Source organism: Burkholderia sp. AU32262, from assembly GCF_020419985.1.
Taxonomy (GTDB): domain Bacteria; phylum Pseudomonadota; class Gammaproteobacteria; order Burkholderiales; family Burkholderiaceae; genus Burkholderia; species Burkholderia semiarida.
Genome location: NZ_JAIZRS010000041.1, coordinates 1 through 44,005 on the forward strand (window position 1 = coordinate 1; position 44,005 = coordinate 44,005).

Here is a 44,005-nt window from a genome sequence, read left to right on the forward strand (position 1 = left end):
CCCCGCCCGTTGTTCACCCCCCCCCCCCCCCCCCCCCCCCCCCCCGCGAAGGGGCGCGTGAATGTCAGTAATCCTGCCGCTCGCGCTCGATGCGCATGCCGCCGTCGTGGCGCGCATGCGCCCCGTCGTCGGTCGAGCGCTCTCGCATGATCCGCATCACGTCCGGATTGGTTCTCACGCGCCGCATCACGTTCGCGAGATGCACGCGGTCGCTGACCTGGATCACGAAGCGCAGCACCGTCGATTCGTGGGTCAGATCCTCGTCCATCGCGATATGGACGATGTTCGCGTCGGCCGACGTGATGTCCGCCGCGACGCGCGCGAAGATGCCCTTCGTGTTCTTCACGAGCGCCTTCACCGCGACATCGAACAGGCGGCCCGGCTGCGGCGCCCATTCGACGTCGATCCAGCGGCCCGGATCGCGGCGATGGATGCGCTGCGCGACACGGCAATCCGTCGTATGAATCGCCATGCCCAGACCGATGCCGATGTAACCCATGATCGCGTCGCCCGGGATCGGCCGGCAGCATGCGGACAACTGCACGGACATCCCTTCGGTGCCGGTAATCACGACCGGCGGCGCATGATGCGCGGGATGCCGCTCGGACTTCGGCAGATCGTCGTCCGCGTCGCGGCCGCTCATCAGCACCTCGATGCGCTTGGCCATCACCGCGGCGACGCGGCGGCCGAGGCCGATGTCCGCGAAGATTTCCTGCCGGCTCTTGTTGCCCGTCCACTGCACGAGCTTCTCCCACACTTCCGGCTCGACATCGGCCAGCGCGAGGCCATAGCCCTTCAGGCTCTGGTCGACGAGCCGCTCGCCCAGCTGCACGGACTCGTTCAGGCGCATCGTCTTCAGGTAGTGGCGGATCGCCGAGCGCGCCTTGCCGGTACGCACGAAGCCGAGCCACGCGGGATTCGGCTTCGAATACGGCGCGGTGATCACTTCGACGATGTCGCCGCTCTTCAGCTCGGTGCGCAGCGGCAGCAGCTCGTTGTTGATCTTCACGGCCACGCACTGGTTGCCGAGATCGCTGTGGATCGAATACGCGAAATCGAGCGCCGTCGCACCGCGCGGCAGCGCCATGATCTTCGACTTCGGCGTGAACACGTAGACCGCGTCGGGGAACAGGTCGATCTTCACGTGCTCGAGGAATTCGCTCGAATCGCCCGCTTCGCTCTGGATGTCGAGCAGCGACTTCAGCCACTGGTGCGCGCGCTTCTGCACGTCGCTGAGATCGGCGCTGCCGTTCTTGTACAGCCAGTGCGCGGCGACGCCCGCCTCGGCGATCTCGTGCATCTTGCGCGTGCGCACCTGGAACTCGATCGGCGCGCCGAACGGGCCGACGAGCGTCGTGTGCAGCGACTGATAGCCGTTGATCTTCGGGATCGCGATGTAATCCTTGAACTTGCCGGGCACGGGCTTGTACAGCGCGTGCAGCGCGCCGATGCACGTGTAGCAGTCGAGCGGGCTGTCGACGACGACGCGAAAGCCGTACACGTCGAGCACCTGCGAGAACGACAGCTGCTTGTCGCGCATCTTGCGATAAACGCTGTAAATGGTCTTCTCGCGGCCGGTGATCTCGGCGTCGATCTTCGCGTCGGCCATCGCGCGCTGCGCGGCCTCGAGGATCTTGCTGATCACTTCGCGGCGATTGCCGCGCGCGGCCTTCACCGCCTTCTCGAGCGTCGCGTAGCGATGCGGGTTGAAGTTCGCGAAGCTCATGTCCTGCAGCTCGCGATACGTGTTGTTCAACCCGAGGCGGTGCGCGATCGGCGCGTAGATGTCGAGCGTTTCGCGCGCGACGCGGCGGCGTTTTTCCATCGGCACCGCGCCGAGCGTGCGCATGTTGTGCAGGCGATCGGCGAGCTTCACGAGAATGACGCGCACGTCGCGCGCCATCGCGAGCAGCATCTTGCGGAAGTTTTCCGCCTGCGCTTCCTCGCGGCTGCGGAATTCCATCTTGTCGAGCTTCGACAGGCCGTCGACCAGTTCGGCGACCTTCGGGCCGAACCGCTCGGCCAGCTCGTTCTTGGTCACGCCCTGGTCTTCCATCACGTCGTGCAGCAACGCGGCCATCACGGCCTGCGCGTCGAGCTTCCAGCCGGCGCAGATTTCCGCGACGGCGACGGGATGGGTGATGTAGGGTTCGCCACTCTGGCGATATTGACCGAGGTGGGCTTCGTCGCTGAAGTGGAACGCCGCCTTGACCTCTTTGATTTCGTCCGGAGCGAGATACTCGGCAAGCGCGGCCGTCAGTTTCGCGATCGAAACGACGCCGTGCTTGCGCGGCTGCTCCGGGGTGGCGGTCGGCCCGAACAGATGCCGGAAGGATTGTTCGAGGACCGCGTCGATGTACTGGCGCGCAGGCGACTGGGCCGTGGCTTCGGTGGTCGGATCCGCGGAGGCGGACGATGGGGTGGTGCTCATATTCGCCTCCAGGTCGAGTCGTTGCGCGCGTGGACTACATGGCTGGAACGGGCCGGATGCGCGTTACACCGGCACCTTCTTCAGCATCTCGACGCCGACCTGGCCGGCAGCGATTTCGCGCAGCGCGACGACGGTCGGCTTGTCGCGGCTTTCGATTTTCGGCGTATGGCCTTGCGCGAGCTGCCGCGCGCGATAGGTGGCGGCGAGCGCCAGTTCGAAGCGATTCGGGATTTGCTTCAGGCAGTCTTCGACGGTAATGCGAGCCATGTTGGTGATTCCTTCTGAATATAGTCCTTATTCTACCTTATGTCCCTCGTGCCCCGCGTCATTCCGCGTGGGGCAGATGGATGCCGAGCTCGATGAACAGCTCCGTGTGTCGCGCGTACTGCGAAGCAAAACGCAGGCGCGTCGCCGCGACGATGCATTCGAGTTCCGCGAGCGCACGCTCGAAATTCTCGTTGATCACCACGTATTCCGCTTCCGACGCGTGCGCGATTTCGCTGCCGGCCGCCAGCAGGCGTCGCGTGATCACGTTCGGCTCGTCCTGGCCGCGCTTCTTCAGGCGCTCCTCGAGCGCGTCGAGCGACGGCGGCAGGATGAAGATGCCGACCGCGTTGCGGAACTGCTTCTTCACCTGCAACGCGCCTTGCCAGTCGATTTCGAGCAGCACGTCGTGGCCGTTCTGCATCTGCTCCTCGATCCAGACGCGCGACGTGCCGTAGTAGTTGCCGTGCACTTCCGCGCTCTCGAGGAATTCGTGCGCCGCGTGACGCGCGCGAAAATCCTCGACGGTCGTGAAGTGGTAGTGCTGGCCGTCCTGCTCGCCGGGGCGCGGCTTGCGCGTGGTGTACGAGATCGACAGGCAGATGTCGCTGTCCTTCGACAGCAGCGCATTCACGAGCGTCGACTTGCCGGCGCCCGACGGCGCGACGACCATGAACAGGTTACCGGGATAGACGCCGCCGTGCAGCGAATGCGACGCGTGGCCGTCGCGATGGGAATCGGTCATGACAGCCTCCGCCGGGCCGCCCCCTCGGAGGGCAGCAAACATAGTGAGCGTGGGGGTCGTTTCATCTCTTTTACTCCAGGTTTTGCACTTGCTCGCGCATCTGCTCGATCAGCAGCTTCAGCGCCATCGACGCGTCGGCGAGTTCCTTCGCCGCCGCCTTCGAGCCGAGCGTGTTCGCTTCGCGATTCAGTTCCTGCATCATGAAGTCGAGACGCTTGCCGACGCGGCCGCCCTTCTCGATCACGTGACGCGTTTCGTTCAGGTGCGCGGTGAGCCGCGACAGCTCTTCCGCGATGTCGATCCGGATCCCGTACATCGTCACTTCCTGACGGATGCGCTCCGCGGCTTCCTCGCGCGTGACGACCGTCGAGCCGCCTTCGGGCGCCGCGAGGCCGAGCGCTTCCTGCAGCCGCTCGACGATCTTCTGCTGATGCTTCGCGATCAGCTCCGGCACGAGCGGCGTGATGCGCGCGACGATCGCCTCCATCTCGGTGACGTTCGACAGCAGCATCGCCGCCAGTTGCGCGCCTTCGCGCGAACGCACGACGACGAGCTCGCCGATCGCTTCCTTGCCGCAGGCGAGCACCGCGTCGCGGATCGCCTCGGCCGACACGCCGCTCTCGGCGAGCACGCCGGGCCAGCGCAGGATCTCGCCCGCGCGCAGGCGGCCGACGCCCGGGAACGAATCGAGCACCGCGCGTTCGAGTTCGGCAAGCTGGCCGAGCGCCGACTGGTTCAGCGCGCCCGCGCCGATGCTCTGCTCGCCGCGCTGCAGGTTGATACGCACGTCGACCTTGCCGCGCGACAGCTTGTTCATCAGCATTTCGCGCAGCGCGGATTCGCACGCGCGCACGTCGTCCGGCATCCGGAAATTGAGATCGAGGAAGCGCGAGTTCACGGTGCGCAGTTCGACCGACACGCTGGTGCCGCCGTTGCCGGTGGCCGTCGCGAGTTCGCGCGTCGCGCTCGCGTAGCCCGTCATGCTGTAGATCATGGTTCGTCTCGCCGTCTGGTGCCCTCGCGGGCGGGGGATATGTCGAGGCGCCCGGCGCATCGGAAAGCGCGGGGCGGCGAGCGCGCATTATCCCATTTTTGCGGGACACCCCGCCGGGCGCGCGCGGCGTTCGGCGCTAAAATCGGGCTTTCCTCTCCTTCCGCGATTTCCCCATGACGTCTTCCGTTTCCCGCCCGAGCGGCCGCCGCGCCGACGAACTGCGCAAGGTCGCCCTCACGCGCCACTACACGAAACACGCCGAAGGCTCCGTGCTGGTCGAATTCGGCGACACCAAGGTGCTCTGCACCGCCAGCGTCGCCGAGCGCGTGCCCGAATTCCTGCGCGAGCGCGGGCAAGGCTGGCTGACCGCCGAATACGGGATGCTGCCGCGCGCGACGCACACGCGCAGCGACCGTGAAGCCGCGCGCGGCAAGCAGACGGGCCGCACGCAGGAAATTCAGCGCCTGATCGGCCGCGCGCTGCGCGCGGTGTTCGATCTCGAGGCGCTCGGCCCGCGCACGATCCACATCGACTGCGACGTGATCCAGGCCGACGGCGGCACGCGTACGGCCAGCATCACCGGCGCGTTCGTCGCCGCGCACGATGCCGTGTCGACGCTGATCGCGGCCGGCAAGCTCGCGCGCTCGCCGATCACCGACCACGTCGCCGCGATCTCGGTCGGCGTGTACGAAGGCGCGCCGGTGCTCGACCTCGACTACGCGGAAGATTCGCGCTGCGACACCGACATGAACGTCGTGATGACGGGCGCGGGCGGCTTCGTCGAAGTCCAGGGCACGGCCGAAGGCGTGCCGTTCTCGCGCGCCGAGATGAATGCGCTGCTCGACCTCGCGCAAGGCGGGATCGCCGAGCTCGTGCAGTTGCAGAAAGCTGTCCTGGGCACGAACCATGCGTGACGACCGCACCCTCGCGCCGCTGTCGCGCATCGTGCTCGCGTCGAACAACGCCGGCAAGCTGCGCGAATTCACCGCGCTGTTTTCCACGGTCGGCATCGAGATCATGCCGCAGGGCGACCTGGCCGTGCCCGAGGCGGAAGAGCCGTTCGGCACGTTCATCGAGAATGCGCTGACGAAGGCGCGCCACGCGTCGCGGCTCACCGGGCTGCCGGCGATCGCCGACGATTCCGGCCTGTGCGTGCGCGCGCTGCGCGGCGCACCAGGCGTCTATTCGGCGCGCTACGCGCAGCGCGCGGGCCGCGACAAGGGCGATGCGGCGAACAATGCGTACCTGGTCGAGCAACTGCGCGGCGTCGACGACCGGCGCGCATACTATTGCTGTGTGCTCGCGCTCGTGCGTCACGCGGACGATCCCGAGCCGCTGTTCGCCGAAGGCCGCTGGGCCGGCGAGATCGTCGATACGCCGCGCGGCGGGCATGGATTCGGCTACGACCCGTATTTCTACCTGCCGTCGCTCGGCGCGACGGCAGCCGAACTCGAGCCGGCCGTCAAGAACACGCACAGCCATCGCGCGCTCGCGCTGAAGGCGCTGCTCGCGCGGCTCGCAGAGGAACCCGCATGATCGTCTTCATCACGCATCCGCAGCGGGAGGCCGCATGAGCCAGGCCGCGGAAACCGGCGCACGCGTCGTCGCGACCTTCACGTCGCCCGGCCAGGTGCGCCTCACGTCGCTGCCGCCGCTCGCGCTGTACGTGCATTTCCCGTGGTGCGTGCGCAAGTGCCCGTACTGCGACTTCAACTCGCACGAATGGAAAGGCGAACGGTTTCCGGAAGCCGAGTATCTCGACGCGTTGCGCGCCGACCTCGAGCAGGCGCTGCCGCTCGTGTGGGGCCGGCAGGTGCATACCGTGTTCATCGGCGGCGGCACGCCGAGCCTGCTGTCGGCGGCCGGCCTCGACCGGATGCTGTCCGACGTGCGCGCGCTGCTGCCGCTCGACGCCGATGCCGAGATCACGCTGGAAGCGAATCCGGGCACGTTCGAAGCCGCGAAGTTCGCGCAGTTCCGCGCAAGCGGCGTGAACCGCCTGTCGGTCGGCATCCAGAGCTTCAACGAGGCGCACCTGAAGGCGCTCGGCCGGATTCACGACACCGCGCAGGCACGCGCGGCCGTCGAGATCGCCGCGAAGAACTTCGACAACTTCAACCTCGACCTGATGTTCGCGCTGCCGAACCAGACGCTCGACGAATGCCGCGCCGACATCGAGACGGCGCTGTCGTTCGCGCCGCCGCACCTGTCGCTGTATCACCTGACGCTCGAGCCGAATACGCTGTTCGCGAAATTCCCACCCGTCGTGCCCGACGACGACGCGTCGGCCGACATGCAGGAATGGATCCATGCGCGCACGGCCGAAGCCGGCTACGGGCGCTACGAAGTATCCGCGTACGCGAAGCCGAATCATCAGTGCAAGCACAACCTGAACTACTGGCGCTTCGGCGACTATCTCGGGATCGGCGCGGGTGCCCACACGAAACTGTCGTTCCCGAACCGGATCCTGCGGCAGGCGCGCTACAAGCATCCGGCGACCTTCATCGAACAGGCGAAGGCCGGCACGGCCGTGCAGGAAGAGCGTGAGGTCGGCGCGCGCGACCTGCCGTTCGAGTTCATGCTGAACACGCTGCGGCTCGTCGAGGGTTTCCCCGTGCACAGCTTCGCGGAACGCACGGGCCTGCCGATGAGTACGATCGAGCCGGCATTGAAGGAAGCGGAACGGCGCGGACTGATCACGCGCGATTTCACGCAAATCGCGCCGACGCCGCTCGGCCAGCGTTTCCTCAACGACCTGCAGGAATTGTTCCTGCGCGACGACTGAACGAATGAACGGGGCGGCATTTCGGTTACAATGCCGCCTCGTGTGGAAGCGTGGCCGAGCGGTTTAAGGCACTGGTCTTGAAAACCAGCGACGGGAAACTGTCCGTGAGTTCGAATCTCACCGCTTCCGCCAGGAAATTCGCCGAACCCCGTCCATTCGCAGAATGACGGGGTTTTTTGTTTGTCCGCCCGCGTGCGCCCCGCACGAGCCGACACGTCGCGCCGGATGCCGTTACAATCCCGCGCTCCGATTCGCGAAACGGGAACTCCACGTCATGAAGCCCTTCCTCGTCTCGTCGCTCGCCGCGCTGCTGGTTGCCGTCAGCACGCATGCGGCGGCCGACACCGCCTCCGGCGACGCGCAAGCATCGTGTGCGATCGCGTACGTGACCGGCGTCGGCGGTTCGCCGCGCGGCCTGAGCGAATACCTCGCGAGCCCGTCGCCATACAACTACCTGAAGGACAACGAGCTTCAATGCAAGGTGGGTGACGACGGACGCACGTCGAACTGCACCGGCGTGACCTATCTGCGCAACGAACAGGTCAGCGTATACGACGATTCCGATCCGGCGACGCTGACCGTCGTCGCGCGCGTGGAACTCGATCACGGCCAGAAGTATCCGGTGATCGTCGTCGTGCAGCGCAAGGACGCGCGCTGCAAGTAATGAAGTCGCGACGCGACACGTTCATCAGTCGAGACGGACGCGCATGCGCGCCGGGCAGCGGCAGGCGGAGCAGCAGGACGACCGACACCACGGCGCCCAACGCAAACGCAATCGCGCTCAGGAATCGGCACCGGATCGGCATGGTACGCGCGCCCGGGCGCATGCCGCCGCGCATCGCCGCACGCCTCCCCACCCCGCTCGCCATCACCTAGAATTCCTTCAACACGGCGACAAACGCCGCCGCGTATTCGATGCCGCACGCGCCACCCGTGCGCGCGGCACACGGAGATCGCCATGACCGACCTGTCGAGCGCGACGGACCACGTCGATTACGAAGGCTTCGAGATCCATGTCGTGCCGGCCGCGATGCCCGGCAGCGACACGCGCTATACCTACACCGGCTACGTGTGCCATCCGGGCGTGAATCCCGCGCTGCCCGGCCATGCGGTGCCGTTCCACGCGGACGGCGAGGAGAGCTTCGCGAGCCTCGACGAGGCGACCCGCGAAGGCGTGCACGTCGGCAAGAGCATCATCGACGGCACGCACCCCGACCTGTCGGTACTGTCGCTCGTGACGCACGGCTTCTGACGCGGCCGGAAAGCATCGCCAGCGATGGCGCGGAAGGCCGGTCGAGGTCACCGCATCGGCTGGCCGCGCCGCGCGGCCGGATGATCGCAGCGTGCCGCGGCTTTCAACCTTGCAACATGCGCGTCCATCGCTGACGCTGTCATATGTCGCGTCACCTCGCGACGCACCGCGCGCGATGCACGTCGCTCGACGCAGCGCCCGGCCGTCATCATCAGCGATCGCAGCAACCGATCCCGCGCGCTATGCGTTTCCCCCCATATCGTCTCGCGTCGGTACGCCTATCATTTTTCTATCGTCCCTCCCGGCCATCCCGTCATGCGCCCCCTTCTCCGTCCGCGCGTCGTCCGGCTGCGTGTCGCTGCGCTAGCCGTCGTCGCCCTGCTCGCCGCGTGCACGATCACGCCGCCTTCGTCGCTACGCTCGGTCCTGACGATTCCGTCGGTCATACGCAGCGGCACGCTCGACCAGTATCGCGTCGAGGTCGCGCATCGCGTCGCCGAGCGCAATCCGTCCGGCATGCTGCACGGCACGCCGCAGGCCATGCTGCGCTCGCTCGTCGTCGTGGCCTTCACCGTCGATGGCAGCGGCCGCGTGATCAACGCGTCCGTCTATCGCAGCAACGGCGACAGCGAGGCGGAAGCGCTCGCGCTCGCGTCGCTGCGCCGCTCGGCGCCGCTGCCGGCGCCGCCGTCACGGCTGCTCGACGGCAACGGCCGGCTCGAACTGATGGAAGGCTGGCTCTTCAACGACGACGGCCACTTCCAGTTGCAAAGCACCGCGTCCGCGCAGGCGCAGTCGATCGACTGACGCGCCGCCGCGGCCCGATTGCCGGTGCACGGCGCTGCTGGCTATAATTTTCCGCACTCGCGCGGCCATCACGCCGCGCGTGCGTTCGCGCGCCGCACCCGGCAAGCGAGCCGACCACGCCGGCACCGGGCGGCGGCGACGTACCCGTCTCCATCGTCGACCGGCGGGTGACGTCCGCGCCACGGCGCGCGTCCACGCCGCCATCGCGTCATCCGCATCGATCATTTGCCCGGCAGCGCCCGGCAGGCCGTCGCCCGCCGAACGCACGCTCAGCCGGCTGCCCCAACGACAAAACGGAGACATCCATGTCCGCATCCCCCCCGGCCGTTGCACACGCAACCGGTTCGGCCGGCGCCGTCAGCCACCGGCGCATCGTGTTCGCGAGCTTCATCGGCACCGCGATCGAGTTCTACGATTTCTACGTGTACGCAACGGCCGCCGCGCTCGTCATCGGCCCCGTGTTCTTTCCGCACGGCTCCGCAACGGCGCAGGCGCTGTCCGCATTCGTCACGTTCGGCATCGCGTTCATCGCGCGCCCGATCGGCTCGTTCCTGTTCGGACACTTCGGCGACCGTATCGGCCGCAAGTCGACGCTCGTCGCCTCGCTGCTCGTGATGGGCGTATCCACCACCGCAATCGGCTTCGTGCCCGGCTACGACACGATCGGCACGCTCGCGCCGGTGCTGCTGTGCGTGCTGCGTTTCGGCCAGGGGATCGGTCTCGGCGGCGAATGGGGCGGCGCGGCGCTGCTCGCGACCGAGCATGCGCCGCAGGGCAAGCGCGGCTGGTTCGGGATGTTCCCGCAACTGGGGCCGTCGGTCGGGTTCCTGATGTCGAACGGGCTGTTCTTCGCGCTCGCGCTGTCGCTGTCCGACGAGCAGTTCCGCAGTTGGGGCTGGCGCATCCCGTTCCTCGTCAGCGCGGTGCTCGTCGCGCTCGGCCTGTACGTGCGGCTCAAGATCACCGAAACGCCCGCGTTCCAGGCGGCGCTCGACCGCAACGAGCGCGTGCGCGTGCCGGTCGCGACGCTCGTCACGCAGCACTGGCAGCCCACGCTGCTCGGCGCGCTCGCGATGGTCGTCTGCTACACGCTGTTCTATATCTCGACGGTGTTCTCGCTGTCGTACGGCGTGTCGGCGCTGCATATTCCGCGCCAGAGCTTCCTCGGCCTGCTGTGTTTCGCGGTCGTCTTCATGGGGCTCGCGACGCCGCTGTCCGCATGGGCGTCGGACCGCTTCGGCCGCAAGCCGGTGCTGGTCGCCGGCGCGCTCGCCGCGCTGCTGTCGGGGTTCGCGATGGCGCCGCTGCTCGGCAGCGGCTCGATGCCGCTCGTCGCGCTGTTCCTGACGATCGAACTGTTCCTGATGGGCGTGACCTTCGCGCCGATGGGCGCGCTGCTGCCGGAGTTGTTCCCGACCAACGTCCGCTATACGGGCGCGGGCGTCGCGTACAACCTCGGCGGGATCCTCGGCGCGTCGATCGCACCGTATATCGCGCAACTGCTGGCTGCGCGCGGCGGGCTGTCGTGGGTCGGCGGCTACGTGTCGGTCGCGGCGGCGATCAGCCTGATCGGCGTATTGCTGATGCGCGAAACGCGCGACGCATCGCTCGTCTGACCCTCCGGGGCGACCCGGGTTGTACGGCGGCAGGCGCGCTCTATACTCGATCCTGGGCGCGTCGTCGCGCGCCCGGATATCCCGCCCCGACAGGAGCCGCCGCCATGAATATCCGCCTCGCCAATGCCGATCTCGTCGTGATCCTCGCGCTCGCGCTGGGTGGCGCGCTGCTGCTCGCGCTACGGTTCCGGCCGAAGACCTGGCGCGGCCTCGTGTTCGAGGCGCTGCTGGCGAATCTGGCGGCCATCGCCGCCGTCGTCACGGTCGAGATGTTGCTGGCCTGACCACGGCCGCCGCGCCGCGTCAGGCGGACAGCCGCGCGCGCAACGCGCCGTAGGCCGGGCAGACCGTATCGATCGCGTCCAGCGCCTCGTCGACGGTCGGCATCGCGCCCGGCTCGCCGATCGACAGCGCATGCGGCGCGCCGCCGATCCCGCAATGGTGGCGCGACGTCGCGACGAAAATCATCACGGTCGGCCGCTGCAACGCGTGCGCCATGTGCACGAACCCCGTATCGACCCCCACCACGAGCGCGGCCCGGCCCAGCGCCGCGCCCAGTTCACGCACCGTCATCGCCGGCAACACGATCGCGCCCGGCGCACGAGCGGCGATATCCCGCGCATCGTCGTGCTCGGCCGCCAATCCCCACGGCAGCAACACGCGCACGCCGCGCGCCATCATCTCCGTGGCAAGGGCGGCCCAGTGTTCGGCCGGCCACTTCTTGTCGGGGTTGGACGTCGCATGGAACAGCAGCATGAACGGCCCGCCGTCGGTCACGGCCGCGGGCAGGCTCGCGTCCTGCGGCGCGACGATGCCGTACGCGGCAGCCCCTTCGGGCACGTAGCCGAGCGCTTCGCCGGCACTCACGCGCATCCCGTGCCATGCGTCGCAGTCCGGCCGCGGGCCGAAACGGTGCGAATACGCGAAGCGCGCGCCCGTTTCGCCAAGATCCTGCGTCTGGTAGCCGACACGGCGCGCGGCACGCGCCAGCGACGAAATGATCGCGCTCTTGTAGACGCCGTGCAGATCGATGACCGCATCGTAACGATGCGCACGCAACGCACCGATCGATGCCGAGATCGCCTTCAGGTCGCCGACATTGCGCATTTTCTTGAAGCGGCGCAGCGGCGCGCACAGGACGGCGCTCACGCCCGGATGCCAGCGTACGACCTCCGCGCACGATTCGTCGACGGCCCAGTCGACCGTCACGCCGGGGAAGGCGCGATGCAGGTCGGCGACGACAGGCAGCGTCTGGACGACGTCGCCGAGCGACGTCACTTTCACGATGAGGATGCGTTTCACGATTGGCGGGGTTCTCGACGGGTTATCTCGGCATGCTAACGACGGTTGCTATGTACAGACATTACGCGAGCATTACATTTGCAACAAATTGCATCTATTTTGTGGATTTTTGTCATTCCCTACCGGCTTCCGAGGTCCCGCTGGCATCCGGTTCTTTTTATAATTCCCTCTTTGCCCTCCGGCCCGAGCCAATGCCGCGCCCCGCCCTTCCCGCGCTGTTTCCCGCCCTCACCCGCCGCTCGCTGCGAATCTGGCGTCAATATGGTGTCTTCTGGCTCGGGGCGATCGTCGTCGGGCTCGCGGCCGTCCTGTACGCCCGATTGATCGACTGGGGCTACGAGTCTTTCCGCGCGATGCGCGATCACGCCGTGTGGCTGCCGCTGCTGCTGACGCCGGCGATCGCCGCGCTGTCGGCATGGATCACGCGCCGCTTCTTCCGCGGCGCCGAGGGCAGCGGCATCCCGCAGGTGATCGCGACACTGCATGCGCGGCCGAGCGCGTTCGGCGCCCGCTTGCTGACGCTGCGCATCCTGTTCGGCAAGGTACTGATCTCGTTCCTCGGCATCCTCGGCGGCTTCACGATCGGCCGCGAAGGGCCGACCGTGCAGGTCGGCGCGGCGCTGATGTTCAACCTGCGGCGCTTCTACCCGCGCTCGAACGCGCAGATCGAACGCCAGCTCGTATTGGCCGGCGCGGCAGCCGGGCTGTCGGCCGCGTTCAATACGCCGCTCGCCGGCATTGTGTTCGCGATCGAGGAACTGACCCGCAGCTTCTCCGCGCGCGCCAGCGGCGTACTGATCACCGCGATCATCCTCGCCGGCGTCGTGGCGCTCGGGCTGAACGGCAACTACACGTATTTCGGCACGATCAACGCCGGCCTCCATTTCCCGAAACTGCTGGCGGTGGCGGTGCTGGTCACCGCGATCGTGACGGGCATCGCGGGCGGCCTGTTCTGCTGGCTGCTGCTCAACACGGGGCGCTGGCTGCCCGCGCAACTGCTGGGCCTGTATCGCGAGCGGCCGATCAGGTTCGCCGCGCTGTGCGGCTTCCTGATCGCCGTCGTGGGGCTCGTATCCGGCGGCACGACGTTCGGTAGCGGCTACGCCGAGGCGCGCGGCCTCCTCGACGGCAGTCAGCATCTGTCGGTGTTCTATCCGTTCCTGAAGATGGTGTCGATGGTCGCGTCGTACCTGCCGGGCATCCCGGGCGGGATCTTCGCGCCGTCGCTGTCGATCGGTGCCGGCTTCGGCAACCTGCTGCACGCCGTGTTCAGCAACATGAGCCTGCCGATGCTGATCGCACTTGCGATGGTCGGCTATCTGGCGGCCGTCACGCAGTCGCCGATCACGTCGTTCGTGATCGTGATGGAAATGATCAACGGGCATGCGCTCGTGATTTCGCTGATGGCGACCGCGCTGGTATCGAGCCGGGTCTCGCGCTTTTTCGCGCCGCCGCTCTACGAAACGCTTGCGCAGCGCTATCTCGCGCCTCCCGTCGCGGCCGCTGCAGCGACGGCAGCCACCGCGAGCAACGTTGCCGAACCCCAGGATGAAAACGCGGCCCCCGCCGACCCGCTCGATACGCTGCGCGACGAAGGCGGCGACGAGCCGGCCGCCGCGGCGGCGGCCGACCGCGCCGCGCCGACACCGGCGTCGGACGATACCGGGCCGCCGGCTGCGACCGGCGCAGACGCCCCGGCCCAACCCGGCCCGCGCGACACTCAATAGATCACGACGGGCGCCGGCCGGTAGTAGACCGGCCGCGCCGGCACGACGATGCACCCGGCCAGCGTGATCGCGACGAGCGCGATGGCGATTGCGGTTCTTTTCATCGCACGCCTGCCTCAAGCCCAGTGGCCACGCGTCCAGAACCAGTTCGGGCCGCGCTGATCCCAGTGGCCCGGCACCCAGTGCATGCCGACGCGTTCGGTTTCCCAGTGACCGCCGATCCACACGTAGCGGCCATGATCCCAGCGCCAGTGCCCGCGCTCCCACACGTAGCCCACGCGCGTGGCCGGTACGACCTCGTAGCGCACGGGCGGCGGCGCATTCGGCGCGACGACGACGACTTCCTCGGTACGCACGGCGACCGGCTCGGCGATGACCATGCGCCCCTGCGGCGCGATCACGGGCGTGCCGACGAGAATTTCGTCCGCATGCGCGGCAAACGGCGCGACGACGGCTGACAGGCCCGCGGCGAACAGCGCGAGCGAAACGAGACGACGTGAAACGGTAGAGACAGCCATCACAACCTCCTGGTTGAACAAGTTACGCGAGCGTATTCGTTCAATGCGCGACGGGGGATGACGGCCGACAGGCGCCGTGTTACGGCGTACCCGAAAGTGCAACAGGGCGTAAGACGCGCACGGCGGCGGGCGCCGCCGTGCGGAGGGACACGCGCAAGCGTCAGGCTTGCGGAATCTCGATCTTCACTTCGAGGACTTCGAGATCGTCCTGGCGCTCGAGGCTCACGCGAATGTCATCGTCCGAAATATGGACGTACTTCGAGATGACCGCGACGAGTTCCTTCTGCAGCGCCGGCAGGTAATCGGCCGGCGGCCGGCCGCCGACCCGCTCGTGCGCGATGATGAGCTGCAGGCGCTCCTTCGCGACCGATGCGGACTTCTTCTTCTCGCCGAGGAGAAACGAAAGGATGGACATGGGCGGCCTCCGTTACTTGCTGCCGAAGAGGCGCTGCAGCAGGCCCGGCTTCTGGTAATCGGTGAAGCGCAGCGGCTTGTCCTCGCCGAGAAAGCGGGCGACGACGTCCTTGTACGCTTCGGCGACGTCGGTACCGTCGATATGCACGGCCGGCAGACCCTGGTTCGATGCGTGCAGCACGGCTTCCGACTCGGGCACCACGCCGATCAGCTTGATGCGCAGGATCTCGCTGATGTCCTCGAGCGACAGCATCTCGCCTTCGCTCACGCGCTTCGGGCTGTAACGCGTGATCAGCAGGTGTTCCTTGATCGGCTCCTTGCCTTCCGTCGCGCGCTTCGTCTTCGACGACAGGATGCCGAGAATGCGATCCGAATCGCGCACCGACGACACTTCCGGGTTCGTGACGATCAGTGCTTCGTCCGCGAAGTACATCGCGTGCAGCGCGCCGGCTTCGATACCGGCCGGCGAATCGCAGACGATGTATTCGAAGTCCATCGCGACGAGGTCGTTCAGCACCTTCTCGACGCCGTCGCGCGTCAGCGCATCCTTGTCGCGCGTCTGCGACGCCGGCAGGATGAACAGGTTCTCGCACTTCTTGTCCTTGATCAGCGCCTGGTTCAGGTTCGCTTCGCCCTGGATCACGTTCACGAGGTCATACACGACGCGACGCTCGCAGCCCATGATGAGATCGAGGTTGCGCAGGCCGACGTCGAAGTCGATCACGGCCGTCTTGTGGCCGCGCAGCGCGAGACCCGACGCGAAGCTCGCGCTCGTCGTCGTCTTGCCCACGCCGCCCTTGCCCGAGGTCACCACGATGATTTTTGCCATTTACCCAATACCCTGTGTTCGTCAATGAGAGCCGATCGATCCGGAGCGCACCGCGTGGATTACGTCAGGCGCAGCGGTTCGATCATCAGTTTTTCCTCTTCGAGCCGGATCTGCACCGATTTGCCCAGTACGTCGGCGGGCAGCGGGTTCTCGGTGGTTCGATAGATACCCGCGATCGAAATCAGTTCCGGTTCGAGACACGTGCAGAAAATGCGCGCGTCGTGATTGCCGTGCACGCCGGCGAGTGCACGGCCGCGCAACGGCGCGTAGATATGAATATTGCCTTCCGCGATGATCTCCGCGCCGTGACTGACCGGCGCGAGCACCACGAGGTCCCCTTTCGCGTAAATCTGCTGCCCCGAACGCAACGGCCGGTCGATCACCAGCGTCTGCGCACCGGCTTGCCCGAGCGCCGGCGCGGGTTCCGGCGACTGTTCGGGCGCCGCTTCGGCTTCCCCAGCGGCGGCGGTGTCGACGGCTGGCACGGCCGCCGGTTCCGCTTCGTCGGCAGGTTTCGCGGCCGGCGCGCGGCGATCGCGCGCCTCCAGCAACGGCAGGCCGGCTTCCCCCGCCCAGCCCTGCGTGGCCAGCGCGACGACGCCCACCGGACGCATCCGCACGTCGTTCAGCATCTGGCGGATGTCCGCGAGCGCGACGCGTTCGCCGTCAGCCAGGCGGCGGACGTCGATCGCGACGACATCGTCGGCAAAAAACTCGGGAGTCGCTTCGAAGCGCTTGACCAGTTCGGCACGCAACGCATCGAGATCGGTCGTCTTCACGGTGAACAGCAACGTATCGACCGATCCGCTGCGCAGCTCGAAGAATGGCGATTTTTTAAGCGACATGGACACTCTGCAAAAATTTTTTGCGTATTTTACAGGCGTCCACGCGTGCGGCCATTATTTTTGGGACTCGGGGTTGCGGCGGCCCGGGCGGACGCGCAACCGGCAGGCGGGCAGGCCAGCGGCCGATCGCGCTGTCATCGCGCCGCCCGGCTGGCGTGTCGGGACAGCGTCAGTGCTTTACCTGCGACACGAACAGCGATTTCATCGCGCCGGGCATCCGCGCGATCGGCGCATGTTCGCCGGTGTTGCCGAAACCCGCACGCTCGTAGAAACGGATCGCATTGCGGTTCGCATCGGCGATCCACGCGTAGACGTCGGTGGCGCCGCGCTCGGCGAGCCATGCAGTGGCCGTCTCCAGCAGCAGCACGCCACCGCGCAGGTGACGCACCGCATGCGCGACCCACAGTTCGCTGACGAACGCGCGCCGATCGGGCGTGTTGTCGAAATACGCGCCGATCATGCCGGCCGGATGGCCTTCGGTGTACAGCAGGAAAGTCGTCGACTCGTCGGACACGGCGCGCTGCGCGGCGATCGCCGACGCTGCGTCCGTTTCGACGGTCAGCAATTCGGCCTCCGGCGCTTCGCCGGGCGCGTAGGGCTCACGCAGCGATGCAGCGCGGAGTTCGCGATACACGCCGCCCTGATCGGCAGCGATACGACGAACGGTCAAGGTCGAACTCATGCAGGCACAGCCCCCTTCGGACAGCAAGCTAGTAGCTTCAACCGAAAGCGGGGCATGAGTCAAATCGTAATTTTCAAACGGCGGCGCGGATCGAAAGGCGGCGGAGGTCATCGGCGACGACCCGCACCGATCGGTGTGCACGTGCAGCATCGGCGCATCGGCGCAGATTGTTGGACGGTAAATGTGCTGTCGTGATCCAGCGCTTCGCCTCGTTCTCCTTGCGATGCGCGGCCCCCCGGTTTCGAGCCGCGTTGCATTGCCTTGCCGCGGCCGTAATGCGACGTAATACAAGCAAACGAAACACGCGCTGCAGCAATACTTCGCTGGCCTTTTTATTGCGATGCAACATTTGTTGCCGCCGCATCACATCGGCATGCGCGCATCACGCGCCGGGCCATTCATCTGACGAACGCGCCAACCCACGGACAGATTCGCCCCTACCTGCATGTTTCAATCGGCGCGCCTGGGCGCTTCGATACGCGCGTGGTGCATGCTCCGGCGTTTGGAGCGTCACGCCTAGCGCGGGGGTTTGGCAAGCGCGCACGCCGGTCGTATAACAGGCAGATCCGGGCGACGATCCGGGGGCCGCCGCGCGCGTCGCGGACCACGAGGATTCGAAGATCTTGCATGCGGCCGCCTGCGGGCCGGCCGACTGGAGGGAGACAATGGCAACGACCGACGGATCGGCTTCGAGCTGGTCGGATGGCAAGCGTTACCTGTGGCTGCTCGGCGCGCTGACGATCACGCTGCCGATCCTCGCCGCGCAGCTCGCGCTGTCGACGGGCTTCCATGTGTTCTGGTGGTTCGGTCCGCTGTTCGCGTTCGGCGTGATCCCGATTCTCGACACGCTCATCGGCGACGATCGCGACAATCCGCCCGAAGCCGTCGTGCCGCATCTCGAACGCGAGCGCTATTACCGGTACATCGTCTATCTCGCGACTTTCGTCGAATACGTGGCGTTCTTCATGTGCGTGTGGATCGTCGGCACGCACGCGCTCGCTTGGTACGACTATGTCGGCTTCGCGCTGTCGCTCGGCGCCGCGACGGGCATCTCGATCAATACCGCGCACGAGCTCGGGCACAAGACCGACCGCTTCGAACGCTGGCTCGCGAAGATCACGCTCGCACCGGTCGCGTACGGCCACTTCTACGTCGAGCACAACCGCGGCCATCACGTGCGCGTCGCGACCGCCGAGGACCCGGCGAGCGCGTGCTATGGCGAATCGTTCTGGGCGTTCCTGCCGCGCACGGTGACGGGCAGCATCCGCTCGGCATGGCGACTCGAAAAAACCCGCCTCGAGCGCCTCGGGCGTTCGCCGTGGACGTGGCGCAACGAAGTGCTGCACGCGTGGGCGATGACCGCGATCGTATGGGGCATCGCGATCGCGATGGCCGGCAAGATCGTGATCCCGTTCCTCGTGATCCAGGCCGTCTACGGCGCTTCGCTGCTCGAAGTGGTGAACTACGTCGAGCACTACGGGCTCGGCCGCCGCAAGCTGCCGAGCGGCCGCTACGAACGCTGCACGCCGCAGCATTCGTGGAACAGCAATCACGTCGTCACGAACCTGTTCCTGTACCAGTTGCAGCGACACGCCGACCATCACGCGAATCCGACGCGCTCGTACCAGGCGCTGCGCCACTTCGACGATGCGCCGCAATTGCCGGCCGGCTACGCGACGATGATCCTGCTCGCGTACGTGCCGCCGCTCTGGTATCGCGTGATGAACCCGCGTGTCGTCGCGCACTATCGCGGCGACATGGCGCAATCGAACATCAAGCCGTCGATCCGAGACAAGGTGCTGGCGCAGTATCCGGCTGCGGCGTGACGGTTCGGCGAGGACGGTGTGGAAACCGGCGGGCACCGCTTGAAACGGTTCGGGCGCCGGCGTCCGGTTTCGCACGCGCGGTGCCGAAGCGAGCCCGTCACACCGTTTCCGGCAGCAGGAACATGACCCCGTGACGACGGGAGGCAGCAATGCAACAACCGTCAGGACTTCCGACAGTCGGTGCGGCACGAAGCGGTGGTAGTAGTCGTCATGCAGCGAGCCTGCATTGAAGATGCGGCACGATCGCGCTGCTATCGGCATCCGCACGATCCGATGCGCCGGTAGCCCGCCCGCTGTCACTGCATCGGCAATCGGCAATCGGCACATTGCACCGGCGACCCAAAACGAAAAACCCCTTGATCCTTCCGGATCAAGGGGCTTCGTATTTTGGCGGAGAGGGTGGGATTCGAACCCACGGTACGGGGAAACCGTACGCCTGATTTCGAGTCAGGTACATTCGACCACTCTGCCACCTCTCCTTCCTTACTGCATCTCGCGGCTGGTCGTTTCCGCGAGAAAAAGATTATAAGACGATCGCTTCGCGCCTGACAAGCCCCTTCGGCAAATTTTTTTGCGAGGGCTTCGGCAGGCCCGCGTTAGGACACCTGCGCCGGCGCGTCGATACGCTCCATGCCGCCCATGTACGGACGCAGCACTTCCGGCACCGTGACCGAGCCGTCCGCGTTCTGGTAGTTCTCCAGCACCGCGACGAGCGTCCGGCCGACCGCCAGACCCGAACCGTTCAGCGTGTGCACGAGTTCGGGCTTGCCCTGTGCGTTGCGGAACCGCGCCTGCATCCGGCGCGCCTGGAACGCCTCGGTGTTCGAGCAGCTCGAGATTTCGCGGTAGGTGTTCTGCGCGGGCAGCCACACCTCGAGGTCGAACGTCTTCGCGGCCGAGAAGCCCATGTCGCCCGTGCACAGCGTGATCACGCGGTACGGCAGGCCGAGCTTCTGCAGGATCGCTTCCGCGTGGCCGACCATCTCGTCGAGCGCCGCATACGACGTTTCGGGCGCGACGACCTGCACCATCTCGACCTTGTCGAACTGGTGCTGACGGATCATCCCGCGCGTGTCGCGGCCGTACGACCCGGCTTCCGAGCGGAAGCACGGGGAATGCGCGGTGAGCTTGATCGGCAGCGCGGATGCGTCGACGATCGATTCGCGCACGGTGTTCGTCAGCGAAATCTCGGACGTGGAGATCAGGTATTGCGTGACCTTGTTCTCCTCGCCGCCCTTCTCGACGCGGAACATGTCGTCCGCGAACTTCGGCAGTTGGCCCGTGCCGTACAGGATCTCCGGGTTCACGATGTACGGCGTGTACGTTTCGGTATAGCCGTGCTGCTGCGTGTGCGTGTCGATCATGAACTGCGCGAGTGCGCGATGCAGGCGCGCGATCGGGCCGCGCAGCATCGTGAAGCGCGCGCCGGCGAGCTTCGCGCCCGTCTCGAAATCGAGGCCGAGCGGCGTGCCGACGTCGACGTGATCCTTCACCGCGAAGTCGAACTGGCGCGGCGTGCCCCAGCGGCGCACCTCGACGTTGTCGGCTTCGTCCTTGCCGACCGGCACGCTTTCGTGCGCGACGTTCGGCATGCCCAGCATCAGCTCGGACAGGCGCGCCTGGATGTCGCCGAGCCTGGCTTCCGACGCCTTCATTTCGTCGCCGATCCCGCCGACCTCGGCCATCACGGCCGACGTGTCCTCGCCCTTCCCCTTCATCGCGCCGATCTGCTTCGACAAGCTGTTGCGGCGCGCCTGGAGCTCTTCGGTGTGGGTCTGGATCGCACGGCGTTCCGCTTCGAGTGCGGAGAACGCGGCGACGTCGAGGGTGTAGCCGCGATCGGCGAGGCGCTTGGCGACGCCGTCGAGGTCTTTGCGCAGCAACTGGATGTCGAGCATGGGAGGACTTGGAAAATCGTTGTGTAAGACGGGAATTCTAACGCACCCCGCGGCCGCCACGGCGTTGGCCGGACGGACAATGCCGCAAACGGCCGGCCATGGCAGTATCGCATTGCCGGGCCGCCGCATCGGCGGACGGCGAATTGCCGCGCGCGTCGTCATGACGGATCGCAACATGTCCGCCCCGGCGGGCGGCAACCGTATCAGGCGGAGCGCCGGCTCCGCGTCACAGCACGCGAAGGAATCCGATGACCATCGAACTCGACAAGGACGTGCGCGACCGCGCGATCACGTCGCTGCAACGTTATTTCACGGAAAACATGGACGAGCCGATCGGCAACATCCAGGCCGGCGCGCTGCTCCATTTCTTCATTCAGGAGATCGCACCGGCGATCTACAACCTCGCGATCGCCGACGCGCAGGAACGCCTGCATGCGCGGGTCGCCGAACTCGATATCGAATGCCACGAAGAGCCGTTCGAATACTGGAAGAAACAGCAGCCGGGCCGCAAGCGCTGATGCGTCCACGGCTGCGCGGATCGAACCGGCCCGCGCGGCGCCATCAGTCCGATCAGTCCTTCTTGCCCGCCTCGCGATCGAGCTCGCGCAGCCACGCGAGCTTCTCGGCGATCTTCGATTCGAGCCCGCGCGGCACCGGCTGGTACCAGCGCGGCTCGCGCATTCCGTCCGGCAGATACGTCTCGCCGGCCGCGTACGCGTTCGGCTCGTCGTGCGCGTAACGATAGGCGTGGCCGTAGCCGAGTTCCTTCATCAGCTTGGTCGGCGCGTTGCGCAGATGCACGGGCACCTCGCGCGACTTGTCCTGCTTCACGAACGCCATCGCCTGGTTGAACGCGTTGTACCCGGCGTTGCTCTTCGCCGCGCACGCGAGATAGATGACGGCCTGCCCGAGCGCGAGCTCGCCTTCCGGCGAGCCGAGCCGCTCGTAGGTTTCGGCCGCGTCGTTCGCCACCTGCAACGCGCGCGGATCGGCCAGACCGATGTCTTCCCACGCCATCCGGACGATGCGCCGCGCGAGATACTTCGGATCCGCGCCGCCGTCGATCATCCGGCAGAACCAATACAGCGCGCCGTCCGGGCTCGAGCCGCGCACCGACTTGTGCAGCGCCGAAATCTGGTCGTAGAAGTTGTCGCCGCCCTTGTCGAAGCGGCGCGCATTCAGCGTCATCGCGCTGCCGACGAAATCGGCATCGATCGTCGCGACGCCGGCCGACGTCGCCGCCGTCTGCGCCTGTTCGAGCAGGTTCAGGAAGCGGCGCGCGTCGCCGTCCGCATAGCCGATCAGCGTATCGACCGCCTTGTCGTCGAACGCGAGGCCGTCGAGCGCGATTTCCTGCGCACGCTTGAGCAACTGGCGCATCTCGTCGTCGTTCAGCGATTTCAGCACGTACACCTGCGCCCGCGACAGCAACGCCGAATTGACCTCGAAACTCGGGTTTTCGGTCGTCGCGCCGATGAAGGTCACGAGGCCCGATTCGACGAACGGCAGCAGCGCATCCTGCTGCCCCTTGTTGAAACGGTGGATCTCGTCGACGAACAGGATCGTGTGGCGGCCGGTGCGGTTCAGCGTGTCCTTCGCCTGCTCCATCGACTCGCGGATGTCCTTCACGCCGCCGAGCACCGCGGACAGCGCGATGAATTCGCAGTCGAACGCGAGCGCGGTGAGCCGCGCGAGCGTCGTCTTGCCGACGCCGGGCGGCCCCCACAGGATCATCGAATGCGGCTTGCCGGATTCGAACGCGAGCCGCAGCGGCTTGCCTTCGCCCAGCAAATGCGTCTGGCCGATCACCTCGGCGAGCGTTTTCGGCCGCAGCGCCTCGGCGAGCGGGCGGCGCGGCTCGACTTGAAACAGGTCGGACATGAACCCTCGCTCCACATCAAACGGTAGCGGCCGAACCGGCCGCCGGACCCGACATTATGACAGCCGAGCGAGCGCGCCGCCGGGGCTGGTACACGCATCTGGTGCCCGCGCCGGTACTCGCGTCTGTTGCACGCGCCCCCAAACAACACGGGCCTGCCGTTGACGGCAGGCCCGTGTCGGGAAAACGGCGCAACGAACGTCAGCCGTTGATCACGTCCGCACCCTTCGGCACCACGAACTTGAACGTATCGCCCTTCAGCGACGGGTTCGTCTGGATGTTCGTGAAGGTCAAGAGCGTGACGTTGCCGAACACGTCGTGCAACTCCATCGCGGCGAGCGTGCCGTTGCGGAAGCCGATGCCGATCCGCTGGAACTGCGTGTCCTGCGCCTTCGGCAGCATCTCGAGCCACTCGATGCCGCCCTTCTCGCCCGCATCGCGCAGCGTGTAGCTCTTGTCGAGATCGTTGCTGCCGAACAGGATCGCGGCCGGGCTCGCGCCCAGCGCGCCGTTCAGCTTGCGCTCGGTGACCTGGTTCAGGTCGCGGTCGTACACGTAGAGCTTGTCGCCGTCGGCCTGCAGCACCTGCTGGTACGGCTTCTGATACGTCCAGATGAACTTGCCCGGCCGCGCGAACACGAACGTGCCGCTCGAATTGTCGGTGGGCTTCGGCGCGGCCTGCGCGGCGCTCGCGCCCTTGGCGGGCGCCTTGACGATCTGCTGCGTGAAATCGCCCTTCGCCGAACGCACCTGCGACACGAAGGCCTTCAGTTGCTCGGTGCCGCCCGCGAACGCGTGCGTCGCCGCGAGCATCAGCGATGCGCCGGCGAGCGCCGCGCCGAGCCAGCGCCGCGTCGAACGAAGGGAAGGGACGAACGAAAGTTGCTGCATATTGCGGTTTTCTCCCTGGGTGGCCGGCGCTGCGGGCGCCGCGGACTCATTCCGCGTCGCGCGCCGGCACAAGAATTTCGCGGTTGCCGCTCGACGACATCGCCGACACGAGCCCCGACTGCTCCATCTGCTCGAGCAGCCGCGCCGCGCGGTTGTAGCCGATCCGCAGATGACGCTGCACGAGCGAGATCGACGCGCGGCGGTTCTTGATGACGATCTCGACCGCCTGGTCGTACAGCGGATCAGACTCGCCGCCGCCTTCGCCGGTTCCCGCACCGGCCGAGCCCTCGTCGCCGTCGGCGGTGCCGCCCTCGAGCAGGCCCTCGACGTAATTCGGCTCGCCCTGCTCCTTGAGCTTCTCGACGACGCGATGCACTTCGTCGTCGGCGACGAACGCGCCGTGCACGCGCACCGGCAACCCGCTACCCGGCGGCAGATAGAGCATGTCGCCCATGCCGAGCAGCGATTCGGCGCCCATCTGGTCGAGGATCGTGCGCGAGTCGATCTTCGACGACACCTGGAACGCGATCCGCGTCGGCACGTTCGCCTTGATCAGGCCCGTGATCACGTCGACCGACGGGCGCTGCGTCGCGAGGATCAGGTGGATGCCGGCCGCACGCGCCTTCTGCGCGATCCGCGCGATCAGTTCCTCGACCTTCTTGCCGACGACCATCATCAGGTCGGCCAGCTCGTCGATCACGACGACGATGTTCGGCAGGCGGCCGAGCGGCTCGGGATCGTCCGGCGTCAGGCTGAACGGGTTCGGAATCTTCTCCTCGCGCTTGGCCGCATCGTCGATCTTGTTGTTGTAGCCCGCAAGGTTGCGCACGCCGAGCTTGCTCATCAGCTTGTAGCGGCGCTCCATCTCCGCGACCGTCCAGTTCAGCGCATGGCCGGCCTGGCGCATGTCGGTGACGACCGGGCACAGCAGGTGCGGAATGCCTTCGTAGACGCTCATTTCGAGCATCTTCGGATCGATCAGGATCAGGCGCACCTGCTCGGCGGTGGCCTTGTACAACAGCGACAGGATCATCGCGTTGATCCCGACCGACTTGCCCGAGCCGGTCGTGCCGGCCACGAGCAAGTGCGGCATCTTCGCGAGATCCGCGCACACCGGCTTGCCGCCGATGTCCTTGCCGAGGCTCAGCGTCAGCGCCGACGGCGCGGCCGCATACACCTCGGAGCCGATGATCTCGGACAGATGCACCGTCTGGCGGCGCTGGTTCGGCAGCTCGAGCGCCATGTAGTTCTTGCCGGGAATCGTCTCGACCACGCGGATCGACACGAGCGACAGCGAACGCGCGAGATCCTTCGCGAGGTTGACGATCTGGCTGCCCTTCACGCCGGTGGCCGGCTCGATTTCGTAGCGCGTGACGACCGGGCCCGGATACGCGGCGACGACGCTCGCCTCGACGCCGAAGTCCTTCAGCTTCTTCTCGATCAGGCGCGACGTGAATTCGAGCGTATCGGCGGAAATCGCTTCCTGCGTCTTCGGCGCCGGGTCGAGCAGCGACACCGGCGGCAGCGTCGAATCGCCGGGCAGGTCGGTAAAGAGCGGCACCTGGCGCTCGCGCTCGACGCGCTCGGACTTCGCCGGCGTGACGACCGGCGGCACGATCGTCACCGGCTCGTGATCCTCGATGCGCACGCGCTCCTCTTCGACCTTGCCTTCGCGGCGCACCGCCGCGGCCTCGCCGAGCTTGCGGTCGCGCTCGGCCTCGCGGCGCAGCTTCGCGACGTTGACGGCGGACAGGATCGCGCCGCCGACGCGCTCGGCGACCGACAGCCATGAGAAGCGGAAATACAGCGACAGGCCGATCGCGAGCGCGATCAGCAGCAGCAGCGTGCCGCCCGTGAAGCCGAACGCATGCGACATCGCGCCCGCGACGGCCTCGCCGACGACGCCGCCCGGCGCGCGCGGCAACTGCACCTTCAGCGACCACATGCGCAACGCCTCGATGCCGTCGCAGGCGAGCACGACCAGCACGAACGCAAAGATTTCGGTGAGCCAGCCGATCGGCCGCTCCGGTTCGTCGGGAATCGCCTCGTGACGCGTGATGCGGCGGTAGTTGACGGCGATGCGCCGCCCGAGCGGCACGATCAGCCAGTAGGCCGACAGGCCGAACAGCAGCAGGATGATGTCGGCGGTCCACGCGCCGACGCGGCCGGCCCAGTTCGAGATGTGATCGACCTGGGCGGCATGCGTCCAGCTCGGATCGCGCCGGCTGTAGCTCAGCAGGGCCATCACCAGAAAGGCGCAGAGCGCGACCTGGAGAATCCAGCGGATCTCCGTGAGGAGCTTCGACATCCGGTGCGGCAACGCCTGTGCCTGGGCGGAATAAGGAGCTTTTGCCATGAATCCGTATAAAGAGGACGGGCCGTGCGCCCGCCTGTCGTTCGATCGCGCTTATTGTAAACGCTGCATCGCGCCGCCAAGTGTAAATGACGGTTACATGGCGGGAACGGGGCGCCCAACCGGCGCGGCCGGCGGCTGCCAGCCGGCCGGATGCCCGCCCCTGCGACAACGCGCCGCCACATGGCAAACCGCCGCCCGCCCCGCCGCCCCGGTACGGACGACAGGCCGCCAAACGCTATCGCCACGATTGAAACTCTCGTTCGGCAGCGCAGCAACGGGGCCTTTATAATGCGCGTCTGATACCCATCTATGACGGCATCCCGGTCAACCCGGATCGTACGGCGAGCCCTACCCCGCCCGCCGCGGCCGCCTTTTACGGATTCGCATATGTCCACGCCCAAACACGCCAAAGTCCTGATTCTCGGTTCCGGCCCCGCCGGCTACACGGCCGCCGTCTACGCAGCACGCGCCAATCTGTCCCCGGTGCTGATCACCGGCATCGCGCAGGGCGGCCAGCTGATGACCACGACCGATGTCGAAAACTGGCCGGCGGACGCGAAGGGCGTGCAAGGCCCGGAACTGATGGCGCGCTTCCAGGAGCACGCGGAGCGCTTCAACACCGAAATCGTCTTCGACCACATCCACACCGCGAAGCTGCACGAAAAGCCGATCCGCCTGATCGGCGACTCGGGCGAATACACGTGCGACTCGCTGATCATCGCGACCGGCGCATCCGCGCAGTATCTCGGCCTGCCGTCCGAGGAAGCGTTCATGGGCAAGGGCGTGTCCGCCTGCGCGACCTGCGACGGCTTCTTCTACCGCAACCAGGAAGTCGCGGTGATCGGCGGCGGCAATACGGCCGTCGAGGAAGCGCTGTACCTGACCGGCATCGCGAAGAAGGTCACCGTGATCCACCGCCGCGACAAGTTCCGCGCGGAGCCGATCCTGATCGACCGCCTGCTGGAGAAGCAGAAGGAAGGCGTCGTCGACATCAAGTGGGATCACGTGCTCGACGAAGTGACCGGCGAGGAGTCGGGCGTCACGGGCCTGCGCATCAAGAACGTGAAGACCGGCGCGACGGAAGACCTGCACGTGCAGGGCGTGTTCGTCGCGATCGGCCACAAGCCGAACACCGACCTGTTCCAGGGCCAGCTCGAAATGAAGGACGGCTACATCCTGACGAAGAGCGGCCTGCAAGGCAACGCGACGTCGACGAGCGTGCCGGGCGTGTTCGCGGCAGGCGACGTGCAGGACAACGTGTATCGCCAGGCGATCACCAGCGCGGGCACGGGCTGCATGGCCGCGCTCGACGCGCAGCGCTACCTCGAGAGCCTGCACGACAAGAAGTAAGCCGGGAGCCTCGCCGCGGCGGGCGCTACAATGGCGTCCGCTGCCGCGAAGCGGGCTCGACCGGAAAGCCGCTGCCGCCGCGCAGCGGCTTTTTTTCTGCCCGCGCGCCCGAACGCGCCTGCCCCGTTACCGAATCATGGCGAAGAACCAGCCCCACCCGAGCGATCCCGCGAAGCGGAAGATCGCCGCCCGCCCCGTGACCCCGGCGCCCGAGGCGCCGCCGCCCGCCCTCGACGCGGCCGCGTTGCGCGGCCAGGGCCTCGCGGGCCTCGGCGCGTTGCGCAAGTCGCTGCAAGGCGAAGCCGATCGTCGCGAACGCGCGCGCATCGAAACCGAGAAGGCCGAGCGCAAGGCGGAAGCCGACGCGAATCTGTTCCGCAACGAGATCGGCGCGATCCGGCCGCTGAACGCGCCGCCGCGCGCGTCGTCGGGCCGCACGCCGCCCGACCCGGTGCCGAAGCAGACGCAGCGCGACGAGCAAGCCGTGCTGAACGCGACGCTGTCCGACGAGTTCGATCCCGAGACGCTGCTCGACAGCGACGACTCGCTGTATTACCACCGCCCCGGCATCAGCCGCGACGTCGTGCGCAGGCTGAGGAGCGGTGCGTGGATCGTGCAGGCACAGATCGATCTGCACGGCATGCGGCGCGACGAGGCGCGCGACGCGCTCGCCGAATTCATCCGCGAAGCCGGCAAGAAAGGGCTGCGCTGCCTGCGCGTGATCCACGGCAAGGGGCTCGGCTCGATCGGCAAGGAACCCGTGCTGAAGGGCAAGGTGCGCGCCTGGCTCGTGCAGAAGGAGGAAGTGATCGCATTCTGCGAGGCGCGCGGCCACGACGGCGGCGCGGGCGCGGTGCTCGTGCTGCTGCAGCCGCATGCGACGCCGGCCGACCGGGGGCCGCGTGCCGCATCCTAGGCTGACGCTCGCGATCGCAGTACTGGAGGCGATCGCCACGCTCGCATTCGCGATTTCGGGGTTCATCGAGGCACGCAAGAACCGCCTCGACTCGGTCGGCACGTTCGTCGTCGCGCTCGCGACCGCCTTCGGCGGCGGCACGCTGCGCGACATCCTGCTCGAGCGCCGGCCGTTCTACTGGGTCGTGCACGACGACTACGTGATCGCGATCTTCGTGCTCGCGCTGTTCGCGCCGTTCGTGCTGCGGATGCTGTCGCGGCTGTCGGCCGAACGGCTGCTGCTGATTGCCGACGCGATCGGGCTCGGCATCTTCAGCATCTCGGGCACGTCGATCGCACTCGACGCCGAAATGCCGCGCTTCATCGCGGTGATGATGGGCGTGATTACCGGCGTGGTCGGCGGGATCGTCCGCGACGTGCTGTGCAACGACATCCCGCTGATCCTGCGCGATTCGCGGCCGTACGCGACCTGCGCGTTCGTCGGCTGCTGGTTCTACCTGCTGCTCGTGTGGCTGCAGTTCGACTCGGTGTACAGCGTGCTGCTCGCGACCGGCTTCATCCTCGCCGCGCGGCTCGCGACGTTCAAGTTCGACGTGCGGTTGCCGCATTGAATCCGGGCATTGTTTGAGGCACGAGGGGCCGTCGAAACCGGCTTCTCGTCGCCGCACGCCGGTGATCCGAAAACGCCCGATCGATCGGACACAGTTTTTTACAATTCCCTTTCGCAATCGACAACCCCGTGCTACGTTTCGCCCGACAAACGCGAACGGGTGCGGCATGACTATTTTTTACGCGGTAGTTGAAGGCGATCCGCTGGATAGCGGCGGCTACGTACTCGATGGCGGTAAGTGCGGAACGATCGTCGATGACGACGGCAAACGCCGGAAAATCACGTTCGTCGGACAACGCGCGTGGTGCAGCACATGCGAGAGCGTCGGGACAATTGAGGCGGCCCCTGGCGCGCCGAGCAAAAAGCGACTGCGCGACTTCACTTCCGCGGGACGAGTTCAAGCCCTGAGCAACGATTGGGTCAGATGTGGCTGTGAGCGCCCTCCCCGCATCATTTCCCGATACGGCCGTCGATGGAAAATAGACGCTTCGGATTGCAACATTGGCATCGAATCCGTGCTCGTCGCAACAGATACGGTCACGCCAACGGCCCAGCTCGTCTACACCGATCGCTTCATTCTTCGGGACACCGCGGGTACCCCGCTGAGCGACGTCGCTTACGCATTGCAGCGAGACACCGGGGCGTTTGAATACGGACGAACGGACGCGCACGGACAAACGCACTTGCTCGCGTCCACTTCCTGTGCCGAAAACATCACGATCTATCTCGCGGAATAGTCATGCCCGAACGCGTCCACATTTCTCCTGAAGGCAATCGATACAAACGGATCGCGGCACGTAAGACCACGCCGACAAACGACCCGTCGCCGAAACCCGTCACCGTCCGATTCAAGACATTCTGGAAAACGGTCCGCAGATGGACCGACGCCGACGTCGGCGAATACCAGCGCGCAATTCCGCAACTGGCACAACAGCTGCAGAAGGAAACGTACTGGGACCGCAACGGCAGTACGCGTGAGAATCGATTTACATGCGAGGACTTCGCGCTACGGTTACTCGTCCAGTTCGCGGCCCTGCGCGGGTTGCCGCTCAAGTTGACCACCGGTGTGCGCAGTTATCGAAACATGGAAATCTACGGCGAATCGGAACACCAGCGATACGATTCGACGATGTACGGTTTCGCCGAGATGGTCGCGCTGACTTTCGGCGCACCGGACACACAACGCACCGGTTCGAATACCGTACGACTTACGACGGCCGAGTCGCTCCGCGCGGGAGACATGCTCGTACAGGCCAATGATCGCGCAGGCATCGGGCATCACGTTCAGTTGGTCACGCGCACCTCGCCCTCGTCCGTTTCGATCATGCAGGGCAATTCGAGCGGTGTGATCGTCCGTCCATTCACGACGATCATGAGGATATTCGACCACAATCGTGCAGATCCGCAAAGCGCCAGTTATGCAGGTATGAGCGTCGAAAACGGGTACTACACCCCCGGCGAGGAAGGGTGGGACTACAGAAACGAGACCACAGGCGCCGAAGTGAAGGACTTTCTAAAGCAATTCCAGCTGTATCGCTGGAATTTCGCTGCATTCAATCAGTAATGCCGAGGCAAGGATGCGTGCGTTCTTTTCGGTAATCGCAGATAGCGACCTGTTCGGTACACTCGCGACCGTTTGTCTGGTCGTCGCCGTGGCCGGCCTGTTCTCCACCGTCCGCCGCTCGAGATTTTATTTTCCGGCCGTCTTCGCGTGCCTTCTGTTCATGCCGCTCATGCATGCGATCGGTTCGTATCTCTTGTCATTGCCGAGTCCGTGATTGCCTCCATACAGCGTGCTGCTCGCGACCGGCTTCATCCTCGCCGCGCGGCTCGCGACGTTCAAGTTCGACGTGCGGTTGCCGCATTGACGCGGCACCGGCATGCACAGACGAAAGGGGCCGTTTCGAAACGGCCCCTTCTTCATTCAGCGCATCCAGTGCCTCACGCAATCCGTTCTTCCGACGCCGGATCGAACAGCACGGCCTTCGACACGTCGAACAGCAGCGACTGCGTCTGCCCCGGCTGCGGGTTCGCGGCCGGATGCACGCGGCTCACGATCCGCTTGCCGTTCACCTGCGCGAACACGTGCGTGTCCGGCCCGGTCGGCTCGGTCACGTCGACGCGCACGTCGATCGGCTGCAGCTTCGACGCCTCGCCGTGATGTGCGTTGCGTGCGTCGGTGATGCGCTCCGGGCGCAACCCGAGAATCACCTCGCGGCCCACGTGCGACTTCAGCTTCGCCGCGTCGAACGGCAGGTTCAGCGCGCTGCGCGCGAGGCCCGTGTCGATCTCGAGCGCGATGCCGCTGCCCTGCTCGACCAGACGGCCGTTGATGAAGTTCATCGGCGGCGCGCCGATGAAGCCCGCGACGAACAGGTTCGACGGCGAATCGTAGATATCCTGCGGCGCACCGAACTGCTGGACCACGCCGTCCTTCATCACCGCGATCCGGTCGCCGAGCGTCATCGCCTCGATCTGGTCGTGCGTCACGTAGACGATCGTCGTGCCGAGGCGCTGGTGCAGCAGCTTGATTTCCGCGCGCATCTCGATACGCAGCTTCGCGTCGAGGTTCGACAGCGGTTCGTCGAACAGGAACAGCGACGGATCGCGTGCAAGCGCGCGGCCCATCGCGACGCGCTGGCGCTGACCGCCCGACAGCTGGCCCGGCTTGCGGTCGAGCAGATGCTGGATCTGCAGCATCGCCGACACGCGGTCGACGATCTGCTGCTGCTCGTTCTTCGGCACCTTGCGGATGTTCAGCCCGAACGAGATGTTCTCGCGCACCGTCATCGACGGATACAGCGCGTACGACTGGAACACCATCGCGATGTCGCGATCCTTCGGCGACAGATCGTTGACGACCTTGCCGTCGATGCAGATCTCGCCGCTCGTGACCGTCTCGAGCCCGGCGATCATGTTGAGCAGCGTCGATTTCCCGCAGCCCGAGCCGCCGACCAGGATCAGGAACTGTCCGTCCTCGATCTCGATGTCGACACCCTTCAGGACCGGCACCCCGTTCGGGTAGGTCTTGTACACGTCACGGATGGAAAGGCTTGCCATGCTGTGAATCCTCTGTCTCGTCTCGCGCGGCGCACGCCGGCGCCGCGTCGGGTTCGTTTCGATGCGCCGCGCGGGGTGCGCGGCCGGTTCGTCGTATCGGAAAAGCCGCGCTTACCCCTTCACCGCGCCTGCCGTCAGCCCGCGCACGAAGTAGCGGCCGGCGACGATGTAGACGAGCAGCGTCGGCAGCGCGGCGATGATCGCGCCGGCCATGTCGACGTTGTATTCCTTCACGCCCGTCGACGTGTTGACGAGGTTGTTCAGCGCGACCGTGATCGGCATCGAATCGACGCCGGAGAACACGATCCCGAACAGGAAGTCGTTCCAGATCTGCGTGAATTGCCAGATCAGGCACACCATGAAGATCGGCAGCGACACCGGCAGCAGGATCTTCGTGAAGATCGTGAAGAAGCCGGCGCCGTCGATGCGCGCGGCCTTCACGAGTTCGGCCGGCACGCTCACGTAGAAGTTGCGGAAGAACATCGTCGTGAACGCGATCCCGTACACGACGTGCACGAACACGAGGCCCGGAATCGTGTTCGCGAGGCCGAGCATCCCCTGCAGGCGCGCCATCGGCAGCAGGATCACCTGGAACGGAATGAAGCAGCCGACCAGCATCATCGTGAACAGCGCGTCCGCACCGCGAAAGCGCCAGTGGGTGAGCACGTAGCCGTTGAACGCGCCGATCAGCGACGAGATCAGCACGGCCGGGATCACCATCTGCAGCGAGTTCAGGAAGAACGGCTTCATCCCGTCGCAGCGCACGCCGGTACACGCCCCGCTCCATGCCTTCACCCACGGGTCGACGGTCCACGTGGTGGGCGGCGTCAGCAGGTTGCCGGTGCGCAGCTGGTCGAGGTCCTTGAACGACGTCGACAGCATCACGTAGATCGGAAACAGGAAATACAGCGCGAACAGGATCAGTGCCGCATAGATCACTGCCCGGCTGATCGTCATCTTAGGCTGCATTGCGGGTGCTCCTCGATTCCATATACATCAGCGGCACCAGCACCGCGACCACGGTCGCGAGCATCATCACCGAGGACGCCGCGCCGAGCCCGAGCTGGCCGCGGTTGAACGAAAACGTGTACATGAACATGGCCGGCAGCGACGACGACGTGCCCGGGCCGCCCGCCGTCAGCGCGACGACGAGGTCGAAGGTCTTGATCGTGATGTGGCAGAGGATCAGCAGCACCGAGAAGAACACCGGGCGCATGCTCGGGATCACGATCTTGCGGTAGATGGTCGGCAGCGTCGCGCCGTCGACCTGCGCGGCCTTGAAGATCTCGCCGTCGACGCCGCGCAGCCCCGCGAGGAACAGCGCCATCACGAAGCCGGTCGACTGCCACACGGCCGCGATCACCACGCAGAAGATCGCCTTGTCCGGATCGTCGAGCCAGCCGAACGAGAAGCTCGTCCAGCCCCAGTCGTGCATCACCTTCTCGAGGCCGAGGCCGGGGTTCAGGATCCACTGCCACGCGGTGCCCGTGACGATGAACGACAGCGCCATCGGGTACAGGAAGATCGCGCGCAGCGCGCCTTCGTTGCGGATCCGCTGGTCGAGCAGGATCGCGAGGAACAGCCCGAGCGCGACGCAGATCGCGATGAACGGGATCCCGAACCAGCCGAGGTTCGCGGCGGAGGTCCACCACACGTCGTTCTGGAACAGGTCCGTGTAACGGCCGAAGCCGTCGAATTCGTAGTTGGGCAACAGCCGCGAGTTGGTCAGCGACAGATAGCCGGTAATCAGGATGAAGCCGTAGATGAACACGACGGCGATCGCGACGCTCGGCGCGAGCACGAGCTTCGGGATCCAGCGATCGGCGAAGGCCGACATCGGCGACGTACGCCGTGCGGCGGCAGCGCCGGATCCGTTTCCGCTAAGAGGGGCAGCCACTTGATTCGACTCCTGGAACGAGGGCGACGCAGGCCTGGCCGGCGCCGGGTACGGCACGGGCTCGCGGGCGAGCCCGTTTGCTGCACATGCAAAAACGCCCGGCCGATGAAGCGTGTCCGGCCGGGCGCCTGGCGCGCGTTACTTGACCTTCGCGGCCTTCGCGAGCGCGGCGACCGCGCTCTTCGAATCCTGCTGCGAGTTCATGAACTTCGTCACGACGTCCGTGATCGCGCCGGCGGTCGCGTCGCCTTGCGCCATGCCGTGCGCGAGCGACGGCACGAAACCGCCCGACTTGATCGCGGTCTGCTCGTCGGCATACGACTTCTTCGCGCAGTCGTCGAACTTGTCCATCTTCACGCCGAGACGCACCGGCACCGAGCCCTTCAGCAGGCTGAACTGCTCCTGGAAGTCCGGCGTCATGATCGTCTTCGCGAGCGCGAGCTGGCCCGGCGTCGCGTTCTTCTCGCCCTTCTGCTGGAAGAACACGAACGAATCGACGTTGAACGTGTACGCGTTCGCCGTGCCCGGCACCGGTGCGCAGATGTAGTCCTTGCCCGACTTCTTGCCCGCGTTCTCGAACTCGCCCTTCGCCCAGTCGCCCATGAACTGCATGCCGGCCTTGCCGTTGATGACCATCGCGGTCGCGAGGTTCCAGTCGCGGCCGTTACGGCCGGTATCGAAGTAGCCCTGGATCTTGCGCACCGTGTCGAATACCGACACCATCTGCGGCGACGTCAGCGTCGCCTGGTCGAGGTCGACCAGCGCCTTCTTGTAGAACGCCGGGCCCTGCGACAGCACGACGTCCTCCCACAGCGTCAGGTCCTGCCACGGCTGGCCGCCCATCGCGATCGGCTGGATGCCCGCGGCCTTCAGCTTGTCGGCCACCGCGAAGAATTCAGGCCAGGTGGTCGGCACCTTCGCGCCGACCTTGTCGAGCGCAGCCTTGTTGATGTACAGCCAGTTGACGCGGTGCACCGAGAACGGCGCGGCGACGGTATGGCCCTTGTACTTGATGATCTTGTCGATTTCCGGCGGCAGGTTCTGCTTCCAGTCGCCGGCGGCCGAGTCGATGTTGACGAGCACGCCCTGGTCGGCCCAGTCCTGGATCAGCGGGCCCTTGATCTGCGCGGCCGACGGAGAATCGCCGCTGATCACCTTGGTCTTCAGCGCGGTCATCGCCGCGGCGCCAGCGCCGCCCGCGACCGCGAAATCCTTCCACACGTAGCCCTGCTTCTGCAGGTCGTCCTTCAGCACGCCGACGGCCTTCGACTCGCCGCCCGAGGTCCACCAGTGCAGCACGGTTACGTTCTCGGCTGCCTGCGCCGCCACGGCGCCAGCCATCAGGCCTGCGGCGCAGAGCGCGCCCATGATCGAGCGAACTTTCATTACTTATCTCCTCCAGACTGAATCAACTCGTGAGGTTCCCTGACCAGGAACCGGCTTCTTGATAACGACGGGGAAATCGAGCCGCGGGACGCATGCAGCGTACGGGGCCGATGACCGGCCGGGCTCTTACAGAAAGCGTGAATCGAGATTCAACGGCGTGTCTCCTCTTTGTGTTTCTGGCCCGCCGCGATGATGCGACGCGAGCCCGGGGCCGACGGCGCGCCGACGATGCGCACCGCCAATGTCCGATAACATTCGGCACAAGGCGCTCCCGAAGGCGAAGCTCGCGCAGTTCATCGACCGCACTTCTTTTTTTCTTCGCCCAGGTGCTACCCCTTGCGGCGGATTGTAGTTAAACTACAATTCAGTGTCAAAAATATTTTTATCGCACTACGGATCGCTTCCGGGCACCCCAACACGGCGGAGACACATGCATACCGATTCCAGCTTTACCTTCGTACTTTTCGGCGGCACCGGCGATTTGTCGATGCGCAAGATCCTGCCCGCGCTGTTCGAAGCGCACCGCGCGAACATGCTGGCGGCGAGCGGCCGGATCGTCGCCGTGGCGCGACACGAATCGGATCGGGCAGCCTATCTCGAATGGGTCGACACGCACGTGAAGCCGCATGCGGCGAAGGCGGCCGGCAACGCGTTCGACGACGCCGCGTGGAAGTCCTTCCTCGATCGCATCGACTACGTGCACCTCGATCTCGGCCGCGCGGAAGACTACGGCGTGCTGCGCGACGCGGTGGCGTCGCTGCCCGGCATCCGCGTGTTCTATCTCGCGACGGGCCCGTCGCTGTTCGTGCCGATCTGCAAGGCGCTCGCCTCGGTCGGCCTGAACGAAGACTCGCGCATCGTGCTCGAGAAGCCGCTCGGCTACGACCTGAAATCGTCGAACGCGATCAACGACGCGGTCGGCGAGATCTTCGCGGAAGGCCAGATCTACCGGATCGACCACTACCTCGGCAAGGAGCCGGTACAGAACCTGCTCGCGCTGCGCTTCGGCAATGCGCTGTTCGAGCCGCTGTGGCGCCGCGAATGGGTCGAGAGCATCCAGATCACGATCGCCGAGGAGCTCGGCGTCGAGGCGCGCGGCGACTTCTACGACAATACGGGCGCGCTGCGCGACATGGTGCAGAACCACTTGCTGCAGTTGCTGTCGATCGTCGCGATGGAGCCGCCGCACTCGATGGATTCCGACTCGGTGCGCGACGAGAAGCTGCGCGTGCTGCGCGCGCTGAAGCCGATCGATCCGCGCGACATCGGCAAGGTTGCCGTGCGCGGCCAGTATCATGCGGGCGTGATCAAGGGCGCGCAGGTGCCGGCCTACGCGACCGAGCCGGGCGTGAAGCCCGACAGCCAGACCGAGACCTTCGTCGCGCTGAAGGTCGAGATCGAGAACTGGCGCTGGGCCGGCGTGCCGTTCTTCCTGCGCACCGGCAAGCGGCTGGCCGACCGCGTCGCGGAGATCGTCGTCAACTTCCGCCCGGTGCCGCATTCGGCGCTCGGGCCGACCGCGCTGCGCCCCGGTTCGAACCGCCTCGTGATCCGGCTGCAGCCGAACGAGACGATCCGCCTGTATTGCCTCGCGAAGCAGCCGGGCGAAGGGATGAACCTCGCCAGCGTGCACCTCGACCTCGCGTTCGACCAGTTCTTCAAGGAAGGGCAGATGGAGGCATACCAGCGCCTGCTGCTCGACGTGATCAACGGCCGGCTCGCGCTGTTCGTGCGTCGCGACGAACAGGAAGCGGCATGGCAGTGGGTCGAGCCGATCCTGAACGAATGGGCGCGCACGCTGAAGCCGCCGAAGCCGTACGCGGCGGGCACGTGGGGGCCGGCCGCGTCGAGCGCGATGCTCGCGCAGCACGACACCTGCTGGCTCGAAGAAGAAAACTGATGCAAACCGTTGCCGCGTACGCCACCGTACGCGGCAACGTGCCCCACGATTCGTACGATTTGAACAGACAAAGCAGTCCGGAGGAGATGTGATCGAGATCCACGCTTTCGACACCCAGGAAGCGCAAAGCGAAGCGCTCGCGCGCGCCGTCGGCGATGCGCTGCGCGCGGCGCTCGCCGGCCGCGCGCGCCCGTTGCTCGCGGTGTCCGGCGGTACCAGCCCGCGCCCGTTCCTGCACACGCTGTCGCATGCGGCGCTCGACTGGGCCGGCGTCGACGTCACGCTGGTCGACGACCGCTGGGTGCCGGACGACGACGCGGCCAGCAACGCGCAACTCGTGCGCGACACGCTGCTGCAGCACGCGGCGGCCCCTGCCCGCTTCCTGCCGCTCGTCGACACGCGCAGCACGCTCGACGCGCACGTCGCCGCGCTGAACGCAAACGCCGACTATCGCGTGCCGAGCGTCGCGGTGCTCGGCATGGGCGAGGACGGCCACACCGCGTCGATCTTCGCCGACGCACCCGAATGGGACCACGCGATCACGACGCCGGAACGCTTCGTCGCCGTGCATCCGGGCGCGGCGCCGCATGCACGCGTGAGCTATTCGCTCGATGCGCTCAAGCGCGTCGACCGGCTGTTCCTGCTGATCGCGGGCGAGCGCAAACGCGACGTGCTCGACGCCGCGGCCGCGTCGCTGCAGAAGAACGCGATTTCCCAACTGGCCAACGACAAGGGGACCCAGCTCGATGTCTACTGGTGTGCAAAGTAAGGCGGTCGTCGCGGGTCAGCATGCCGACGGCCCGCGCCTGCTCGCAGACGTCGGCGGCACCAACGCGCGCTTCGCGCTGGAAACCGGCCCCGGCGAGATCACGCAGATCCGCGTGTATCCCGGCGCCGACTATCCGACGATCACCGATGCGATCCGCAAATACCTGAAGGACGTGAAGATCAGCCGCGTGAACCACGCGGCGATCGCGATCGCGAACCCGGTCGACGGCGACCAGGTCACGATGACGAACCACGACTGGAGCTTCTCGATCGAGGCGACGCGCCGCGCGCTCGGCTTCGACACGCTGCTGGTCGTCAACGATTTCACCGCGCTCGCGATGGCGCTGCCGGGCCTGACCGATGCGCAACGCGTGCAGGTGGGCGGCGGCGCGCGGCGCCAGAACAGCGTGATCGGCCTGCTCGGGCCCGGCACCGGGCTCGGCGTGTCGGGGCTGATCCCGGCGGACGACCGCTGGATCGCGCTCGGCAGCGAGGGCGGCCACGCGTCGTTCGCGCCGCAGGACGAACGCGAGGATCTGGTGCTGCAGTACGCGCGCAAGAAGTTTCCGCACGTGTCGTTCGAGCGCGTGTGCGCGGGCCCCGGCATGGAGATCATCTATCGCGCACTCGCCGCGCGCGACAAGAAGCGCGTCGCGGCATCCGTCGACACGGTCGAGATCGTCGAGCGCGCGCATGCGGGCGATGCGCTCGCGCTCGAGACGGTCGAATGCTTCTGCGGGATTCTCGGCGCGTTCGCGGGCAGCGTCGCGCTCACGCTCGGCGCGCTCGGCGGCGTGTACATCGGCGGCGGCGTCGCGCTGAAGCTGGGCGAACTGTTCACGCGCTCGTCGTTCCGCGCGCGCTTCGAGGCGAAGGGCCGCTTCACGCACTACCTCGAGAACATCCCGACGTACCTGATCACCGCCGAATATCCGGCGTTCCTCGGTGTGTCGGCGATTCTCGCGGAACAGTTGTCGAACCGTTCCGGCGGCGCGTCGTCGGCGGTGTTCGAGCGAATCCGCCAGATGCGCGACGCGCTGACGCCGGCCGAGCGCCGCGTGGCCGATCTCGCGCTGAACCATCCGCGCTCGATCATCAACGATCCGATCGTCGACATCGCGCGCAAGGCCGACGTGAGCCAGCCGACCGTGATCCGCTTCTGCCGCTCGCTCGGCTGCCAGGGGCTGTCGGATTTCAAGCTGAAGCTCGCGACCGGCCTCACCGGCACGATCCCGATGAGCCACAGCCAGGTGCACCTCGGCGATACGGCCACCGACTTCGGCGCGAAGGTGCTCGACAACACGGTGTCCGCGATCCTGCAACTGCGCGAGCACCTGAATTTCGAGCACGTCGAGAACGCGATCGAGATCCTGAACGGCGCGCGGCGCATCGAGTTCTACGGGCTCGGCAACTCGAACATCGTCGCGCAGGACGCGCACTACAAATTCTTCCGCTTCGGGATTCCGACGATCGCGTACGGCGACCTGTACATGCAGGCCGCATCGGCCGCGCTGCTCGGCAAGGGCGACGTGATCGTCGCGGTGTCGAAGTCGGGACGCGCGCCCGAGCTGCTGCGCGTGCTCGACGTCGCGATGCAGGCCGGCGCGAAGGTGATCGCGATCACGTCGAGCAACACGCCGCTCGCGAAGCGCGCGACCGTCGCGCTCGAGACCGACCACATCGAGATGCGCGAGTCGCAACTGTCGATGATCTCGCGAATTCTTCATCTGCTGATGATCGACATCCTCGCGGTGGGCGTCGCGATCCGTCGCGCATCGACCAACGGCGAGCTGCCGGAGGCGGTCGCGCAGGCGCGGGCACGCGCCACCGACGACGAAACGGCCGACGCGCTCGACTGGTTGAGTCATGGGGCTTCGCCGGCGGCGAAGGACGTCGCGCGGGATTGAGGCAGCGGTAAAAAAACGCCTCGGTGAACGACACCCCGAACGCTGGATTCAGGCCCGGCGTTCGGGGTGTTTTGCATTGGGGAGCCGCTTGGCGTTGGTGTGCCGCAGTGGGCGAATCGACGAATTAACACTGTGCAACAAGGCCACGTCTTTGCAATTTGAGCTGCATCGCCAATGGTGACAAGGCTGCCGTGCCCGTAACGTCGGTACGCGAATTACTGAAGGAGAGCGCTTTGATCGAAAATCGAAGTATGGTCGGAAGCATCTTTTGCACCGTGCACGATTCTCAACGCAAGTCACGGGTCCGAACGTATCTCGATTAACCATCAACACCGCCATGTCCGACCCCAACGCCCCCGCATCCGGCAGCATCCCTTATTCGATAGGCATGGCGAGCGCCATCCGCATCCCAATACCCGGCACGCAGGGCCTGCCTGTGCATAGAATTGCGGCCGCGAGGCGCCATGCCCAAGCGAGGCTCGACCTCCACGCTTTTTTTCCAGGACGTATCGGGGCGCAAGCATCTCCGTCTGGATTACGGATACAACGTCCAGACGAAGACGGTCGATTATCATTGGAATCAACGAGGCACGTACGAAACGTTCGGTATCAGCGACCGTACGCCAATCAAGCAATTAGGAGCGGTCGCGTATCGTTCGGCCAAATATTTTCGCCATGCTGGACGTGTGCTTGCGATTTTCGGCGTTGCGCTTGACATCGCATCCGTTGTCGTAGCGAGTCGACCCATTCGTCGTGCATCCGAGGTCACTGCTGGATGGGCGCTCGCGTGGATCGGCTGCAAGACTGTAGGACCTGTGGGGGCGTCGATCGGCTCCCTGGGAACACCGCTTGGCACGGCAATCGGCGGTTTGGCTGGCTGCGTGATTGGCGGATACGCCGGATATCAGGCGGGCGCCACACTAGGCGGCACCATTTATGACTGGGGTGATGCTGTCTTCACGCCATTACCTCACGCAAAAACGCAATGAGCGCCCCCACGATTCTCGTCTGCGAGACGCCAACCCTTTCGCAGTGGCAACTCGGTCCATTGCCGCCGCCAGCCGCCGACGTCATCCTGATTGGCTGGCACGTCGAACCGCGCGCCGTCGACGCCGGTGTACCGCCCGGCGTCGCTGACGTACTCGCCCGCGCACTCACCTCCGTCGCGACCCTGACCTTTCCTGTCGTACCGCCCGCTAAACAAGCGATCGCACTGTCATCGAGCGACGATACGTCGCAGCCGTTGCATATTGCCGGCCTCGCGGCCCATGCACGCGCCGCGGTACATCGCGGGACTGCACGCACCGTGCTCGTTTCGACACATGCCGTCGACACAGCGAAGCTCCTGTTCGACGCACCCGGCTATGCGTGGGACAGTCAGGCACAAGTCGTGCTGATCTCGGAGCATCACGCGCCCGCCCCGATCGTTTCACGAGACACCCTGCAGGCGCTTGCCGGCGACAACTGGATACGGCACGCCGCAACCGAACAAAAAACACCGCGCGCGCATCACCTGGTCGGTGTCATGCGCCCCGGGGTCGATGGTGATATCGCCGGTATTCTGTCGCTCACTTCCGCGTTCACGCGCTCGCTGACCCGCGCTTTGCAAACCACCGCGCATCGCGCGGGCTTCGCATGGCAATCGCTATCTGAACAAGCATTCACGAATGCGCTGTAGTCGCTCTTCGCTGCTCTCGCGCATTCGGACCAGGACATCGCAAGAATCGCGTTCGCGCGCGACCGTCACGCTCGAAACCGATCACATCGGGATGCGCGAGTCGCAGCTGTCGATGATCTCGCGGATCCTGCATCTGCTGATGATCGACATCCTCGCGGTGGGCGTCGCGATCCGTCGCGCATCGACCAACGGCGAGCTGCCGGAGGCGGTAGCGCAGGCGCGCGCGGGCAAGCGACGACGAGACGGCCGACGTGCTCGACTGGCTGAGCCACGGCGCGCCGCCGGCGGCGAAGGACGTCGCGCGGGATTGACGCTTCGGCGAAACGCCGTCGATCCACGGCACCCCGAACGCTGGATTCAAGCCCGGCGTTCGGGGTGTTTCGCATGAGCGGCACCGGCGCGAACAACGGCGGCTCGGCAGGTATCGACGATGCCTTCTGCCTATGCCTACGCGAGACGTCCTACGTTCGTACATGCGCCCATTTTCGAACAAGTCCAATTGTCAGCAGTTGCCCAGGCTCGGTAACTTCCTTCACTCCGCGTGATGCCGCCATCCCGGTCCGACGCGAGAAATGACGCGTTTCTCACGGAACCCCGGTTGGCATCGACAGCATCACGTTCATCCAGTTTGCGGAGAGAGGTATGCCTTGAGCCAGTTTACATGGAACGAGTTCGAGGATTTTGTGAGAAGGGAGGCCGATGTTAGTCCCAAAAAAATTCTCACAAAAGGTCATGCCGTCGAGGGTGATTTGGATATCACTGGTGACGATGCGATCGAGTTTATGGAGAGCTTCTTCGATAAATTTCCGGTGCAGGTCGAAGATTTTGAGTTCAATCGCTACTTCTCAGGAGAGGGCTTTAGCTTGGTTGAAGTGGCGCGGATGGTTTTCTCCAGAAAACGCCGAGAAAAATATGACAAAGCACCACTGACTCTAGGCATGCTCTATCAGGCTATTTTGGATGGAGAGTGGAACAATCAGCGCTTGGAAAGTCTGCCGCGCTGATTGCACCTCGACAAACAGACCAGTTTATTTTTTAGGCGATGTTTCCGCGACGAAAGAAATAAATCGATCAATCGACAGAAATTTCACACCCAATACATCACAACTACCACTCGAATTCAGCAGATTTCCCACCAACACGAGCGGGATTATTGCCCCCTAAAACAAGCTCGACTATGAATTATTATATTCCTCGACGTCCCTCAACCTGGGAAAATCGACCGGATCCGTCGGAGCAGATCTATGGAAATTCGCAAAAGAGTATTACGGCCTGACCGGGACAACGATTCTAGTCGGAGCAGGAGGAATCCCAATCAAAAAATCGTTGCTTGGAAATCCAGTGACAGGAAATTCAATCAAGCACACAAATATCATCAGATCATCAGCGACATTGGAGTTAGGTTTTTCCCGAAGTTATTATTGCGGCACGGTTCGATTGCAAACTGTGATTGATGCAGCCCTCACAGGAAAGTGCGCGTATGATGCAAGACACGGAAACCAAACATCAAGCACCACCCTCGAAAGAAAAAATCATTGAAACCGTAATCGACATTTTTGTAAGGGAAATTGCATTCATCGACCGCGGCGAAGTGTCAAAAAACACGAACATACTTGACGATTTTAAAATATATCATGATGACATCTCCTTATTCTTGTTATCGGTGTTTCGCCACTTCAACATGCCAATAATAAACAACCCAGACTGTCCACCCACAATAGAAGGAATTTCGAATTTTGTGTTCGACTACCTTTCTTCCGACAAAAAGCGCGAAGAGCCCCCAGTCAAAAGGGATTCTGGCGGAGGCTTTTAAAATCGATGCGAGCACATTGAGAAACCTGCTCTCCTTCGCCAACTTTGGCAACGCAAAGGCGGCGGGACGGGGCAGGAGTGACTATCGACGCATCGAACCCTGCCTGGAAACCCGCGGTTCAAGCCCATGACAGAGAAAAGTGTCGACTGGAAATTAGATGCGGTATTGGGGTTACCGCGAATTGTCATGGATATCTCGTGAACAAGCTACCGTACGCGACACACTGAGAAGCACCTAGCGACGCGGCTGCGTTCACGCATCCGAACACCTGCCCGCCCACCTATCCCGCCAAGCGAATCAAGCTCCCGCCTTCACCGGCCGTCCGTGCCAGCGCAGCACCAGATAACGCCCGACGAAACACAACACGCCGGTAACGCCGATCGTCACGCCCATGGCGAACGGCGTGCCGTCCGCGAGCGCGCCGATCGCGACGCTCGCGAGCGCACCGAGCGCCAGCTGCATCGCGCCGAACACTGCCGCCGACGCGCCCGCGTTGTGCGGATAGCGGTGCATCAGGTCGGTCGTGCAGTTCGCGGACAGGATCCCGACCACGCCGACGACGAAGAACAGGCACACGACGATCGACCACAGGGGGGGGGGGGGGGGGGGGGGGGGGGGGGGGGGGGGGGGGGGGGGGGGGGGGGGGGGGGGGGGGGGGGG

General features: G+C 65.5%; 43 protein-coding genes, 2 tRNA genes and 3 pseudogenes. 27 read left to right on the forward strand and 21 right to left on the reverse strand.

Annotated features, from left to right (window positions below):
• Positions 1 to 64 precede the first annotated feature (64 nt).
• The 4 genes from LGN10_RS31345 to LGN10_RS31360 all read right to left on the reverse strand — a co-directional run bounded on the left by LGN10_RS31345 (position 65) and on the right by LGN10_RS31360 (position 4,434).
• Positions 65 to 2,431, reverse strand: coding sequence for a RelA/SpoT family protein (locus LGN10_RS31345; protein ID WP_027783823.1), 2,367 nt, complete (start codon positions 2,429 to 2,431; stop codon positions 65 to 67).
• A 63-nt stretch (positions 2,432 to 2,494) separates the two neighbouring features.
• Entirely contained in the window at positions 2,495 to 2,698 is a 204-nt protein-coding gene (rpoZ, locus tag LGN10_RS31350) for a DNA-directed RNA polymerase subunit omega (protein WP_006025620.1), read from the reverse strand.
• Positions 2,699 to 2,756: 58 nt separating this feature from the next.
• Positions 2,757 to 3,440: a guanylate kinase gene (gene gmk / locus LGN10_RS31355; RefSeq protein WP_059574102.1), complete on the reverse strand. Its 684-nt coding sequence runs from the start codon at positions 3,438 to 3,440 to the stop codon at positions 2,757 to 2,759.
• A 70-nt stretch (positions 3,441 to 3,510) separates the two neighbouring features.
• The gene (locus LGN10_RS31360) at positions 3,511 to 4,434 is read right to left on the reverse strand and encodes a YicC/YloC family endoribonuclease (protein WP_089464611.1); all 924 of its coding nucleotides are present in this window, start codon (positions 4,432 to 4,434) and stop codon (positions 3,511 to 3,513) included.
• A gap of 173 nt (positions 4,435 to 4,607) precedes the next feature.
• Between LGN10_RS31360 and rph the strand changes: the two genes are divergently transcribed.
• The 9 genes from rph to LGN10_RS31405 all read left to right on the forward strand — a co-directional run bounded on the left by rph (position 4,608) and on the right by LGN10_RS31405 (position 11,178).
• Positions 4,608 to 5,348 (forward strand): ribonuclease PH, encoded by a 741-nt coding sequence (gene rph / locus LGN10_RS31365; protein ID WP_060965699.1) that lies wholly within the window; start codon positions 4,608 to 4,610, stop codon positions 5,346 to 5,348.
• On the forward strand, positions 5,341 to 5,970 hold the full coding sequence (gene rdgB, locus LGN10_RS31370) for an RdgB/HAM1 family non-canonical purine NTP pyrophosphatase (protein ID WP_060313074.1): 630 nt from the start codon (positions 5,341 to 5,343) through the stop codon (positions 5,968 to 5,970). The genes rph and rdgB overlap by 8 nt, the downstream gene beginning before the upstream one ends.
• Positions 5,971 to 6,004: 34 nt before the next feature.
• On the forward strand, positions 6,005 to 7,219 hold the full coding sequence (gene hemW, locus LGN10_RS31375; RefSeq protein WP_060313069.1) for a radical SAM family heme chaperone HemW: 1,215 nt from the start codon (positions 6,005 to 6,007) through the stop codon (positions 7,217 to 7,219).
• Positions 7,220 to 7,263: 44 nt separating this feature from the next.
• A tRNA-Ser gene (locus LGN10_RS31380) sits at positions 7,264 to 7,351 on the forward strand.
• Between the two features lie 142 nt (positions 7,352 to 7,493).
• The gene (locus tag LGN10_RS31385; protein WP_059638897.1) at positions 7,494 to 7,883 is read left to right on the forward strand and encodes a hypothetical protein; all 390 of its coding nucleotides are present in this window, start codon (positions 7,494 to 7,496) and stop codon (positions 7,881 to 7,883) included.
• Positions 7,884 to 8,177: 294 nt separating this feature from the next.
• Complete coding sequence (locus LGN10_RS31390) at positions 8,178 to 8,471, forward strand: hypothetical protein (protein ID WP_060313063.1); 294 nt, start codon at positions 8,178 to 8,180, stop codon at positions 8,469 to 8,471.
• Between the two features lie 315 nt (positions 8,472 to 8,786).
• Positions 8,787 to 9,278 carry an energy transducer TonB gene (locus LGN10_RS31395; RefSeq protein ID WP_059574109.1) on the forward strand — a complete coding sequence of 164 codons (492 nt, stop codon included), beginning with the start codon at positions 8,787 to 8,789 and terminating at the stop codon, positions 9,276 to 9,278.
• 305 nt (positions 9,279 to 9,583) lie between these two features.
• A complete protein-coding gene (locus tag LGN10_RS31400) occupies positions 9,584 to 10,894 on the forward strand; it encodes an MFS transporter (RefSeq protein WP_089464610.1) in 1,311 nt (436 codons plus the stop codon).
• A 104-nt stretch (positions 10,895 to 10,998) separates the two neighbouring features.
• Positions 10,999 to 11,178 carry a hypothetical protein gene (locus LGN10_RS31405; RefSeq protein WP_059574111.1) on the forward strand — a complete coding sequence of 60 codons (180 nt, stop codon included), beginning with the start codon at positions 10,999 to 11,001 and terminating at the stop codon, positions 11,176 to 11,178.
• 19 nt (positions 11,179 to 11,197) lie between these two features.
• Here the strand turns inward: LGN10_RS31405 and waaC are convergent, their stop codons facing one another.
• Positions 11,198 to 12,196 (reverse strand): lipopolysaccharide heptosyltransferase I, encoded by a 999-nt coding sequence (gene waaC / locus LGN10_RS31410; RefSeq protein ID WP_226226079.1) that lies wholly within the window; start codon positions 12,194 to 12,196, stop codon positions 11,198 to 11,200.
• 191 nt (positions 12,197 to 12,387) lie between these two features.
• Between waaC and LGN10_RS31415 the strand changes: the two genes are divergently transcribed.
• A complete protein-coding gene (locus LGN10_RS31415; RefSeq protein WP_059574113.1) occupies positions 12,388 to 13,923 on the forward strand; it encodes a chloride channel protein in 1,536 nt (511 codons plus the stop codon).
• A gap of 116 nt (positions 13,924 to 14,039) precedes the next feature.
• Here LGN10_RS31415 and LGN10_RS31420 read toward each other — a convergent pair whose 3' ends face one another.
• The 6 genes from LGN10_RS31420 to LGN10_RS31445 form a co-directional block, all read right to left on the reverse strand.
• Positions 14,040 to 14,441, reverse strand: coding sequence for a YXWGXW repeat-containing protein (locus tag LGN10_RS31420; RefSeq protein ID WP_059574114.1), 402 nt, complete (start codon positions 14,439 to 14,441; stop codon positions 14,040 to 14,042).
• 160 nt (positions 14,442 to 14,601) lie between these two features.
• Positions 14,602 to 14,856 (reverse strand): cell division topological specificity factor MinE, encoded by a 255-nt coding sequence (minE, locus tag LGN10_RS31425; RefSeq protein ID WP_006476634.1) that lies wholly within the window; start codon positions 14,854 to 14,856, stop codon positions 14,602 to 14,604.
• A gap of 12 nt (positions 14,857 to 14,868) precedes the next feature.
• A complete protein-coding gene (gene minD / locus LGN10_RS31430) occupies positions 14,869 to 15,684 on the reverse strand; it encodes a septum site-determining protein MinD (protein WP_006476635.1) in 816 nt (271 codons plus the stop codon).
• Positions 15,685 to 15,743: 59 nt separating this feature from the next.
• The gene (minC, locus tag LGN10_RS31435) at positions 15,744 to 16,529 is read right to left on the reverse strand and encodes a septum site-determining protein MinC (RefSeq protein ID WP_059574115.1); all 786 of its coding nucleotides are present in this window, start codon (positions 16,527 to 16,529) and stop codon (positions 15,744 to 15,746) included.
• 169 nt (positions 16,530 to 16,698) lie between these two features.
• The gene (locus LGN10_RS31440; RefSeq protein WP_226093718.1) at positions 16,699 to 17,322 is read right to left on the reverse strand and encodes a GNAT family N-acetyltransferase; all 624 of its coding nucleotides are present in this window, start codon (positions 17,320 to 17,322) and stop codon (positions 16,699 to 16,701) included.
• The gene (locus tag LGN10_RS31445; protein WP_226093717.1) at positions 17,285 to 17,560 is read right to left on the reverse strand and encodes a hypothetical protein; all 276 of its coding nucleotides are present in this window, start codon (positions 17,558 to 17,560) and stop codon (positions 17,285 to 17,287) included. Before LGN10_RS31445 ends, LGN10_RS31440 begins: the two co-directional genes overlap by 38 nt.
• 316 nt (positions 17,561 to 17,876) lie before the next feature.
• Between LGN10_RS31445 and LGN10_RS31450 the strand changes: the two genes are divergently transcribed.
• A complete protein-coding gene (locus LGN10_RS31450) occupies positions 17,877 to 19,037 on the forward strand; it encodes an alkane 1-monooxygenase (protein WP_089464609.1) in 1,161 nt (386 codons plus the stop codon).
• 388 nt (positions 19,038 to 19,425) lie between these two features.
• Here LGN10_RS31450 and LGN10_RS31455 read toward each other — a convergent pair.
• Both LGN10_RS31455 and serS read right to left on the reverse strand, forming a co-directional pair.
• Positions 19,426 to 19,516 (reverse strand) — tRNA-Ser (locus LGN10_RS31455).
• A 117-nt stretch (positions 19,517 to 19,633) separates the two neighbouring features.
• Positions 19,634 to 20,935, reverse strand: a complete 1,302-nt coding sequence (gene serS / locus LGN10_RS31460) for a serine--tRNA ligase (protein WP_089464608.1) — start codon at positions 20,933 to 20,935, stop codon at positions 19,634 to 19,636.
• 248 nt (positions 20,936 to 21,183) lie between these two features.
• Here serS and LGN10_RS31465 point away from each other — a divergent pair, with 248 nt between their 5' ends.
• A complete protein-coding gene (locus LGN10_RS31465) occupies positions 21,184 to 21,453 on the forward strand; it encodes a DUF2164 domain-containing protein (RefSeq protein WP_059574118.1) in 270 nt (89 codons plus the stop codon).
• A gap of 52 nt (positions 21,454 to 21,505) precedes the next feature.
• Here LGN10_RS31465 and LGN10_RS31470 read toward each other — a convergent pair whose 3' ends face one another.
• The 3 genes from LGN10_RS31470 to LGN10_RS31480 all read right to left on the reverse strand — a co-directional run bounded on the left by LGN10_RS31470 (position 21,506) and on the right by LGN10_RS31480 (position 26,061).
• A complete protein-coding gene (locus tag LGN10_RS31470) occupies positions 21,506 to 22,816 on the reverse strand; it encodes a replication-associated recombination protein A (RefSeq protein WP_059574119.1) in 1,311 nt (436 codons plus the stop codon).
• Positions 22,817 to 23,015: 199 nt separating this feature from the next.
• Positions 23,016 to 23,705 (reverse strand): outer membrane lipoprotein chaperone LolA, encoded by a 690-nt coding sequence (gene lolA / locus LGN10_RS31475; RefSeq protein ID WP_059574120.1) that lies wholly within the window; start codon positions 23,703 to 23,705, stop codon positions 23,016 to 23,018.
• A gap of 46 nt (positions 23,706 to 23,751) precedes the next feature.
• The gene (locus tag LGN10_RS31480) at positions 23,752 to 26,061 is read right to left on the reverse strand and encodes a DNA translocase FtsK (protein WP_059574121.1); all 2,310 of its coding nucleotides are present in this window, start codon (positions 26,059 to 26,061) and stop codon (positions 23,752 to 23,754) included.
• A 387-nt stretch (positions 26,062 to 26,448) separates the two neighbouring features.
• Here LGN10_RS31480 and trxB point away from each other — a divergent pair, with 387 nt between their 5' ends.
• The 7 genes and pseudogenes from trxB to LGN10_RS31515 all read left to right on the forward strand — a co-directional run.
• Positions 26,449 to 27,411 (forward strand): thioredoxin-disulfide reductase, encoded by a 963-nt coding sequence (gene trxB, locus LGN10_RS31485; protein WP_059574122.1) that lies wholly within the window; start codon positions 26,449 to 26,451, stop codon positions 27,409 to 27,411.
• A gap of 136 nt (positions 27,412 to 27,547) precedes the next feature.
• Entirely contained in the window at positions 27,548 to 28,327 is a 780-nt protein-coding gene (locus tag LGN10_RS31490) for a Smr/MutS family protein (protein WP_059574123.1), read from the forward strand.
• Positions 28,287 to 28,937: a trimeric intracellular cation channel family protein gene (locus LGN10_RS31495; RefSeq protein WP_059574124.1), complete on the forward strand. Its 651-nt coding sequence runs from the start codon at positions 28,287 to 28,289 to the stop codon at positions 28,935 to 28,937. The genes LGN10_RS31490 and LGN10_RS31495 overlap by 41 nt, the downstream gene beginning before the upstream one ends.
• A gap of 166 nt (positions 28,938 to 29,103) precedes the next feature.
• Positions 29,104 to 29,673, forward strand: coding sequence for a PAAR domain-containing protein (locus LGN10_RS31500; protein WP_146075204.1), 570 nt, complete (start codon positions 29,104 to 29,106; stop codon positions 29,671 to 29,673).
• Positions 29,674 to 29,675: 2 nt separating this feature from the next.
• Positions 29,676 to 30,500 (forward strand): hypothetical protein, encoded by an 825-nt coding sequence (locus tag LGN10_RS31505; protein ID WP_226226081.1) that lies wholly within the window; start codon positions 29,676 to 29,678, stop codon positions 30,498 to 30,500.
• Positions 30,501 to 30,513: 13 nt separating this feature from the next.
• Positions 30,514 to 30,714: a hypothetical protein gene (locus LGN10_RS31510; protein WP_059574127.1), complete on the forward strand. Its 201-nt coding sequence runs from the start codon at positions 30,514 to 30,516 to the stop codon at positions 30,712 to 30,714.
• A 9-nt stretch (positions 30,715 to 30,723) separates the two neighbouring features.
• Positions 30,724 to 30,804, forward strand: a pseudogene (locus tag LGN10_RS31515) (trimeric intracellular cation channel family protein); the annotation flags it as partial.
• Between the two features lie 73 nt (positions 30,805 to 30,877).
• Here the strand turns inward: LGN10_RS31515 and LGN10_RS31520 are convergent.
• From LGN10_RS31520 to LGN10_RS31535, 4 genes are all read right to left on the reverse strand, one after another.
• A complete protein-coding gene (locus LGN10_RS31520; protein ID WP_059574128.1) occupies positions 30,878 to 31,996 on the reverse strand; it encodes an ABC transporter ATP-binding protein in 1,119 nt (372 codons plus the stop codon).
• 111 nt (positions 31,997 to 32,107) lie between these two features.
• Positions 32,108 to 32,965, reverse strand: a complete 858-nt coding sequence (locus tag LGN10_RS31525; RefSeq protein ID WP_011544828.1) for a carbohydrate ABC transporter permease — start codon at positions 32,963 to 32,965, stop codon at positions 32,108 to 32,110.
• Entirely contained in the window at positions 32,955 to 33,893 is a 939-nt protein-coding gene (locus LGN10_RS31530; protein ID WP_059499909.1) for a carbohydrate ABC transporter permease, read from the reverse strand. Before LGN10_RS31530 ends, LGN10_RS31525 begins: the two co-directional genes overlap by 11 nt.
• 138 nt (positions 33,894 to 34,031) lie before the next feature.
• Positions 34,032 to 35,279: an ABC transporter substrate-binding protein gene (locus LGN10_RS31535; RefSeq protein WP_059574129.1), complete on the reverse strand. Its 1,248-nt coding sequence runs from the start codon at positions 35,277 to 35,279 to the stop codon at positions 34,032 to 34,034.
• 430 nt (positions 35,280 to 35,709) lie between these two features.
• On the opposite strand from LGN10_RS31535, the gene zwf reads away from it, so the two are divergent.
• The 8 genes and pseudogenes from zwf (at position 35,710) to LGN10_RS31575 (ending at position 43,345) form a co-directional block, all read left to right on the forward strand.
• Positions 35,710 to 37,179 (forward strand): glucose-6-phosphate dehydrogenase, encoded by a 1,470-nt coding sequence (gene zwf, locus LGN10_RS31540; RefSeq protein WP_059638885.1) that lies wholly within the window; start codon positions 35,710 to 35,712, stop codon positions 37,177 to 37,179.
• An 88-nt stretch (positions 37,180 to 37,267) separates the two neighbouring features.
• Positions 37,268 to 37,948 carry a 6-phosphogluconolactonase gene (gene pgl, locus LGN10_RS31545; protein WP_059574131.1) on the forward strand — a complete coding sequence of 227 codons (681 nt, stop codon included), beginning with the start codon at positions 37,268 to 37,270 and terminating at the stop codon, positions 37,946 to 37,948.
• A complete protein-coding gene (locus tag LGN10_RS31550) occupies positions 37,926 to 39,854 on the forward strand; it encodes a bifunctional transcriptional regulator/glucokinase (protein WP_226226083.1) in 1,929 nt (642 codons plus the stop codon). Before pgl ends, LGN10_RS31550 begins: the two co-directional genes overlap by 23 nt.
• A 464-nt stretch (positions 39,855 to 40,318) precedes the next feature.
• Positions 40,319 to 40,843, forward strand: a complete 525-nt coding sequence (locus tag LGN10_RS31555; protein WP_196485199.1) for a hypothetical protein — start codon at positions 40,319 to 40,321, stop codon at positions 40,841 to 40,843.
• Positions 40,840 to 41,532, forward strand: a complete 693-nt coding sequence (locus tag LGN10_RS31560; RefSeq protein ID WP_124657646.1) for a hypothetical protein — start codon at positions 40,840 to 40,842, stop codon at positions 41,530 to 41,532. The genes LGN10_RS31555 and LGN10_RS31560 overlap by 4 nt, the downstream gene beginning before the upstream one ends.
• Positions 41,533 to 41,584: 52 nt before the next feature.
• Positions 41,585 to 41,843 (forward strand): annotated as a pseudogene (locus tag LGN10_RS31565) (bifunctional transcriptional regulator/glucokinase); the annotation flags it as partial.
• Positions 41,844 to 42,179: 336 nt separating this feature from the next.
• A complete protein-coding gene (locus LGN10_RS31570) occupies positions 42,180 to 42,536 on the forward strand; it encodes a DUF1493 family protein (RefSeq protein ID WP_059574135.1) in 357 nt (118 codons plus the stop codon).
• A 476-nt stretch (positions 42,537 to 43,012) separates the two neighbouring features.
• Entirely contained in the window at positions 43,013 to 43,345 is a 333-nt protein-coding gene (locus LGN10_RS31575) for a hypothetical protein (RefSeq protein ID WP_146075205.1), read from the forward strand.
• A gap of 297 nt (positions 43,346 to 43,642) precedes the next feature.
• On the opposite strand, the pseudogene LGN10_RS31580 reads toward LGN10_RS31575, so the two are convergent.
• A pseudogene (locus LGN10_RS31580) lies at positions 43,643 to 43,936 on the reverse strand (Bcr/CflA family drug resistance efflux transporter); the annotation flags it as partial.
• Positions 43,937 to 44,005 lie beyond the last annotated feature (69 nt).

Coding starts and splice junctions, on each gene's coding strand:
- trxB (WP_059574122.1), top strand. CDS start 26,449: ATGTCCACGCCCAAACACGCCAAAGTCCTGATTCTCGGTTCCGGCCCC.
- LGN10_RS31535 (WP_059574129.1), bottom strand. CDS start 35,279: ATGAAAGTTCGCTCGATCATGGGCGCGCTCTGCGCCGCAGGCCTGATG.
- LGN10_RS31345 (WP_027783823.1), bottom strand. CDS start 2,431: ATGAGCACCACCCCATCGTCCGCCTCCGCGGATCCGACCACCGAAGCC.
- LGN10_RS31490 (WP_059574123.1), top strand. CDS start 27,548: ATGGCGAAGAACCAGCCCCACCCGAGCGATCCCGCGAAGCGGAAGATC.
- LGN10_RS31390 (WP_060313063.1), top strand. CDS start 8,178: ATGACCGACCTGTCGAGCGCGACGGACCACGTCGATTACGAAGGCTTC.
- LGN10_RS31480 (WP_059574121.1), bottom strand. CDS start 26,061: ATGGCAAAAGCTCCTTATTCCGCCCAGGCACAGGCGTTGCCGCACCGG.
- LGN10_RS31445 (WP_226093717.1), bottom strand. CDS start 17,560: ATGTTGCATCGCAATAAAAAGGCCAGCGAAGTATTGCTGCAGCGCGTG.
- LGN10_RS31415 (WP_059574113.1), top strand. CDS start 12,388: ATGCCGCGCCCCGCCCTTCCCGCGCTGTTTCCCGCCCTCACCCGCCGC.
- minD (WP_006476635.1), bottom strand. CDS start 15,684: ATGGCAAAAATCATCGTGGTGACCTCGGGCAAGGGCGGCGTGGGCAAG.
- LGN10_RS31450 (WP_089464609.1), top strand. CDS start 17,877: ATGGCAACGACCGACGGATCGGCTTCGAGCTGGTCGGATGGCAAGCGT.
- hemW (WP_060313069.1), top strand. CDS start 6,005: ATGAGCCAGGCCGCGGAAACCGGCGCACGCGTCGTCGCGACCTTCACG.
- LGN10_RS31440 (WP_226093718.1), bottom strand. CDS start 17,322: ATGACCTCCGCCGCCTTTCGATCCGCGCCGCCGTTTGAAAATTACGAT.
- rph (WP_060965699.1), top strand. CDS start 4,608: ATGACGTCTTCCGTTTCCCGCCCGAGCGGCCGCCGCGCCGACGAACTG.
- LGN10_RS31465 (WP_059574118.1), top strand. CDS start 21,184: ATGACCATCGAACTCGACAAGGACGTGCGCGACCGCGCGATCACGTCG.
- LGN10_RS31420 (WP_059574114.1), bottom strand. CDS start 14,441: ATGGCTGTCTCTACCGTTTCACGTCGTCTCGTTTCGCTCGCGCTGTTC.
- LGN10_RS31575 (WP_146075205.1), top strand. CDS start 43,013: ATGATGCAAGACACGGAAACCAAACATCAAGCACCACCCTCGAAAGAA.
- LGN10_RS31360 (WP_089464611.1), bottom strand. CDS start 4,434: ATGATCTACAGCATGACGGGCTACGCGAGCGCGACGCGCGAACTCGCG.
- LGN10_RS31500 (WP_146075204.1), top strand. CDS start 29,104: ATGACTATTTTTTACGCGGTAGTTGAAGGCGATCCGCTGGATAGCGGC.
- lolA (WP_059574120.1), bottom strand. CDS start 23,705: ATGCAGCAACTTTCGTTCGTCCCTTCCCTTCGTTCGACGCGGCGCTGG.
- LGN10_RS31385 (WP_059638897.1), top strand. CDS start 7,494: ATGAAGCCCTTCCTCGTCTCGTCGCTCGCCGCGCTGCTGGTTGCCGTC.
- LGN10_RS31400 (WP_089464610.1), top strand. CDS start 9,584: ATGTCCGCATCCCCCCCGGCCGTTGCACACGCAACCGGTTCGGCCGGC.
- zwf (WP_059638885.1), top strand. CDS start 35,710: ATGCATACCGATTCCAGCTTTACCTTCGTACTTTTCGGCGGCACCGGC.
- LGN10_RS31405 (WP_059574111.1), top strand. CDS start 10,999: ATGAATATCCGCCTCGCCAATGCCGATCTCGTCGTGATCCTCGCGCTC.
- gmk (WP_059574102.1), bottom strand. CDS start 3,440: ATGACCGATTCCCATCGCGACGGCCACGCGTCGCATTCGCTGCACGGC.
- minE (WP_006476634.1), bottom strand. CDS start 14,856: ATGTCCATCCTTTCGTTTCTCCTCGGCGAGAAGAAGAAGTCCGCATCG.
- rpoZ (WP_006025620.1), bottom strand. CDS start 2,698: ATGGCTCGCATTACCGTCGAAGACTGCCTGAAGCAAATCCCGAATCGC.
- LGN10_RS31495 (WP_059574124.1), top strand. CDS start 28,287: ATGCGACGCCGGCCGACCGGGGGCCGCGTGCCGCATCCTAGGCTGACG.
- LGN10_RS31560 (WP_124657646.1), top strand. CDS start 40,840: ATGAGCGCCCCCACGATTCTCGTCTGCGAGACGCCAACCCTTTCGCAG.
- LGN10_RS31505 (WP_226226081.1), top strand. CDS start 29,676: ATGCCCGAACGCGTCCACATTTCTCCTGAAGGCAATCGATACAAACGG.
- LGN10_RS31550 (WP_226226083.1), top strand. CDS start 37,926: ATGTCTACTGGTGTGCAAAGTAAGGCGGTCGTCGCGGGTCAGCATGCC.
- LGN10_RS31470 (WP_059574119.1), bottom strand. CDS start 22,816: ATGTCCGACCTGTTTCAAGTCGAGCCGCGCCGCCCGCTCGCCGAGGCG.
- LGN10_RS31395 (WP_059574109.1), top strand. CDS start 8,787: ATGCGCCCCCTTCTCCGTCCGCGCGTCGTCCGGCTGCGTGTCGCTGCG.
- LGN10_RS31525 (WP_011544828.1), bottom strand. CDS start 32,965: ATGCAGCCTAAGATGACGATCAGCCGGGCAGTGATCTATGCGGCACTG.
- minC (WP_059574115.1), bottom strand. CDS start 16,529: ATGTCGCTTAAAAAATCGCCATTCTTCGAGCTGCGCAGCGGATCGGTC.
- LGN10_RS31510 (WP_059574127.1), top strand. CDS start 30,514: ATGCGTGCGTTCTTTTCGGTAATCGCAGATAGCGACCTGTTCGGTACA.
- serS (WP_089464608.1), bottom strand. CDS start 20,935: ATGCTCGACATCCAGTTGCTGCGCAAAGACCTCGACGGCGTCGCCAAG.
- rdgB (WP_060313074.1), top strand. CDS start 5,341: ATGCGTGACGACCGCACCCTCGCGCCGCTGTCGCGCATCGTGCTCGCG.
- LGN10_RS31555 (WP_196485199.1), top strand. CDS start 40,319: ATGCCCAAGCGAGGCTCGACCTCCACGCTTTTTTTCCAGGACGTATCG.
- LGN10_RS31520 (WP_059574128.1), bottom strand. CDS start 31,996: ATGGCAAGCCTTTCCATCCGTGACGTGTACAAGACCTACCCGAACGGG.